Source organism: Nonomuraea sp. NPDC050404 (assembly GCF_040655495.1).
In the GTDB taxonomy this organism is placed as follows: Bacteria; Actinomycetota; Actinomycetes; order Streptosporangiales; family Streptosporangiaceae; genus Nonomuraea.
Map to the genome: position 1 here is coordinate 1 of NZ_JBFAKB010000055.1, position 44,206 is coordinate 44,206.

General features: G+C 67.9%; 35 protein-coding genes and 3 pseudogenes. 18 read left to right on the forward strand and 20 right to left on the reverse strand.

Annotated features, from left to right (window positions below; translation table 11 throughout):
• Positions 1 to 271: 271 nt before the first annotated feature.
• Positions 272 to 1,564, reverse strand: coding sequence for a group II intron reverse transcriptase/maturase (gene ltrA / locus AB0I81_RS62015; RefSeq protein WP_360679785.1), 1,293 nt, complete (start codon positions 1,562 to 1,564; stop codon positions 272 to 274).
• A 1,106-nt stretch (positions 1,565 to 2,670) separates the two neighbouring features.
• Between ltrA and AB0I81_RS62020 the strand changes: the two genes are divergently transcribed.
• Positions 2,671 to 3,258 (forward strand): SMI1/KNR4 family protein, encoded by a 588-nt coding sequence (locus tag AB0I81_RS62020; protein WP_360679695.1) that lies wholly within the window; start codon positions 2,671 to 2,673, stop codon positions 3,256 to 3,258.
• Between the two features lie 207 nt (positions 3,259 to 3,465).
• On the opposite strand, the gene AB0I81_RS62025 is transcribed toward AB0I81_RS62020, so the two are convergent.
• Positions 3,466 to 10,269, reverse strand: coding sequence for a DNRLRE domain-containing protein (locus AB0I81_RS62025; protein ID WP_360679698.1), 6,804 nt, complete (start codon positions 10,267 to 10,269; stop codon positions 3,466 to 3,468).
• 526 nt (positions 10,270 to 10,795) lie between these two features.
• Here AB0I81_RS62025 and AB0I81_RS62030 point away from each other — a divergent pair.
• The 3 genes and pseudogenes from AB0I81_RS62030 to AB0I81_RS62040 form a co-directional block, all read left to right on the forward strand.
• A pseudogene (locus AB0I81_RS62030) lies at positions 10,796 to 11,020 on the forward strand (transposase); the annotation flags it as partial.
• A 133-nt stretch (positions 11,021 to 11,153) separates the two neighbouring features.
• Positions 11,154 to 12,386: a transposase gene (locus tag AB0I81_RS62035; RefSeq protein WP_360679700.1), complete on the forward strand. Its 1,233-nt coding sequence runs from the start codon at positions 11,154 to 11,156 to the stop codon at positions 12,384 to 12,386.
• A complete protein-coding gene (locus AB0I81_RS62040) occupies positions 12,334 to 14,010 on the forward strand; it encodes a hypothetical protein (RefSeq protein ID WP_360679703.1) in 1,677 nt (558 codons plus the stop codon). The genes AB0I81_RS62035 and AB0I81_RS62040 overlap by 53 nt, the downstream gene beginning before the upstream one ends.
• A gap of 109 nt (positions 14,011 to 14,119) precedes the next feature.
• Here the strand turns inward: AB0I81_RS62040 and AB0I81_RS62045 are convergent.
• From AB0I81_RS62045 to AB0I81_RS62060, 4 genes and pseudogenes are all read right to left on the reverse strand, one after another.
• A pseudogene (locus AB0I81_RS62045) lies at positions 14,120 to 14,272 on the reverse strand (transposase); the annotation flags it as partial.
• Complete coding sequence (locus AB0I81_RS62050; protein ID WP_360679706.1) at positions 14,272 to 14,694, reverse strand: hypothetical protein; 423 nt, start codon at positions 14,692 to 14,694, stop codon at positions 14,272 to 14,274. The gene AB0I81_RS62050 and the pseudogene AB0I81_RS62045, both read right to left, overlap by 1 nt.
• 3 nt (positions 14,695 to 14,697) lie before the next feature.
• Positions 14,698 to 15,003, reverse strand: a complete 306-nt coding sequence (locus AB0I81_RS62055) for a DUF6192 family protein (protein ID WP_360679708.1) — start codon at positions 15,001 to 15,003, stop codon at positions 14,698 to 14,700.
• 38 nt (positions 15,004 to 15,041) lie between these two features.
• Positions 15,042 to 15,377: a hypothetical protein gene (locus tag AB0I81_RS62060; RefSeq protein WP_360679711.1), complete on the reverse strand. Its 336-nt coding sequence runs from the start codon at positions 15,375 to 15,377 to the stop codon at positions 15,042 to 15,044.
• 337 nt (positions 15,378 to 15,714) lie between these two features.
• On the opposite strand from AB0I81_RS62060, the gene AB0I81_RS62065 reads away from it, so the two are divergent.
• Positions 15,715 to 15,936, forward strand: coding sequence for a hypothetical protein (locus tag AB0I81_RS62065; protein WP_360679791.1), 222 nt, complete (start codon positions 15,715 to 15,717; stop codon positions 15,934 to 15,936).
• A 104-nt stretch (positions 15,937 to 16,040) separates the two neighbouring features.
• Here AB0I81_RS62065 and AB0I81_RS62070 read toward each other — a convergent pair whose 3' ends face one another.
• Positions 16,041 to 17,225 carry a cytochrome P450 gene (locus AB0I81_RS62070; protein ID WP_360679714.1) on the reverse strand — a complete coding sequence of 395 codons (1,185 nt, stop codon included), beginning with the start codon at positions 17,223 to 17,225 and terminating at the stop codon, positions 16,041 to 16,043.
• 339 nt (positions 17,226 to 17,564) lie between these two features.
• On the opposite strand from AB0I81_RS62070, the gene AB0I81_RS62075 reads away from it, so the two are divergent.
• The 5 genes from AB0I81_RS62075 to AB0I81_RS62095 all read left to right on the forward strand — a co-directional run bounded on the left by AB0I81_RS62075 (position 17,565) and on the right by AB0I81_RS62095 (position 22,994).
• Positions 17,565 to 18,584 (forward strand): methyltransferase, encoded by a 1,020-nt coding sequence (locus AB0I81_RS62075; RefSeq protein ID WP_360679717.1) that lies wholly within the window; start codon positions 17,565 to 17,567, stop codon positions 18,582 to 18,584.
• Between the two features lie 35 nt (positions 18,585 to 18,619).
• Positions 18,620 to 21,736, forward strand: a complete 3,117-nt coding sequence (locus AB0I81_RS62080) for an amino acid adenylation domain-containing protein (RefSeq protein ID WP_360679720.1) — start codon at positions 18,620 to 18,622, stop codon at positions 21,734 to 21,736.
• On the forward strand, positions 21,726 to 22,091 hold the full coding sequence (locus tag AB0I81_RS62085) for an MbtH family NRPS accessory protein (RefSeq protein ID WP_360679723.1): 366 nt from the start codon (positions 21,726 to 21,728) through the stop codon (positions 22,089 to 22,091). The genes AB0I81_RS62080 and AB0I81_RS62085 overlap by 11 nt, the downstream gene beginning before the upstream one ends.
• A 134-nt stretch (positions 22,092 to 22,225) precedes the next feature.
• Positions 22,226 to 22,516, forward strand: coding sequence for a hypothetical protein (locus tag AB0I81_RS62090; protein WP_360679726.1), 291 nt, complete (start codon positions 22,226 to 22,228; stop codon positions 22,514 to 22,516).
• A 157-nt stretch (positions 22,517 to 22,673) separates the two neighbouring features.
• Positions 22,674 to 22,994 carry a hypothetical protein gene (locus tag AB0I81_RS62095; protein WP_360679729.1) on the forward strand — a complete coding sequence of 107 codons (321 nt, stop codon included), beginning with the start codon at positions 22,674 to 22,676 and terminating at the stop codon, positions 22,992 to 22,994.
• Between the two features lie 83 nt (positions 22,995 to 23,077).
• On the opposite strand, the gene AB0I81_RS62100 is transcribed toward AB0I81_RS62095, so the two are convergent.
• Positions 23,078 to 23,332: a hypothetical protein gene (locus tag AB0I81_RS62100; RefSeq protein ID WP_360679732.1), complete on the reverse strand. Its 255-nt coding sequence runs from the start codon at positions 23,330 to 23,332 to the stop codon at positions 23,078 to 23,080.
• A 153-nt stretch (positions 23,333 to 23,485) separates the two neighbouring features.
• Here AB0I81_RS62100 and AB0I81_RS62105 point away from each other — a divergent pair, with 153 nt between their 5' ends.
• Positions 23,486 to 24,421 carry a S8 family peptidase gene (locus AB0I81_RS62105; RefSeq protein WP_360679734.1) on the forward strand — a complete coding sequence of 312 codons (936 nt, stop codon included), beginning with the start codon at positions 23,486 to 23,488 and terminating at the stop codon, positions 24,419 to 24,421.
• Positions 24,422 to 24,656: 235 nt separating this feature from the next.
• Here AB0I81_RS62105 and AB0I81_RS62110 read toward each other — a convergent pair whose 3' ends face one another.
• Complete coding sequence (locus AB0I81_RS62110; protein ID WP_360679737.1) at positions 24,657 to 25,451, reverse strand: IS256 family transposase; 795 nt, start codon at positions 25,449 to 25,451, stop codon at positions 24,657 to 24,659.
• A gap of 113 nt (positions 25,452 to 25,564) precedes the next feature.
• Between AB0I81_RS62110 and AB0I81_RS62115 the strand changes: the two genes are divergently transcribed.
• On the forward strand, positions 25,565 to 26,068 hold the full coding sequence (locus AB0I81_RS62115; protein WP_360679740.1) for a helix-turn-helix domain-containing protein: 504 nt from the start codon (positions 25,565 to 25,567) through the stop codon (positions 26,066 to 26,068).
• A 31-nt stretch (positions 26,069 to 26,099) separates the two neighbouring features.
• On the opposite strand, the gene AB0I81_RS62120 is transcribed toward AB0I81_RS62115, so the two are convergent.
• The 8 genes from AB0I81_RS62120 to AB0I81_RS62155 form a co-directional block, all read right to left on the reverse strand.
• Entirely contained in the window at positions 26,100 to 26,975 is an 876-nt protein-coding gene (locus AB0I81_RS62120; protein WP_360679743.1) for a polysaccharide deacetylase, read from the reverse strand.
• Positions 26,972 to 27,817: a polysaccharide deacetylase gene (locus AB0I81_RS62125; protein WP_360679746.1), complete on the reverse strand. Its 846-nt coding sequence runs from the start codon at positions 27,815 to 27,817 to the stop codon at positions 26,972 to 26,974. The genes AB0I81_RS62120 and AB0I81_RS62125 overlap by 4 nt, the downstream gene beginning before the upstream one ends.
• Position 27,818: 1 nt before the next feature.
• A complete protein-coding gene (locus AB0I81_RS62130) occupies positions 27,819 to 28,919 on the reverse strand; it encodes a C45 family peptidase (RefSeq protein WP_360679749.1) in 1,101 nt (366 codons plus the stop codon).
• A complete protein-coding gene (locus AB0I81_RS62135; protein ID WP_360679788.1) occupies positions 28,916 to 29,947 on the reverse strand; it encodes an oligopeptide/dipeptide ABC transporter ATP-binding protein in 1,032 nt (343 codons plus the stop codon). Before AB0I81_RS62135 ends, AB0I81_RS62130 begins: the two co-directional genes overlap by 4 nt.
• 89 nt (positions 29,948 to 30,036) lie before the next feature.
• The gene (locus AB0I81_RS62140) at positions 30,037 to 31,029 is read right to left on the reverse strand and encodes an ABC transporter ATP-binding protein (RefSeq protein ID WP_360679751.1); all 993 of its coding nucleotides are present in this window, start codon (positions 31,027 to 31,029) and stop codon (positions 30,037 to 30,039) included.
• A gap of 6 nt (positions 31,030 to 31,035) precedes the next feature.
• Positions 31,036 to 31,926: an ABC transporter permease gene (locus AB0I81_RS62145; RefSeq protein ID WP_360679753.1), complete on the reverse strand. Its 891-nt coding sequence runs from the start codon at positions 31,924 to 31,926 to the stop codon at positions 31,036 to 31,038.
• Complete coding sequence (locus AB0I81_RS62150) at positions 31,923 to 32,930, reverse strand: ABC transporter permease (protein ID WP_360679756.1); 1,008 nt, start codon at positions 32,928 to 32,930, stop codon at positions 31,923 to 31,925. Before AB0I81_RS62150 ends, AB0I81_RS62145 begins: the two co-directional genes overlap by 4 nt.
• Positions 32,930 to 34,579 carry an ABC transporter substrate-binding protein gene (locus tag AB0I81_RS62155; RefSeq protein WP_360679758.1) on the reverse strand — a complete coding sequence of 550 codons (1,650 nt, stop codon included), beginning with the start codon at positions 34,577 to 34,579 and terminating at the stop codon, positions 32,930 to 32,932. Before AB0I81_RS62155 ends, AB0I81_RS62150 begins: the two co-directional genes overlap by 1 nt.
• Before the next feature lie 116 nt (positions 34,580 to 34,695).
• On the opposite strand from AB0I81_RS62155, the gene AB0I81_RS62160 reads away from it, so the two are divergent.
• The 3 genes from AB0I81_RS62160 (at position 34,696) to AB0I81_RS62170 (ending at position 37,745) form a co-directional block, all read left to right on the forward strand.
• On the forward strand, positions 34,696 to 35,577 hold the full coding sequence (locus tag AB0I81_RS62160) for a MurR/RpiR family transcriptional regulator (RefSeq protein ID WP_360679761.1): 882 nt from the start codon (positions 34,696 to 34,698) through the stop codon (positions 35,575 to 35,577).
• A gap of 437 nt (positions 35,578 to 36,014) precedes the next feature.
• Complete coding sequence (locus tag AB0I81_RS62165; RefSeq protein ID WP_360679764.1) at positions 36,015 to 36,671, forward strand: integrase core domain-containing protein; 657 nt, start codon at positions 36,015 to 36,017, stop codon at positions 36,669 to 36,671.
• A 165-nt stretch (positions 36,672 to 36,836) separates the two neighbouring features.
• Complete coding sequence (locus tag AB0I81_RS62170) at positions 36,837 to 37,745, forward strand: hypothetical protein (protein WP_360679767.1); 909 nt, start codon at positions 36,837 to 36,839, stop codon at positions 37,743 to 37,745.
• Between the two features lie 337 nt (positions 37,746 to 38,082).
• On the opposite strand, the gene AB0I81_RS62175 is transcribed toward AB0I81_RS62170, so the two are convergent.
• Positions 38,083 to 38,325: a hypothetical protein gene (locus AB0I81_RS62175; protein WP_360679770.1), complete on the reverse strand. Its 243-nt coding sequence runs from the start codon at positions 38,323 to 38,325 to the stop codon at positions 38,083 to 38,085.
• 70 nt (positions 38,326 to 38,395) lie between these two features.
• Here AB0I81_RS62175 and AB0I81_RS62180 point away from each other — a divergent pair, with 70 nt between their 5' ends.
• A complete protein-coding gene (locus AB0I81_RS62180) occupies positions 38,396 to 38,785 on the forward strand; it encodes a hypothetical protein (RefSeq protein WP_360679773.1) in 390 nt (129 codons plus the stop codon).
• Positions 38,786 to 38,904: 119 nt separating this feature from the next.
• Here AB0I81_RS62180 and AB0I81_RS62185 read toward each other — a convergent pair whose 3' ends face one another.
• Complete coding sequence (locus AB0I81_RS62185; protein ID WP_360679776.1) at positions 38,905 to 41,727, reverse strand: BTAD domain-containing putative transcriptional regulator; 2,823 nt, start codon at positions 41,725 to 41,727, stop codon at positions 38,905 to 38,907.
• A gap of 201 nt (positions 41,728 to 41,928) precedes the next feature.
• Here AB0I81_RS62185 and AB0I81_RS62190 point away from each other — a divergent pair, with 201 nt between their 5' ends.
• Positions 41,929 to 42,066: a hypothetical protein gene (locus AB0I81_RS62190; protein ID WP_360679779.1), complete on the forward strand. Its 138-nt coding sequence runs from the start codon at positions 41,929 to 41,931 to the stop codon at positions 42,064 to 42,066.
• A 142-nt stretch (positions 42,067 to 42,208) separates the two neighbouring features.
• Positions 42,209 to 43,465: pseudogene (locus AB0I81_RS62195) on the forward strand (NF041680 family putative transposase); the annotation flags it as partial.
• Here the strand turns inward: AB0I81_RS62195 and AB0I81_RS62200 are convergent.
• Complete coding sequence (locus AB0I81_RS62200; RefSeq protein WP_360679782.1) at positions 43,416 to 43,763, reverse strand: hypothetical protein; 348 nt, start codon at positions 43,761 to 43,763, stop codon at positions 43,416 to 43,418. The pseudogene AB0I81_RS62195 and the gene AB0I81_RS62200 sit on opposite strands and share 50 nt — an antisense overlap.
• Positions 43,764 to 44,206 lie beyond the last annotated feature (443 nt).

A 44,206-nucleotide genomic window follows, 5' to 3' on the forward strand; every position in this document is an offset into this window, starting at 1 on the left:
CCGGCGTCTCCGCAGCGTCATGCGATGGCCCGCCCCAACCGTACCGGGGACAATACGGGCGAACCGCGGAGCTGCTCACACAATCCAGCCCACTGTAGGGTCGGGAGCTGGCGCGGTGGCGGCGTGTGGCGGTAGGGCTCGGGGCCTTTGTTCCGCCGGTTTCCCGGTCGGCTGTGCTTTCCCCGATGACCGTGGCCAGGCTGCTCCGTTTCCAGCTCCCGCCCGTCGAACCGTGCATGCCGTTCTCCGGCACACGGCTCACCGACGTCGTTCACCGCCTGGCATTCGGCATCCCCCGCCAGTCCCGGAAGGGCCTGGGTGCGACGACGATTCCCGACAACGTGACCAGGCCAAGTTGATCCGGAGACTGGAAGGCCACAACCGACCAGCCGAATCCGCGTGAACGGCGATGACGCTTGTGAAGCACCAACGCCATCCGCATCCGCGCATAGCTCCTGATCTTGTTGAAGTGCCGGGAGGAGTTACCGAACCGGAAATAGGCGGCCCAGCCGCGCAGGAACCGGTTGATATCCTCCACGATCACTTCCGGGCGCAGCAGCAGCCGGGACCGGAGCGTCAACTGCCGGATCCGATCACGGGCGTGCTGCATGGCCCGGTCAGCGGGCCAGCGGGCGAGGAAGGTGACAGGCCGTTTGCCGTCCAGGCCCGGGCTGCGCACCAGCCGATGGTGAAAGCCGAGAAAGTCCAGCCCCTCTCCACCGACTTCCAGATGGACAATCCGGGTCTTGGCTGCCTTCGGCTCCAGGCCGAGATCGGCCAGCAGTTCGGTCAACCGCGCGAGCGCGCGTTCGGCCTGGCTGCGCGACCAGCACATCACCGTCACATCGTCGGCATAGCGCACCAGAACGCCATCGCCGTCATCCCACGCCCGATCAAATCGGTGCAGGTAGACGTTGCATAAGACGGGTGAAATCACGCCGCCTTGCGGGGTTCCGGTGACCGGCCGACGGACCTGCCCCTCCTCCATCACCCCGGCACGTAAGATCACGCGCAGGAGCTTGAGGACGGACTGGTCACAGACGCGTTCCTCAACCGCTCGTATCAACTTCTCATGCGGAATCGCCGAAAAGCAGTTGGCGATATCCGTCTCCACCACCCACCGGCGCCCGCGATGACACTCATCGATGAGCACCTGCAAGGCATCGTGCGCCGAGCGTCTCGGACGGAATCCGAACGAGCAGCCCAGCATGTCCGCCTCGAAGACCGGTTCGAACACGACCTTCAGCGCAGCCTGCACAACCCGGTCACGAACGGCAGGAATCGACAACGGCCGCTGCTCGACCGTGCCCGGCTTGGGGATCATGACCCGCCGCGCCGGAAGCGGCCGATAGCGCCCCTCCCGCAGTTCACCGGCCAATTCGTCGAGCAGCCGGGCAACCCCGTACTCCTCGACCTGGGCCAGGGTGGTCTTGTCGATACCGGGTGCGCCGTTGTTGGCGCGCACCGCAACCCACCCGCGCTGCAGCACCTCTCTGCGGCAGACCTTGTCATACAGCGCATGGAATCGACGCCCGGGATCGGCCTTGGCCGCCCGGTAGAGCACATGCTGCAAGGCACGGACCGGATCACGCGGAACCCGTGGTTCCCGCGATCCCGAAGCGGCGGGACTAGCCTGACCGGCACTCACCGGGCCCCTCCTCAACAGTCGCTGCGCATCGACGAAGCAGCGGCCCTTCCCTCACCGCCGGTTATGTTGTCCGGTCGGCTCCAGCAGTACTATGGCCGCCTCCGACGCCCACCCGGCCGGCATTCCATTTCCCGGCGTTGACCGGTTATAGGACGCCACGCTCCGGCAACACCCATCTCCGCAGGTTGCCGGGCCGGGGAGGGCCTCCCCAGTTCCCGCCGCCACTATCGATACGTTCCGCGCCCCATACGCCGGGGAGTCCTTGACGGCTGCGTTTCCAGGCACTTCACCGCGTCCGTGGCCTTCGCCCTGGATTCGGGGGCTCGGCTCTCCCTGTCCCCGACCAATGGCCGGGACCTCTAACGACGCCGCAGGCTTCGCTTCATGCTACGGACCGCATCGTTGCTCCCCCATCAGGGCCTTTGACGCTGGGCTTCGACCCCGCCCGTTTCCAGACGAAGCCGCCAGCCTGCTACCGGGCCTCCTGGCAGCTACCCGGACCGGACTTCCACCGGCAAGCGACGACGAGCTTACAAACAGACGATCAGCCGCTACGTCACGGCTTCACCTCCGTCCTGCTGGGCGCACGAAGAATCGAGGCTAACTTCCGAAGAGATCGGGAGCGGCCTTTGTGATTGCTGGGTGACTAACGTCCTGAACACGGAGCTCCACGGATGACTTCCCTTGTGACATCATCCGGGCGTGTCCGATTTCTGGTCTACGCTGCTGGCGGCTCTTAGGAGCATTCGTGGGAGGTGCCTTCACAGCTTTTGGAGCGTGGTTCCAGACCAGAGGCCTTTACAAGGTCACCTCGCGACAGATCGACGAGGCCCTCCGGCAGGGACGAGAACTGACCCGGCGGCAGGTCAAGGTGGAGGCAGCCCTTGAGTTGCAGCATGCCCTTGGACCGATGTGGACGGCGGTCCATAGCATCGCGGAAGATCACAGAGGCCATGCACCCGGGTCCTGCGAGACTCCAGACCTTCGAGGCCTCTGTGTGCTGCAAGCGCAGAAAGCCACTCGTGACGGGTATCTTCTTCACCATGAGTGCCCAATACGCATGGTCTGAACGCTTTCCTGGAAGGCGTCCGGCGGCCGAAGGCCCTGATCGCCCAGCATCGAATACTGACAGCGATCTGCATCCCCCGGCTGCCGAGGCAGAGGTCCGCCGGCTCGAAGAGCGATTGGGCATGGAGCTGCCGGCGAGTTACCGGCAGTTTCTCCTGTTCGCCAACGGGTGGGGCAACGACGATGACTGCTGTCTGCTGCGTGTCGAGGAAATCGGCTGGCTTCGTGATGTCGACCCCTCGATCGCCGAGAGCTGGTCGGAACCCAAGCCCGAGAACTCATGGAGCGTGCCCGACGAGCTCTACTTCGTCTACGGACGCGAGCAGGTCTCCGGCGACATGAGAGGGGAGTATGTATCCGACACCCTTCTGGCCGGGTATTGGGACGATGGAGTCGTTCTCCTCAACCCCCACGTCAAAACTCCTGAAGGTGAGTGGGAAGCCTGGTATCTCGCGCCATGGCTGGCCGGCGCCAGGCGTTACACGTGTTTCTGGGACCTGATAGCGGAGCAGCTCAAAGTCGGCCCCGATGGGGTGCGCTAGATCGTGCCAAGTCGGGGCCGGGAGATGTAGTCGTCAGTGTGCTGGTCGATGGTGGGTCAGGGCATCACGTAGAGGGGATGGGCAGGGAGTCGATCGGCGGCCGTCGTGGGCCGTAGGAGCCTGGAGCGCAGCTTGCCGACTTTGGCCGCGCTTGAGTGCCGGGTCGAGACTGATCTCGGACTCGGCACCCAAGCGTCGCGCCGATAACTACTCGATCATCACCCAGAAAGAGTTCTCATTGCCGACTCGGAATTCGGCGTAGAATCTTTTCAGGGCATTGCCCTGATCTCGGTTTTGCTTTGCGTTGAGCGCCCGAATCGAGAAGTCCCACTCAGTGCTCGCGGCTCCCTCCAAGGTGGCCGCGAATGGATACTCGTCGCAGTTCAGATCCTTCCACCTGGCCCCGGGGGCAGTGTACTTCTCCTCCCATTGATAGTACTTGCAGTAGTTGCTGGACGGGTCGTCCGGCCATTGATAGTCCTTCTCGTTGCCGCGATCGGCAACGAATGCGCGTCTTGAGAAGACGAGCCGATTTTCTGCATTCTTTTCATCGCTGGTGGTCCTGTGCAGCGGTTCGCCCGCATCGCTCCCGACAGGAGCCGCCCAGTTCCCGGGGATGCGCTTGGGCTGCTCAGTGCCGAGGATGGCCTTCTTCGGCGGATTCGGGACCACGAACTCCCCTGGGCGTTTAGGCGGATAAGTACTCTTGTTCGTCGCGGGGTTGAGAGCATCCTTGATGTGCAGGGCCACCTCTGGAAACTCCGTGCCGCTCTTCGTGGACATAACGAATACGCGTTTCGACCTGGTGTTGATACAGCCGCCGACGCGATCCTCGACCTGCGGGTCGCCCGCGCCGAACGCGAGGCTGTCGCAGCGGAAGTGGGGCATCCACCGCTTCCAGCCCGCGGGCACACCGTTACCCTCGCGTGCGACGCCGACCCACTCGCCCCTGACGTCAATGACCTTCTGGCTGAAGAGGGGCAGACGCAACCACTCGGACCCGGATTCGGTGTAGAACACGACCTCGGGATGGAACGCGCAGGTGACCACGCCCGGATCATCAATGTTCGTTCGAATGTTGAAGATATCGAACGGGCTGGATTGCCAGGTAGAGATGTCCTTCTTCTTCTCGCCGTCGCCGGTGGTGCAGCCCTCGTCTGTGAGAGGAGGATCCGGAATATATAGTCTCGTTGTGATGGGCAGGTCATTGAGCTGGTTTCCAGGTTTGATCACCTGCCCGTCTTCACCGATGAGCGCGAAATCATCGAGCTGGATGAACATCTTCATGTCCGTCGGCTTGATGCCGGTTCCGGCTCCGCTCACCACGCCGGTCCCGGTTGCGTTTCCGAGATAGCTGTGGATGACCACCGTGGCCCGGAAGCGGAGGGCGAGGTCTTCATCGAACGGCTCAGCCATCTGCTTGCAGGCCCAATTGAGGATCGGATTCTTCTTGAACGCGCTCTTACAGCCGGCTTTGATCAATCTGCCGCTCGACTCGTCCTCTATGTAGTCGTTCACTTGGAGGTAGGAGGACCAGCAGGAGTTGTACGGCAGCTCACGGATTCGGGCATCGTACTCGCCATGCCCGGTTTCGCTTCCGCTGACCTGGCATGTTTGCAGATTGATCCGCTCGTAATCAAAGCCGCCGGTCGCAGCCGTGGCCTGGGTAGCCGCGGTCCTCTGCAGGGCAGGCGCAACCACAGGCACCAATCCCGGTGCCATCACACTGGCGATCTCATCGGCGCTGAACGGGCGTTGGTAAATTTGGACCTCATCGAGGCTTCCTGCCATCGCCGCCCCGATCCATAGCGGCGCCTGAACGTTCCAGGAAGGGAAGGACAACTGCGCTGTTCCGGCCTGTACCCCGTTCAGGTACAAGGTGGCCGTCCGGGTGGCCGCGTCGTACACGCCGGCCAGGTGGAACCACGCGTCGACCGGCGGCTCGACTCCGGACAGGACACCCTCGACCGTCGCATTGGTGGCGTCGGCGCCGGTGAAGGCGAACACCAGACCATGCTCGGCGGTGTTGCCGAGCTTGAACGGCGCCTGGTGGGCGCCCTTCTGTTCGAGAACTGTGTAGTCACCGTCCTTGTCGCTCCAGCGCAGCCAGGCGGCGGCGGTGAAGCTCTGGTCGGTGCGGATCACCGGGCCGGCCGTTGCGGCCAGGGGCTCCTCGCCCGACTGGACGATGTCGACGGTGACCTGCTGCCAGTCCGACCAGGCCGAGGAGACGTCACCGGCGACCGCGCGCAGCCGCCAACGCACCTTCCATCCGTCGGCCAGCTTGCCGCCGGGGACGGCGACGGAAGCTTGGCTGCCGGAGGCGACATTGTCCACGGCGCCGGTCCAGATCTGGCCGCTGCCCTGGCCGGTGGCGGCCGGGTCGTGCTCGATCTCGGCCTCGGCGCGCAGCGCCTGGCCGGTTGGGTAGGTGAGGGTGGCCTGCAGCGCAGGGGTGAGCGTGTCTGTCACCGTCACGCCGTCCACCACCTTGGACGGGGTGATGGTCAGGCCGGTGGCGGTGGGCTTGGGCAGGCTGACAGTGAAGAACTGCCAGTCCGACCAGGCCGAGGTGGCGGTGGCCGAGACCGCGCGGCCCCGCCAGCGCAGCATCCATCTGTCCGTGAGCGTGTTCGCCGGGACGGCGAGGCTCGCCTGGGTGCCGGCCGGCACGTTGTCGGCGCTGCCGGTCCAGATCTGGCCACTGCCCTGCCCAGTGGGTGCGGCCGGGTCGTGTTCGATCTCGGCCTCGGCCCGGAGCGGTTTCCCGGCCGGGTCGATCACCTGGGCCAGCAGCGTCGGAGTGAGTGTGGGGGTGACGGTGGTGCCGTCCACCTGCTGTGACGGGGTGATCTGGAGTGCGCCGACGGCCGGTTCGGAGACCGGGTCCGGTACGTCGACGTTCAGGACCTGCCAGTCGGACCAGGGCGAGCCGACCGTGGTGGCCATGTTGATCGCCCGGACGCGCCAGCGTACCTTCCACCCGTCGCTCAGTTTCCCGTCGGGGACGGTCGCCGAGGCTTGGGTGCCGGAGGTGACGTTGTCCACGACACCGGACCAAATCTGGCCGTTGCCCTGCCCGGTCGCGGTCGGGTCGTGCTCGAGTTCGAACTCGGCTCGCAGTGGGTGGGCGGCCGGGTCGGTGACATTGGCGCGCAGAGCCGGGGTCAGACTGGTAGCCACGATGCGCCCGTCCACCACCTGGGAGGGGGTGACTTGGAAGGCACCGACCGTGGGGTTGAGCACGTCCACGATTGCTGTCTGCCAGTCCGACCACGCCGAGGTAGAGGAGGTGGCGGTGTTGGCCGCGCGAGCCCGCCAGCGGATCTTCCAGCCGTCGACCAACTTGCCCGCGGGCACGCTGGCCATCGCCTGGCTTCCCGACGCGACGACGGATGAGGTGCCGGTCCAGATCTGGCCGCTGCCCTGCCCAGTGGCGGCCGGATCGTGCTCAACCTCGAATTGCCCGGTCAGGTTTCCGCCTGCGGTGTCGGCGACGGTGGCGGTCAGTTGCGGGGTGAGCGAGGTGGCGGTCACCGTCCCGCCCGTGCTGGTGGCCGGGCTGAGCTGCAGCCCGGCGACGGTGGGCGTGGAGCCGAGCGTGTAGGTGACATTCAGCGTGGGCTTGTTGGTGCCGTTGAAGGACTCGAAAGCCCGGTTGTACTGCGGCCGGCCGCCGTCGAAGGTTTCGTCCACGCCGCGCAGCATGATGCCGTGGTTGGCGGTGCCCGATGCCCACGCCTGGGTCATCGCGGCCAGGTTCCAGCTCATCGTGCCCGGCACGGCACAGCCGGGATGATCGGTGGCCACCGCTTCCCCGGCGGTGGTGGTGCCCGGCTTGGCGTCCCAGGTCAGTGCGGTGTCGGTCCAAGCGGCGGTGATCCGCTGGGCCTTGAGGCCGGACTGGGCGTCGCCACAGCCGTTGGCATCGGTGGTGCGCACGCTGAGCGTGGCCGCTGAGACATTCACGCTGTTCAGCGCGGCGGTGTCGAACTTCATGTAGGCGCGCTCCACCTGCGGCAGCGGCTCGCCTTCGTCGTAGGTGCCCACCCACAGTGTCCTGTTGCGGTAGGTGCTCGATCCCACGACGCCGTAGTCGGAGATCCACGCATCCGCCAGCGTTGGCAGGGTGACCACCGCTGCCACACTGACCGGGTAGGTGGTGCCGGTGTCGGCCAGGAACTTCTGATCCGGCTCGATCACCAGCTCCGTGCGGCCATCCTTGGTGACCACGTCGCCGCCGGCCGAGCCGCGCTTGGCCGGTCGGCCCTTGGCGCTGCCGTCCGACACGACCGGACGCGTGCCCGCTGCGACCAGCTTCTTGTCCTTGCCCTTCAGCAGCAGCCAGCCGCCCTTGCCCTCGGTCAGGGTCAGACCCTCGTCTTCGACGCCGATCCGCAGCTCCAGCGGCTTGGACGGCCGCTGGCGCAGCACCACCTCGTGCCGGAACCCGGTCGGCAACGCCGTCACCACCAGGTCCGCTCCGACCCCCGCGGCGTCGGTGTAGGTGGCCGCACTGCCCTTGACCGCTGGCTTGGGCAGCGGTGTCGGCCAGCGCAGCGCGTAGGACTTGCCGTCGGCGGACATCTTCACGAACGGATCCGTGCCGCCGGCGGAGATTTCCACGACCGCGCCTTCGGCGAGGGTCTTGGCCCGCAGCTTGCCGTCCTGCTGAGCCAGGGTGGTGTCGATCGGCGCCCAGCCGCCGCCCTGCCTGGCCCGTACCGGACCGGCCGTGACCTCGGTCTTGAACGTCTGGCCGTCCGGCTGCGCGTAGGTGATGCTGGTCGCGGTCGTCTCGTCCGTGACCTCGGCCGCTTCGCCCTGCTGGGCCGCCGCCCGGGAGGCGGCGACCCGCGCCTGCGACGGCACGTTGGAGATCGCGTTCCCGCTCTTGCCGACGGTCCACTCCGCCGTGTCGTTCAAGCTTGCATCGTGATGGTTGCCCGACGAGTCGGCAGCGGTACGGCCGTCCCCTTCATCAAACGCCCAACGCGCGGCTGCCTGATCGATGGTGCGGAAGGACCAGGTGTAGGGAGCCATCTCGTTCTCCCACACGTCGATCGCTCCTGAGACCTCAACCGTGTAGGTTGCGCCGGGGTGAAGCGGCTGCGCGGGAGTGAAAGTCGCGATCTTCTTGGTGTCGTCCAGCATGGTAGTGCCCTGGATCTGGGTACCCTGCGGGCTTCTCACCACGAACTCTGGGTCGAAGATCTCCTCAGAGAACGTCACCCGGACATGGGCGTCCAGGGATACGTCGGTGGCGCCGCTCGTCGGCTCTGTCGCCCGTACCCGCGGCGGTGTTGTGTCCTCACCGCCTGGATTGGTGGTGTTGTCGCTGTCGCCGGGATCCGGCAGCGCGGGGGAAAGCTTGTCGGTTCCGATCAAGGTGCCTGCACTGTCACGCTGATCTTCATTTGCAGCGATCAGCTCACCGCTCAGCTGCTCGATCGGCTCGTCGAGTTCCGGCGTGTAGACGGATTTGGTGAGGGCTTCCTCGTATTCAGGAATCGAGGTGAGCGGCTCACGTGAGGTGGTGACCACCGTTTCCTGGCGTGGCGGCACCGGAGGCTCGAAGTCCACGCTGAGCCTGGGGGCGTGTGCCGGGGAGGGGTAGGTGGACTCTCGGGTGCGGTAGCGCCGCCAGTTGGTGACATCGGACTCGCTACCGGCCGTGAGCTGGACGCCGTAGTTCGGCTCGCCGTTCGCCCAGGCCTGCACGATCCCGTTGACCGAATGGATGAGATCCCACTCGTAGTCGAACGACCCGCTGCAGTTGGTGCTGTTGTAGCCGCCGTACTCGGTGTTCGCGCCCGTGCTGGTGACCGACGGCTGGTTCGACCACGTCATCTCCAGCTCGTCCCAGTCGGAGGTGACGCGCCGGGCGGTGACGCCCGATCCGACGTAGAGCCCGCAGTCGCTGGACAAGTGGTTCCACAGCGTCAGGTCCGCGTTCTCGATCGTCGAGCCCCAGAACGGGTCGCTCTTCGCGGGCAGCGGGAACTGGATGTAGCTGCGCCAGCGCACCCCGCCGCTGTTGGACTTGCCGACCAGGATCCGGTCGAGGTTGAAGTTGGACCAGCTGTCGGGGTAGTCGGCGTCGTTGACGAAGGTGTCCATCGGCTCGCCGTCGTAAGGCGCGCTCACTCCGTCGGGGCAGTACGTGCTGGAGGGCCGGTCGAGGCCGCACTCATACCAGTCGTCATCGACGGCGGCCATGGTCACCGGGTACGCCGTCGCCGGGTCGGCGAGGAACGCCTGGTCCGGGGTGTAGACCAGGTCTGAGCCGTCCAGGGTGACGGCCGCCCGGCCGACTTTGGCGGCGTCCAGGTCGCCGCTGGGGTCCGCGGCGATCGCGTCCAGCAGCGGCGCCGGCCGGATGTCGAGGAACGTCTTGCCGTCCTCGCTCTTCAGCGTCGGCCGGCCCCTGTCGTCCTCGTCGAAGGAGAGGCCCTTGGGTAGGTCCACGGGAATGCGGAAGGTGACTGGCTGGGCCGGGCGTTCCTTGATGACGATCTGTTGCCGGAACCCGGTCGGAGTGGCGGTGACCATCAGGTCGATGCCCTTGCCGTACGCCGATGCGTACGTGGCGGTGTTGCCCTTGAGGGTCGGCTTGGGCAGCTTGCCGACGGCGTCGACGCGGACGATGGCCTTGGCGCTCTTGCTCTTGATCGCTGTGGTGTCGCCGCCGGCCGACAGCGTCAGGTCGCCCTTGACCGCCTTAGGTCTGATGACGCCGCCGGTTTCGACGAGGGTGGTATCGATCGGGGTGAAGCCATCGCCGTTCTTGACCCGGACCGGCTCCAGGTTCAGCTCCATGCGGAGCGTCTTGCCATCGGGGTTGGCGTAATAGGTGGTGGTTTCCGAGCGCAGCGACTCGATCTCGACGCGCCGGTTGTCCTTCTTGGCCTGTGCCAGCGCCTTGCCGGCGGGCGTGGCGGGGGCGCTCGGCGGTGGCGTGTTCGTGGTGGGGGGTGGTGTGGGGCCCTGGGCGACCGCGGGTGCGCTCATGAGGGAGAGCGGCATGGTCAGGGCCGCGATCAGGGCAGCGCGGCGGCGCGTCCGGCTGGATAAGCCGGACGCTGTTCGTGATGGGTTCATTCGCGCCTTTCGAACTGATGTGCCGAAACGGGGTGATCATCACATAAGTTGCGATCTTATGTAAAGATCCTTTTCAGTGACGGAAAGGCGGGTTCCGTCAGCATCGGAATCATGCAGCCGGCGGGGTGCGCGATGTGGTCACTGATCTGGGGTTGGTGTATCTCCAGAAGCGCTGTCGACGTGCAGCGCTGCACATCGACTACGGCGCGGGCTCCTTGGCCGGTGAACAGCTGATTCGCTGGGCGGGCCCAATGGGCGACTCTGTCGGGAATCTTGAAATGGTCACGGGCAAGATGCGGTCCTGCGATGATCTCCGGGGCTGATCTTCGCTGACCTTTCGGAGTGCTACGTGTCGGTTCGTCCCCGCGCCACCATGGAGATCCCCGAGTTGACGGCTCAGATAGCCCGTGCCAGCAACCCGAGCGGCACCACGGCGATGTGGGTGCGCGACCATCTCGATGGCCTCTGGCACGATGATGACTTCGCCTCCTGGTACCCACGAGACGGTCGTCCAGGACTGTCACCTGCGCACTTAGCGCTGATCAGCGTCCTGCAGTTCCTGCTCAACCTGTCCGACCGGCAGATGGCCGAAGCAGTGCGATGCCGGATCGACATCAAGTACGCGCTGGCACTGGAACTCGATGACCCGGGCTTTCACCACAGCGTGCTGACCGACTTTCGTGACCGGATCCTTGTCGGAGACCGCGCCGATCAACTCCTGGACCTGGCCCTGGACCGGATGAAGGCGCTCGGTCTGGTGACCGAGCGCGGCAGACAACGCACCGACTCCAGCTATGTACGGGGCCGCCGTACGCGATCTGTCCCGCCTGGAACTGGTCACCGAGGCGGTCCGCGCCGTATTGGAGTGGATGGCGCGCGAGGCCAAGCACCTGCTGGACGGCCTCATCGACGAGGACTGGGCGCTGCGCTATGGCCGCCCGGTCCAACTCGGCAGCCAACCCACCCGGCCCCAAACCCGGTTCAAGCAGGCCGGAGCCGACGCCTATCTGCTCCTGCAGCGCCTTGCTGATCATGGCGGGCCGCCCGTGGAGGCGCTGCGACAGATCTTCCTGCAGAACTTCCTCCTGGACGGCTCCGGCCGTCCCCGGCCGCGCACCGACACCGACGGGCTCCCGCCCGGGCTGCTGCGCATCATCTCCCCCTACGACCTGCAGGCCCGCTTCGCCATCCGGGGCGATACCCGCTGGAGCGGATACCTGCTCCACATCACCGAGACCTGCCAGGAGGAAGACACATCCGTGAACCTCATCACCGATGTGGCCACCGACCTGCCCACCAGCGACAAACCCGCCGTGCCCGGCATCTACCAGCGGCTCCAGCGCAGGGCGCTGCTGCCCGAGCAGCACATGGTCGACGGCGGGTACGTCTCGGCCGCGCTGTTGGATCAGGCGGCCACCAGCTACCAGGTGACGATGGTAGGCCCGGTGAAGAAGAACACCTCCTGGCAGCATCGCGCCGGCACCGGGTTCTCCATCGACAACTTCGTCATCGACTTCGACCGTCGTCAGGCCATCTGCCCCAACGGCAAGGCGAGCAGCAACTGGCTGGAGCCACCCGCTCAAGCCCCCTACCAGGTGGTGAAGTTCAGCCGAGCCTACTGCGGACCCTGTCTGGACCGGGATCGATGTACCCGGTCCCAGGAGCCTCGCACCGGTCGTACCCTCACCTTCCTGCCGCAACACCTGTTCGAGCGGCAGGTGGCCAACAGAGACCAGCAGCAGCAAGAGCGATGGCAACGCACCTACGCCTCGCGCGCCGGTGTCGAAGGAACGATCAACGAGGCGGTCAACGCCCACCAGGCCCGGCAGTGCCGCTACCGAGGCCTGGCCAAGACGCATCTCCAGCACGTGCTCACTGCCATCGCGATCAACATCGAAAGGTTGGCAGCTCGGGAACCTCCTGGCGAGCACCACCCCCGGCCGCCGACGGCATTCCAGCGCTACCTCGAAGCGCATGCCCTTCCACGCCCACGCTGGTGGCGCCAAGGACAGAAGGGCACCGGATGATCCAAGATTCCCGACAGAGTCGCTCAATGCCCATCCTCGACTGCAGGACTGGCTGGCCGCCCACCTTGAACAGGACTATCCGGCGCTCAAAGCCGTCCAGTTCGGCACCGGCGTTGCCACCGCGCTGGTTGACCGCCGACACATTCTGCCTGTCCTGGATGGCTTGGATGAAGTTAGCCGCGACTTGCGCGTTCGAATTCTCACCGCCCTCAACAAGTCTCTGGGCGAGCGGGACCAACTTATCCTCACAAGTCGGCGTCACGAGTTCGAAGCCGCTGTCGCCCAGGTTGGGCAGCCGCTGATCCGCGCTGCGGTCATCGTCCCGGCCGCTCTCACCCCATCACAGGCAGCCGAATATTTGCGCGCTTGCCTGTCCGACCCTCCGCCCCCGAACTGGGCCAATGTTCTAGATATCCTGGCCAACGGCACGGCCCCAGCCTTGGCCGCTTTCGTGGGCACGCCCCTGGGACTATGGCTTATCCGCACTGTCTATCTGGCTCCCTGCGCCGACCCAAGCCCGCTGGCCGGTTTCCTGGGCAAGGACGCCACTACGTTGCGCACTCACCTGCTGGAACGGGTCATCCCCGCCGTTGTCGCCGCCCGCCCGCCGAGCAGCGATCCTGCCGACCACTTTCGTCCGCGCCGTCATTGGGACCCTGAAGTCGTTCGTCGCTACCTCGTGCTCCTTGCTCGTCTCTTCCCACCCACAACGACCCGAGACATCACCTGGTGGCACATCGCATGTGTCACTCCTCGCGTTCGCCTCTTGGCTGGGCTCGCTGCCGGCCTTGCCGTCGGGCTTGCACTATGGCTACCGGACGGCCGTGTAATAGCCGGGCTGAACCTCCTTCCCCACGCTGGGGTTGCGCTTATGGGAGGGATAGGGGCCGGAATCGCGGCTGGACTATTCTGGGCTGGCCAGGAACCAGGCTATGCCAACCTCCGTATGCGAGGACGACTCGCCCTCTTGTTCCGCTCTCTAGGACGCCGATTCGTTGTTATCCCGCTACCTTGCATCATCGTGCTGGGGAGCATGTCCTGGTCTATGGATAGACCAGGACTTGTGTTGCTGGGGTTCACGATTGCGGCACCGGCGACCGTTGCGCTGGGCTTGATCGCATGGGCAGAAAAACCTCTGCCCACATCGAGCAGTACTCCTCGTTCCACCTTGCGAGCCGACAGAACTCTAGCCCTCCTGAGGGCGATCGCGAGTGGGATTGTGGGATGGCTGGCCACTGGAATCGCATACGTAGGAGCCGACGGGATCTTGTCCGTGATTCTTTTTGGGCACGAGCTTAGTGGTGCGTTCGAGCTGGGGTTCGCACTTGAACCCCAACTCGCCATTCTCGGGCTGGGGCTCGGACTCACGTTGGGTGTCATGGCCGGCAAGCATCATGCGTGGTGGGCCTACACAATCGCGGTCGCCAAGCTCGTCCTGGCCCGCCAACTGCCCTGGCGGCTTATGGATTTCCTTGATGACGTTCACCGACTGGGTCTTCTACGCGCTGTTGGACCTGTCTATCAGTTCCGCCATGCACTTCTACACGATCACCTCGCCGCATGCGAGAGGGCTGCAGCCTGCATCGAACCAGGCATGGAGCGTTCCCAGAACACGGAGGCATGAAGAGGGGAACTGCCGCAGCAACCACGAGCGTCACGCACATGCACGCCACGTGAACCCCCAGGTCGGCGCCATGACGTGACGCTCACCGTTCGGAAAAGGCTGCGTTGTCCGTGACGTATCTGATCGCATCGAACACGTCGCGACGGTGATGCTTCTCCGGCCGCCCGCCCTTGGGCGTTTGGCATGCGGGAACCGGCAACAGGGGCTCGATCAAGGCCCACTCCGCGTCGGAGGTATCGGAAGGATAGAGGCGCGGGCGCATCAGCTTCCCGCAGTCCCCGCCTTGTTGAGCAGGCTCAGCGCCGACTGGACAACGTTGAGCTGGCCCAGCACCAGATTGACCCACTCCTCCTCGGGCCGCGCGGCCGCGTGCGGCGCCACCGTCGCCGACAGCAGGCGGCTGATCCGAGTCAATTCGGTGCGCATCCGCGAGCGCTCATAGGCGATCCCATCGTCGGGCTGGGAGGAGAAACGGTAGCCGTCGTCCGGCGTCCAGATCAGCGGGGTCAAGTGGGCCATCGCCGAGACCTCCCGGATGTAGAGGATGCCCTTGCGAACCTGGTAGAGGCTCATTTTGGTAGCGCCGACCAGTTGCCGGGCGGTGAGTCCGGCCGGCCGGGCCTCCAGCAGCGCGAGACGAACCTGGTCGCCGCAGACGTTGGCGGCCAGGCCCCTGGAGGGCATGGGTTACTCGCCGCGCAGCAGCCGGGCCAGGCCCTCGTCCAGGCTCACGTCGCCGGACTCGACGGCGGTTTCCAGCCAGTCGGCGGTCGCGCGCACCCGGGCGAGATTGCGTGCCACGGCGGCTTTCTCTTCGGCGGTGAAGGCGTGGCCGCGCAGCGTCGGCATCACCCGGCCCATCGCGGCCACGAACACCGAGCACGCGCCGACCAGATCAATGAAATCGCGGCTGCGTTCGATCCGAGGCAACGCCGGGGTGCGCTCCCGAGCCGCCTCGCCGGCCTGCCGGGCTTGGTCCAGGGGTTCTGTCATATCCGGCCGGAAATTCCCGCTAAGCACTGAGGTGCTGGTCAGCGGGGCTCGTCCCTGGTAGTCCAGCCGTGTTTGGCGATGAGCTTGGACAGTGCATTGCGGAGTTGGTTGACGCGTTCTTGGGCGTCAGGGCCCTGGATGCCGATGGTCAGGGCTGAGTTGGTGGCGTAGTAGGTGGTGTGGCACCCTTCGGCGGCGACCCGAGCTGCGGCGTGGATTCGGCCCCGAAGCCGGATGAGCTTGCGCTGGTCGGTGATGCGGTCCAGGCCGTCGATGGTGAGGTAGCACAGGAAGGGGCCGGGAACGGTGAGTGGTCCGTCGGGTAGCCCGGTCTCGAGCGCTTCACGGATTCGCGCTCGGTCGGTGCTGCGCATCGGGCGGCGGCCGAGCCAGTTGGGCCAGCCGTCCTGGCGTTGAGGAACGGTGTAGTCAGGCGCGGCCTCCTCGGCCCCGGCTGGGGGGAGGTGGCGGACTGGTGGTCTGCGTTGTCCATGGCGTGGCGTTGTCAGATGTCGTGTTCGATGACCGCGCGCGGTGGCGGGATGCGTTCGGCGGCGAAGCTTTTCCGGTCGATTTGGTGTGGGGACACGACCGCCCATGCGCGGTGAACGCCGCTCCCGTCTCGGCGCTCATGATCGGGAAGAACTGCTTGGCTTCCGGGGACTGTCCTGAGGTGACCCAGGCGTACGCGGGGCCGTCGCGCAGGGCGCGGTGGATCAGGCGGCGGCCGAGCCCTTGACGTTGCCATTCCTGGTCGATGGAGATCTTGTTGATGCTGCCGCAGCGGCAGGCGTCGCAGACCTGCCAGACGAGGCGGGCGATGTCGTAGTCGCCGACGAGTACGCGCGCAACCGGGCGACCGGGGCGTTCATCCTCATCGACGAGGCCGACCACGCGACGGTGGGCGCGGGGATGATCACCGGCCTCCCTTGACCAGCCCTCTTGACCAGGCCCCTTGACCAGGCCCTTCCCTGGTCGCGGATCCGCTCCGGCATGGCATGCGCTCCGAGGCCATGCCCAACGATCGGGCTGTGGGTTCATCGGGTGACCCACAGCTCGGCGGGCCGTGCGAACAGAATGGAGTTGTCCCACGGGATGTCCTGCCAGTCCACCGCCGGCGACAGCCGCGGGAACCGGGTGAACAGCGATCTGAGCAGGATCGTGAGGTAGCGGCGAGCCAGCCACGCCCCCAGGCAGTGGTGCGGCCCATCGCCGAACGACAGGTCGGCGAAGTGCTTGTCGCCCTCGTCCCGGTGGAAGTCGAACCGCTCTGGATCGGGGTAGCGGCGCGGGTCCCACATCCCCGCCAGCATCGAGGTGATGACGCCCTCGCCGCGCCGGATGGTCACGCCATGTATTTCGACGTCCTCCAGCGCGACCCGGGGGAAGGAGACCTGGGCGTCATGGTGGAACCTCAGCACTTCCTCCACCGCCCGGGGCCACAGTGCCGGCTCTCGCAGCACTTCGGCGAGTTGGCCGGGGTGCCGGAGCAGCGACAGCGCGCCCATCGTGACCGTCCCGACCGTCGGGTCGAGCGAGGCGACGAACAGGTGGACGATCGTGCCCACCAGTTCGTCGTGGGAGATCCGGCCCTCGGCGTGGGCCGCCGTCAATGCCGCGATCGGACCGTCAGGAGCGACGTCCCCAGAGGCTGCCAACGACCGCGAGACCTCGATGACCCGGTCGGTGGCGTCCTGGGCGGAGGTGTGGTCGCGCCGAAGCTCCACCCCGGTCTGGAACGCCGTGCCGATGGCCTGGCGCCACTCGTGCCTGATCCCCATGACGTCGCAGAACACCTCCAGCGACAGCGGTGCCGCGTAGGCGGTGTGCAGGTCGAACGTGGGCGGCCCGGTCTCGATCCGGTCGAGCTGGCGGTTGACGTGACCCTGGATCATCGGCACGAGCCGATCAACGCCGCCCGGGGTGAAGAACGGCGCGATGACCTTCCGTACCCGGGTGTGGTCGGGCGGATCGAGATTGAAGATCCCTCCCTCCACCGTCTCCACGCCGTTGCCGACGAGGCTGGGTGAGCCCGGCGCGGTGAGCTTCCTTGAGAACCGGCGATCCCGCAGCACGGCCTGGATGTCGTCGTGCCGCGTCAGCATGTAGAACTCGCAGCCTGACGGCACCCGGACCGGGCACACAGGTGCCGTCTCACGGATCTCCTCAAGCTGTTCGTTCGGACCACCCACCGGACTGACCGGAAGCGGCATCTTCAACATGACTCAAAACCTCACTTCGATGGGTCACCGGGCAGCAGCAAAGGGACGTGTTCGTACGCGCGCCCCATATGCGGTGACGCTAGGCCGCTGGGCCGGCCTCGGCCCAGCTCTGTTCCGCACAACGGAACAGCTTGTCGCCTTGGCGACGCGGTGTGCGCACTCTGGACTCCAGAGGTTCGCCAGGCTCCTCCTCGCGACGCACCGGACAACGCCGGCGCGGAATTCCTCAGGTATCACGCCGATGCCGGCCGGGGCCAGGTGAGCGCGAGCGCCGTGAGCCCGAGCGATCACCCCGCCTGGCTTCGCGGGGTCCACGAACTCCTTCGAAGGGACTTCCCCATGAACGACAGCAGTCAGGGCCTGTCCAGGTTGATGGACGTCATCGTCGGCTCATCCGCGGGCGCGGTCCTGGTGGCCGCCCTCGACCTCGGTGTGATCCCGCTGCTGTCCGGACACCCCCAGGGGTTGACCGCCACCGAGGTCGGCAAGCATCTCGGCCTGGATCAGCGGTCGAGCACGCAACTCCTGACCGCCATGGCGTGCATGGGCCTCGTGGTCCCCGTTGATGGCCGCTACCGTGCCAGCGAGTTGTCAGCGAGGCATCTCCTTCCAGGAGCCCTCGACTACATCGGCGGCTTGGCCGAGTTCATCCACACCAGATCCTGGGATCAGCTGGGCCGTCTGTCGGATCACCTGCGGGGCAGTGCCGGGCGGGCCGAGGATCAGGAGACCTTGTACGATCCCGGCGATGAGGCGCTGCGCCGCTTCTGGTCGGGTGTGCACCCGTTGAGCCGGGCGGCCGGCCATGCCCTGCCACGACTGCTCGGTCTATCGGGCGGGCGCCGATTGCTCGACGTCGGCGGCGGCACCGGTGGCTTCGCGAGCGGCTTCTGCCAGAGCCTGAACGACTCGAGGGCGACCGTGTTCGAGTTGCCCTTCGTCGCCGAGATCGCCCGCTCCTCCATCGATCGCGAGCACATGGGACACGCGGTGGACGTCGTGGCCGGGGACTTCTTCGTCCAGGACCTGCCCTCCGGCCACGACACCGTCGCCCTGGTCAACGTCCTGCACAACTGGGGGCCCGAGCAGGTCGCGGAATTGCTCACCAAGTGTCACAAGGCGCTCGACCCCGGCGGCACGATCGCCATAGTGGAGCACCTCGTCCCCGCAGCTGAGCCGGAATCGGTCACCAGCGCCCTGGTCGGGCTGCTCATGGTGATCCAGACCGAGGAAGGGCGCACCTACACCGCCGAGGAACACCTCTCCACCCTTTCTGCGGCCGGGTTCACCGACGCCAGGGCCGAACCGTTCCCAGGGCAGGCCATCGCCAGCCATGTCGTGATCGCCAACCGTAACTGAGCTGGAGCAGTGCTCCACCTTCCATGGAGATGATCGTGGACGACATCCGAAACAGTTCGGCGGCCCTCCATCACGTCCGGGACCTGGTCCTGCCGTCGCTGTTCGAAGCACAGGTCGAACGGGATCCGCTCGCGATCGCGGTCAGCGGGTCGCAGGGGGAGGTGTCCTATGGGGAGTTGAACGCACGGGCCAACCGGCTGGCACGACATCTGGTGGAAGGAGGTGCGGGGCCGGAGACCGTCGTCGCGATCGCTCTGCCACGCTCCCTCGATCTGGTGCTCACCGTACTCGCCGTGACGAAGGCAGGCGCGGCCTACCTTCCTCTCGACCCGGCGCATCCCACCGCACGCCTCACCTTCATGCTCCAGGACACCGGCGCCACCTTGATCGTCACCTCGTGTGCCATGCGGCAAGACTTCGCCGGCGCGCCCGGGGCCCGGCTCGTGGTACTGGATGACGTTCACGTCTCTCAGGCGACGGACGGCATCGCGGACACAGATCTCACCGACGACGACCGGCGGGCTCCCCTGTCCCCGGACCACCTCGCCTACGTGATCTACACCTCCGGATCCACCGGACGGCCCAAAGGTGTCGCCGTCACCCATCGGGGCATCGCCAACCTCGCGCTGTGCTCTCGGGAGCGGCTCGCGCTGCATGCCTCCAGCCGTGTCCTGCAGTTCGCCTCGATCAGTGCCGACGCGGCGTTCTGGGACCTGTGCATGGCACTGCTGTCCGGAGCGGCACTTGTCGTGGCGCCTGCGGAACGCTTGCTCCCTGGGCCTCCGCTGGCGAGACTGATCACCGACGAGCGTGTGACCCACGTGCTGCTCGCGCCTTCCGTACTGGCAGCGCTACCGGCCGGAACCCTGCCCGATGGGGTCACCCTCATCGCCGGGGGCGAAGCGTGCACCGAAGATCTCGCCGCCCGCTGGGCACCGCACCACACCATGGTCAATGCCTATGGGCCCACCGAAACCACAGTGTGCGCGACGATCAGCCATCCCCTGAGCGGATCCGGGACGCCGCCGATCGGCCCGCCGGTCCATGGCACACGCTGCTACGTCCTGGACAGTGAACTACGGCCCGCGGCCACCGGGACGACGGGAGAACTGTATGTCTCCGGTCCATCACTGGCCCGCGGATACCTGAACCACGCCGCTCTGACCGCCGGCCGGTTCGTGGCCTGCCCCTTCGACGGACCAGGACAGCGCATGTACCGCACCGGCGACCTGGTACGCCGCAACGCGCGAGGAGAGCTGGAATTCATGGGTCGAGCCGACGGGCAACTCGAGGTCCGCGGCCACCGCATCGAACCGGGCGAAGTGGAAACGGTTCTCGCCGGCCACGATGACGTCGCGCACGCTGTCGTGGTCGCGCACGGGCAAAGGGCAGACGTCAGAAGGCTGGTGGGTTACCTCCTGCCCCACGATGGCACAGCTCTCGACACGGCCTCTGTCCGCAGGCACGCCAGCTCCCTGCTGCCCCCGCTGATGGTGCCGGACGTCCTGGTCGGCCTCGACTCGCTGCCTCTGACCCCGAACGGCAAGGCCGACCGCGAGGCCCTGGCCGCCCGGCCGCTGCATCGGCAGACCGACGCCTCCTTCACCACACCCAAGGACACCTTGGAACGGCGGATCGCCGATGTGTGGTGCCAGACCCTGGACGTGGACCGGGCCGGCGTCCACGACAACTTCTTCGACTCGGGCGGCACCTCACTGCTCATCACCCAGTTCATCGCCCGTCTCCTGCGTGAACTCCACGTTCCCTCCCGCCACAGCGCACAGTTGCTCCGCACGTTCATGGCGGCGCCGACCATCACCACCCTGGCGAACCAGCTCAAAATGATCACCGCTGATCCTGCGGCCGCGTCGCGGCCGCAGGACGAACGCCAGCGGGTCGTCCCCCATTTCGAGGCGGAGGCACGGCTGGACGACGACCTCATCTTCCCCGGCCGTATCTTCCCCGGCCGCACGGGCGGCGGGTACGGCGCTCCGCGCGGCGTGTTCCTCACCGGCGCCACCGGTTTCCTGGGGGCCCACCTTCTCCAGGAACTGCTCACCCAGACCGATGTCCCCATTTACTGCCTGGTGCGGGCGGCCGACGACTCCCGCGCGCACGAGCGCCTGCACGAGGCGATCGCCAAGTACGACATACCCGTCACGCCAGCCGAGACGGCACGTTTCATCGCAGTCGCAGGCGATCTCAAGGCACCTCGCTTCGGGCTCTCCCCGGCCCGCTACGACCAGGTGGCCGATGCCGTGGACGTCATCCACCACAGTGGGGCCCAGATCAACTTCCTCTACCCCTACGCCGCTCTCAAGCCTGTCAACGTCGACGGGACCCGCGAGATCATCCGCCTTGCCGCTCGGGCACACGCCCAGGGCGTGCACTATGTGTCGACCCAAGCGGTCTTCTCCTCCGAGGGCCTCTTCGGGTGCCGCCGGGTTGACGAGACTTCCCTGCCGGGCCACCCCGAGCACCTGTTCATGGGCTACCCCGAGACCAAATGGGTCGCGGAGAGCCTTCTGCGCGAAGCCGCGCAGCGCGGCATGCCACTGAGCATCTACCGGCCCCACGATGTGACGGGGCACTCACGCACCGGTGCCTGGAACACTGACGGATTCCTCTGCTCACTGATCAAGACCATCGTCGAACTCGGCCACGCACCCGACTGCCGCCTGCCTCTCGACCTCACTCCGGTCGACCTCGTCGCCCGGTCAATCGTCGCTCTCTCACTACGCCGACCGGCCGAAGGCCGGGCCTTCCACCTCAACAACCCCCGCTATGAACTGCTCGGGAAACTCGTCCAGCAGGTCAACGCGGCCGGCTTTCCCGTGGAGACGCTGCCGCTGGCCGACTGGATCGAGCTGCTCGAGGAGCACGCACTGCGTCATCCTGAGGCACCGATCGCCCCCTTCGTCCCCCTGTTCACCGAACGCTGGACGGACAGAGACGCCAGCGTCCTGGAGCTCTACCTGGAAGACGTCATGCCCACGCTCGAGTGCACGACCTCCTGGCGTCAGATCCGGATGTCGGGGGGACCGAGTTGCCCGCCCGTGGCCGACCTTCTGCCCGGATACGTTCGGCAGCTCGCTGACTCCGGTTTCCTCTCACCCCTACGCGAAAAGAGGTTCCAGGACAATGACCACTAACCCCTTCGACAACCCCGACGCAGCCTTTTGCGTCCTGGTGAACGACGAGGAACAGCACTCGATCTGGCCGGCCTGGATTCCCGCGCCGGACGGCTGGTCCGTCGGGTTCAGCGAGAACACCCGGGCAGCCTGTGTCAACTACATCACCGCCCACTGGACCGACCTGCGTCCACGCTCACTTCGCGAGTTCAGCGTACCCGGCGTCACGAACAACCGTCGGCGGGCCGAGGCCTTGCCACCTGCCGACGCGGCACCGCGAGCTGATGACGCAAGCGCAGCATCTCCGCCTCCTTCGACCGCTGCGAGCGCGGCCAACAGCGCCAGCCAGCCCGCGAGCCGAACGAAGATCAGATAAAGCAACCGCAGCGTCATGAACAGCGATCACGCCCGCCACTGTTCGGCCTTGTGAGCGTTGCCCGGACCGCGACGCGAAAAATGCGAAAGACCCGGCGTGAGGCGACCCCGGCTGCGCACCGACAGTGAGGCCGAGTGGGCGCTTTGACGCAGGACATGAACACGATCAGCCGTTCCGTCCTCATCGCCCTGGCCGCCGCCGGCATCGCGCTCGCCGCCGCCGGCACCGCCAGCGCCGACACCAACAAGAGCGAGCAGACCTCCAACATCAGCGGCCCCACCGCCGCCGTCCTGTCCCCCGGCTCCGGCCCGGGTGACAACCGGCAGATCAACGACCAGGACATGATCAAGCGCAACACCAGCAACTGGTCGGTCATCGACTACATCCAGGCCCCCAGCCTGCCCAGCATCGCCGCCGGCCTCTAACCAACCGCCCACCGGGCCGGGCCCGCACACCGGCCGATCACCACACCACCGATGACCACCCCCGGGCACGGCAGAAGACCCGCCCGGGGCGGTCATCGCCTTCCACAGCCACGACCACGGCCCGGCCCCAACACCCTCACCTGGAGCAGCCCACACTATGTTCACCCGGACGATCACCACGACCCTGGCCGCCGCCGGGCTCGCCCTCGCCGCCCTTACCACGGCGGCTGGCACGGCCGCAGCGGACACCAACCGCAGCGACCAGACCTCGAACGTCTCCGGCCCGACCGCGAGTCTGCTCTCACCCGGCGGCCACCGGCCCGGCAACGGGCAGGCCAACCGGCAGAGGACCGATAAGGCCCACACCAGCAACTGGTCGATCATCGACTACTTCGGCGGCTGCGCAGACGCCCCATTCAGTCTCGGCATCGGAGACGGGGAAGAGCCCCGACTGGGGATGTGCGGAGCACCGATCTGATCGCTTGACCAAGGCCGTTCCTCGCCAACGCTCGGGGAGCGGCCTTCGCACGTCAGATCGAGCCCAGGCCCTGAATCGCAAGATCAAACTCTTAGTTCAGAGAACGGGCAGGCGAGTTCTTCGTAGCCATCGTCGGGCAGCCACACCAGGGCCTCGTACAGGTGCTCAGCATCGCAGGGACTGCCGCTGTCGTCGTCCAGTTCGTGGATGCGGATGAGTTCGCACGCCACGCCGTAGGCGGTGGCGCGGTCGACGGCGGCGCGCGCCTGGGCCAGCGCAATGGCGGCCGTGCCGAGATGGCCACGGGCGATCGGGTGGAACTGGTTGAACGGGGCCACCTCGCCCTCGTAGCCGGGATCGGTCCGGCGGCGGCGGGCGATCGACTCAACTCGCGCATGGTTGCAATTAGCTATATATTCGCTACAGAAAGTGATTGCCTTCCGGTCGATCCCCCACTCGGAGGTATGCCCGTGTCCAAGATCCGCTCTCTGTTGCGCAGCGCAGCTGTGCTCGTCCTGCTGACCACCAGCCTGGTCGTACCCGCGGCCGTTCAGGCCGGTGCCGCCGCCCCGCCGAACGACTGGGGATGGAACCTGCCCCGGATCTCCCAGCGCGACTTCGACCCGTCCCAGCCCTACGTCTACGAGGCCACCGGGTACGGCGTCGACGTGTACGTGCTGAGCACCGGCATCCGCACCACACACAACGAATTCAGGGGCCGGGCCAAGTGGGGTGCGACCTTCGGGCCGTATCAGAGTAAGGACGGCAACGGTGCGGGCACCCTCGCCGCGGCCGTGGTCGGCGGCACCACATACGGCGTGGCCAAGCAAGTGAGCTTGATCGCGGTCAAGGTCATGAGCGGTCCGGGCAATGCCCGGACCGCCGATGTACTCGACGGCATCGACTTCGTGGTACGAAAGGCCGCGATCACCCGTCGGCCGTCGGCCATGCTCCTAGACGTCTCCATGCGGAAGAATGCAGAAATCGACCAGGCCATCTACAGTGCCTTCGCGAACTACGATATCCACGTGATTGTCCCGGCCGGGAACGACGGTGGCAACGCCTGCATCCGCACCCCCTCCGGCGTGTCCGGCGCCATCACCGTCGCCGGCCTCGCCAGGGGCCCCGCCGGGGCGGAGAAGCCCGCCTCCGGCAGCAATACCGGACCCTGCATCGATTTCCTCGCCCCCGGCGAAGCCATCATGAGCGCCTCTAGCACGAACGACACCAGCACAAAGATCGGTTCCGGCACCAGCCTCGCCGCCGCACACGCCGCCGGCGCCGTCGCCCTGCGCATCTCCGCCAAGGGCAACCTCAAGCCCCGGGCGATGGCGGACGCGCTCAAGGACGCCTCCACCAAGAACCGCATGGCCACCACGGGCCTGCCCGGCACTCCCAACTCCATCCTCTACACGCTCTCCCACTGACCCGCCGCGCACTGTCAATAGCGCAGCCGCCCCCGGCGCGGCCCTAGCCGTTTCGCTGACCTGCGACGGAGCTTTACACCCTGGCGGCCCGTGGAGGCCTCGCCGGCAACGAACTCGGCGCCGAGCCATACCGTTGAACTGCGGTATCGCTTATTGACACGGCACCGGCCCCCGAAAAGCGGAGGTTGTCACTTCAGGTGTGTAAAGATCGTTTCTGAGTGGTTGTGAGCGGTCTTTACCTGATGCGGCCTGGATAGGCGATATCGAGCTCGATGAGCGCCTCGCGCCAGCCGATGGTGCGCTGTCCCTCGATCAGGCGGGCGGTGCTGGGCGAGTTCTTGATCTTGCCGGTTTTCTCCTTGGTCACGGCGCGTTCGCGGGCGCGCTTGTCCTCGATGTTGATGATGGCCAGCCATAGCAGTTTGACCACGGCGTCGTCGCCGGGGAAGTGCCCGCGGGCCTTGGTGACCTTGCGCAGCTGGTAGTTCAGCGACTCGATGCTGTTGGTGGTGTAGAGCAGCCTGCGGACCGCCGGGGAGAAGGCGAAGAACGGGGTGAAGCGGTCCCAGGCCGCCTCGAACACGCGGGCCGCCTGCGGATAGCGCTGGCCCCAGGTGGAGGCGGTGAAGTCGGCCAGGGCGTCGAAGGCCGCATCCGCGGTGGGCGCGGTATAGATCTTCTTCAGCTCGGCGGCCAGCGCGGCGCGGTCGCGGCGGGCGACCGGCCGCAGCGCGTTGCGGATCAGGTGAACGACGCAGGCCTGCACGGTGGTGTGCGGGAACGCCGCATGGATGGCGTCTTCGAAGCCGTTCAGGCCGTCGGTGCAGGCGATGAGGATGTCGCGCACGCCCCGGTTTTTCAGGTCGTTCATCACCGCGTTCCAGAAGCGGGCCGACTCGCCGGCGGTGGCGGCATCGAGCGGGGTCTTGGCCAGCCAGATGCCCAGCACGTGTTTTTCGCCGTCGGCGTCGATGCCGACCGCGAGGTAGGCGGGCTTGGCCTGGACGCTGTGAGCGGCGAATAGGCACAAGCCACGATCTTTCCTGCGGGTACGAATCTCGTCAAACCACAGGTCAGAGCCGTCAAGTTGCGTTTTGACGCGGTACAGGTGAGTTCAATAAAGCAACCCTCAAGACTGGGACCATGCAACGGACCAGCTTCGCCGAGATGCACTGCTCGATCGGTCAGTCCCTGGAGCGCGTCGGTGAGTGGTGGACGCCCCTGATCGTGCGGGACATCCACCTTGGCCTGCACCGGTTCGACGACATCGCGGAGAACCTCGGCATCTCCCGCAACCTGCTCACTCGCCGCCTCGGGGCGCTGGTCACCGACGGCATCGTCGAGCGCAGGGCGTATCAGGAGAGGCCGCCGCGCCACGAGTACCACCTCAGCGAGTCCGGCCGCGAACTCGTGCCGGTGCTGATGGCGCTGATGGCCTGGGGCGACAAATGGGCGACCCTTGAGGGCGGCCCGCCGGTGCGCCTGGTGCACCAGACCTGCGGTACGGAATTCACCCCGCGGGTCTGCTGCTCGGCGTGCGGAGAGCCGGTGACCAGCGCCGATGTGACGGCACTGCCCGGTCCGGGCGCTGCCTCCGGGCCGGGGACCAGGGTGCTGGCCCGGCGCAGCGCGATCGGAGATCATTAGGTGGCGCGGAGCCTCCCATGCCCGTTCGTGATCACAGGCGCAGGCGGGAGGTCTCCGGATCGCCCGGGTCGTTGGCAGCGGCCCGGCTCCGCCACCAGGCGGCGACCTCGGCGCCGGTGGCGAACCACACGTCGCCGGGCTCGCGCATGTGCGCCAGCAGTTCCTCCAGCAGCCCGATCCGGCCGGGCTTGCCGATGGAGGAAGGGTCGACGGTGAGCACGGCGCACAGGCCGTAGTGGTGGTAGGCGTCGAACTCCAGCCGCCAGTCCTCCAGCACCTGCGCGTAGCCGGCGATCCGGCTGTTGGCCTTGGGGAATGGCGGGCCGTAGTTGAACATGAACCTGCTGAAATCGTCCAGCTCCCACGACGCGGGGATCTCGACGACGTCCGTCCGCCGGGCCGGCGTGTGCAGGTAGTAGGGCCGGTCGTCGCCGCGCGCCATCGAGGTCCAGGTGTAGCCGAGCTCGTCGAGTACGCCGGCCGTGTCGTTGGTGACCTCACGCGACAGCGGCCGGAACCCGGTGGGCCGCCGCCCGATCACCTTCTCGATCTCGTCGCCCGCCCGGGTCAGGAGCTCCCGCTGGCCGTCGGCGTCGTGAGTGGTGAGGTCCTCCGCGCCGTACCCGCGGCAGCCGATGTCGTGGCCCCGCCGCGCGATCTCCGCCAGCACGCCGGGATAGCGCCGGGCGACCGCCCCGAGGGTCAGCCAGCTCGCGGTGACCCCGGCCTCGTCCAGGGCGTCGAGCACGCGTGGCACGCCGCGGCGCGGGCCGTACTCGCCCATCGAGAGCGTCTTGGGACGCTCGCGGCAGGACTCGTCGAGCTGCAGCCAGAAGTGCTCGGCGTCCAGGTTGACGGTGACCACCACCGCGCACCGCGCCCCGCCCGGCCATTCCAGTCGGGTCATCCGTTGGACCTCCACCACTGCGCGATCTCGGCGCCGGTGGCGAACCACACGTCGCCCTGGCCCTTGATGTGCTCGATGAGCCGCTCCAGCAGCCGGACCCGGCTGGGCCGGCCCATCACCTGCGGATGCGCCATGAGGACGTAACACAGCCCGTAACGGTGGTATCCGTCGAACTCGCGGCGCCAGTTGTCGAACGTCGCCTCCGTCCCGGCGAGGCGGTCCTGGCCGCTCGGGACGGGCGGGGCGTCGTTGTAGGAGAACTGCGGATAGTCGTCGAGCTCCCAGTGCGCCGGGATCTCGATCAGGTCGGTCGTCTCCCCGTCGATGACCCAGCGGTAGGGCCGGTCGTCGCCGCGCATCGAGGAGGAGTAGGCGAAGCCCAGCTCTCTCAGCAGCCGCGGGCTGTCGGCCCGGAAGTCGCCGGACGGCGTGCGGAACCCGGTCGCGGTCCGCCCGGCCACCTTGTCGAAGGCGTCCTGGCTGCGCAGGATGAGCTCGCGCTGCTCCGCCACCGACTTCGAGTAGTACAGCTCGTGCATGTACCCGTGGTGGCCCAGCTCGTGGCCGCGCTCGGCGATCTCGCGGACGGTGCCGGGCCACCACTCGGCGACCCAGCCGGGCACGAAGAACGTGGCCGGGACGCGCTGCTCGTCCAGCAGGTCGAGGATGCGGCGGGTGCCGCGCGCCGGGCCGTAGGAGCCGATCGCGAACCGTTTGGGCGCATCGTACAGATTGTGGGGATCGTCGGCCCAGAGCGTGGGGCCGTCGACGTCGAAGCTCAGCATGACGGCGCAGCGGGCGCCGCCGGGCCAGGCCGGGACGGTGTGCCAGTCGTCGATCACGTCAGTACAGCTCCCAGGGCAGCGTCTCGTACGTGGTCGCGCACGGGTTGCCGGCCGCCACCCGGTATTCGCCCGTGGTGAGGTCGACGATGCTGGAGGTGAGGGTCTGCCAGCGCAGCACGGAGGTCATGCGCTCGTCGGGGTGCGCGCAGACGCCGTGCGGGTGGCCGAAGTGGTCGGTCAGCGCACCGGCGATGATCTTGCGCGTCTCGTCGGAGCCCGATGCCGTGCGGCAGCCCCGCAGCGCCTGCTCGATGCGCGGCACTCGGTAGAGCGAGTCGACCGCCAGCGGCCGGTAGCCCTCCTTCACCTGCTCAGGGAGGAACGCCTGGTAGTGGTTGCCGTGGACGAGCACGCCGTCGGTGGGGTACATCCAGCCGTGCCGTCCGGGGGTGGCCTCGACATCGATGGCGAAACCGTCGCGGTGCACGAACATGAAGTTGTTGGCGATCTGGGGGCGTACGGAGAAGAGCGCGTTGAGCGCGGTGTACATGTCGGGCGACTCCAGCACGCGCCGCCTGATGAACGGCTGCGGCACCCCGACCTGGTTGCCGAAGCGCCCGCCGAGCCCGTTGGCCTGCAGCGCCAGCCCCGCCGAGTTGGCGCCGTGCCGGCCGACCTGGCCCGCCTCGATCTGCATGATGATCGTCGGCTTGTCCGGGGCGGAGATCCGCAGCATGATGACCGACGCGCCGGCGCGTTCGCGCCAGTCCCAGTTCTGGCCGGCGTAGACGTGGCCGTCGCCGCTGGCCTCGGGCAGGAGGGCGAACGACGAGCACCCGTCGGGTTCCTCGCGCAGATCCGCGAAGGTCGAGTCGTAGACGATCTCCCCTCTGGCGTTCAGGGCCAGGATCTCCAGGAACTCCCGCCCGGCGCCCTCGGCGATGCCCTCGACCTCCTCCAGCAGGTCCGGCGCGAAATCGGTGACCACGGGCAGCCACATGCGGGCGCGCTCGCACACCTCCGGCCACGTCAGGCCGCAGGAGGCGGGGAACGCGTCCTGGTAGTAGGCGATCGAGGCCGCGATCTGGGCGCGGGCCTGCTCGCCGTACTGCCGGCCCCGTTCTCGCGGAGCGCCGGAGATGTCGACCAGGGTGATCATTTTGTGCTTTCTCCCCCGTTGATGGTTTCGGTGAAATGGCAGGCGACGGTACGGCCCGGCGTGACCTCGCGCAGGACCGGCCGCTCGGTGGCGCAGACGTCGGGACGGGCGAACGGGCAGCGCGTGTGGAACCGGCAGCCCGCCGGCGGATCGGCCGGCGAGGGCAGGTCGCCGCGCAGGATGATGCGCTCGCGGACCGTCTCCACGTCGGGGTCGGCCACGGGCACGGCCGACAGCAGGGCTTTGGTGTACGGATGGAGCGGCTCGCGGCAGATCTCCTCCGAGGGTCCCTGCTCGACGACGCCGCCCAGGTACATCACGGCGACGCGGTCGCTCATGTGCCGGACGACGGCCAGGTCGTGGGCGATGACGACATAGGTCAGGCCGAGCTCGCGCTGGAGGTCGACGAGCAGGTTGACGACCTGGGCCTGCACCGAGACATCCAGCGCGGACACCGGCTCGTCGGCGATCACCAGGTCCGGCGAGAGCGCCAGGGCCCTGGCGATGCCGACCCGCTGGCGCTGCCCGCCGGAGAACTCGTGCGGGAACCGCCCCGCCGCCGAGGCCGGCAGGCCCACGGCGTCGAGCAGCTCACGCACCCGCCGCTCACGCCCGGCGCGGCCCTCGGCCAGGCCGTGGGCCCGGATCGGCTCTGCCAGCGCCGCCCCGACGCTCTGCCGGGGGTCGAGGCTGGCCATCGGGTCCTGGAAGATCATCTGCATGCGCGGGCGCAACCTTCGCAGTCCGCTCCGGTCGAGCGCGGTCACGTCGGTGCCGTCGAACTCGACGCGTCCCGCCGTGGGTTCGACCAGCCTCAGCAGGGCGCGGCCGAGCGTGCTCTTGCCGCAGCCCGACTCGCCGACCACGCCGAGCGTCTCACCCTGCCGGACCTCGAGGTCCACGCCGTCAACGGCCTTGACGTGCCCGACCGTGCGGTCGATGAGCACTCCCCGTTTGATCGGGAAATGCACCTGAACCCCGGTGGCGCTCAGGAGCGGGAGGTCGTTCGCGGGAGCGGCGCCGCTCATGGGCTCAGCGTCGTCGTTCATGGAGGTGGCATCATCCATGGGCTCGGTGTCGTTCGTAGTGGCGGTGTCGTTCGTGGGCGCGGGGTCGTTCATGGGCGACCTCCCGAGGACACCGGGTTCACGCAGCGGAACAGGTGGTCGTCGGTGGTGGGTTCGGCGGGCGGGGGGCCGGACAGGCAGGTGTCCACCTTGTGCGTGCAGCGCGGGGCGAAGGCGCAGCCGGTGTCCCAGGGCAGGAGGTTGGCCGCCGTGCCGGGAATGGGCCGCAGGGGCTGGGAGCGGTCGGAGTCGAGCCGGGGGATCGAGGCGAGCAGTCCCGCGGTGTAGTGGTGGCGGGGATCGTGGAAGACCGCGCGGCAGGGGCCCGACTCCACGATGCGGCCGGCGTACATGACGTGGACGGCGTCGCAGAGCCCGGCGACGACGCCGAGGTCGTGGCTGATCATCACCAGCGCCGTGCCGCTGTCGCGCACGCGCTCTCTCAGCAGCTCCAGGATCTGCGCCTGAACGGTGACGTCCAGCGCCGTGGTCGGCTCGTCGGCGATGAGCAGCCGGGGGCGGCAGGCCAGGGCGATCGCGATCAGCACCCGCTGCCGCATGCCGCCGGAGAGCTGGTGCGGGTAGGCCTTGGCGCGGCGGGCCGCGTCGGGGATGCCGACCTCGGTGAGCAGTCCGGCGGCCTCGACCCTGGCGGCCCGCGCGCGCAGGCCGCGGTGCCGCTCCAGCACCTCGGCGATCTGCACCCCGACGGGGACCAGGGGGTTGAGCGCCGTCATCGGATCCTGGAAGACCATGGCGAGCTGGTTGCCGCGGACGGAGCGCCGCTCCGACTCCGGCATGCGCAGCAGGTCGCGGCCCTCGAAGAGCACGCGCCCCTCGGCGCGGGCGCCGCGCGGCGGCAGGAGGCCCATGACGGCCAGCGACGTCACCGACTTGCCGCAGCCGGACTCGCCGACCAGCGCCACCGACTCACCCGCGCCGACCGTGAACGACACTCCGTCCACGGCGACAGCGTCCGGCCGTCCCTTGCCGGAGAACGTCACCCGCAGGTCCTCGACGCTCAGCAACATCTCAGCGGTCATGGCCGCTCACCTCCGGCCTTTCGGGTCGAGTGCCTCGCGCAGCGACTCGCCGAGCAGCGTGAACCCGAGCGCGACCAAGATGATCGCCACGCACGGCAGGAACGCCAGCCGCGGCGCGACCGTCAGCGTGTCCTGGGCGTCGGCGAGCATGCGGCCCCATTCCGGCGTGCTCGGGTCGTCGCCGCCGAGACCGAGGAAGGCGAGCGCGGCCGCGTCGATGATGGCCGTGGCCAGGGTCAGCGTCGCCTGCACGAGGACGGGCGACAACGAGTTGGGCAGGACATGGCGCAGGATCACGGCCGAGCGGCGCAGGCCGAGCGAGGTGGCGGCCAGGACGTAGTCGCGCTCGCGTTCGGCGAGCATCGCCCCGCGCAGCAGCCGGGTGAAGGCGGGCACCGTGACGACCGCGATGGCGATCATGATGGAGAACGTCGTCTTGCCGAGCACCGCCGCGATCCCGATCGCGAACAGCAGGCCGGGCAGCGCGAGCATGATGTCGACGAACCGCGTCACGGCCGCGTCCACCCATCCGCCGAACGCGCCCGCGAGCCCGCCGAGCACGATCCCGATCAGGGCGCCCACCAGCGTGGAGACCAGGCCGATGAGCAACGAGGACCGGGCGCCGTAGATGAGCCGGGACAGCTCGTCCCTGCCGTTCTGGTCGAGCCCGAGCAGGTGCTCGGCGCTGAAGCCCGGAATGTGGTCGGGCCTGATCTGCGACAAATCCGGCGAGGCGACCGGGCTGTAGGGAGCCAGCAGCGGCGCCGCGAGGGCGACGGCCACGAACAGCACGACGATCACCAGGCCGGCCATCGCGCCGGGACTGTGCCGCAGGCGCCGCCACACGCCCGCGCGCGGCGGGGCGGGGGCGGCCTGCGGGACGAGCGTGGTCGTCATGACACCCTCACTCTCGGGTCGATGACGCCGTACGAGATGTCCACGGCCGCGTTGATCACCGTGTAGACCACGGCCGTGAGCAAGGTGAAGCCCTGGATGACGGCGTAGTCGCGATTGTTGATCGCGTCATAGAGGAACCGGCCGATGCCCGGGTAGGCGAAGACCGTCTCGGTGAGCACCGCGCCCGACAGCAGCAGGCCGGCCATGAGGCCGATCGACGTCGTCACGGGCAGCAGCGCGTTCCTGAGCACGTGGCGCAGCCGGAGCGTGCGCGGCGCCAGCCCCTTGGCGACGGCCGTCCGGACGAAGTCCTCGCCGAGCACTTCGGCCACCGACGCGCGGGTGATCCGAGTGATCACCGCCAGCGGGATGGAGCCCAGCGCGATGCCGGGCAGCACGAGGTGCTGTACGACGTCCCAGGTGACCAGCGGATCGCCGCTGAGCAGGCCGTCGAGCAGGTAGAAGCCGGTGGGATGCGCCGTGTCGTCGAACCAGGGGCTCAGCCGGCCGCTCGGCGGGAACAGCGGCACCGCCACCGCGAAGACGTACTTCAGCAGGAAGGCCAGGAAGAACACGGGGACGGTGATGCCGGCCAGGGAGGAGACCGTCGCCAGGGTGTCGAGCCGGCCGCCCGCGCGGGTGGCGGCGAAATAGCCGAGCGGCACGCCCACGGCGATCGCGAACACCAGCGCCGCGCCGGCCAGTTCGACCGTGGCGGGAAAGCGGGCCAGGAACTCCGTCAGCACGCTCCTGTGGGTCTCCAGCGAGTTGCCGAAGTCCAGCCGCACCGCCCTGGCCAGCCAGGACAGGTACTGCACGGGCAGGGGCCGGTCGAGCCCGTAGATCCGGTCGAACTCGGCGCGGGACTCCGGGGTGGCGCGGTCGCCGAGCAGCGCGTCCGCGGGGGAGCCGGGCAGCGCTCGCACCCACGCGAACAGCAGCACCGACAGCCCCAGCAGGACGGGGACGAGCAGGAGGACCCTGCGGACGATGAGGCGCGCCATCAGCCCGCGAGCTCCACCGCGGAGAAGTCGTAGTGGTCGAGCGGGCTCGGCGTGAAGCCGCGCACGCGGGTGGAGAAGACCGCGTAGGACGGCACGTTGCCATAGGGCACGCCCGGGACGAACTCCATCATCTTGCGGTTGATGTCCTCATAGAGGGCCGCCCGGGCGGCCGGGTCGACGGTCTCGTCGGCCTTGGCCAGGAGCTTCTTCAGCTCGCCCTTGAAGTCGCCCATCGTGATCTGTTGCGCGTAAAGGTTCAGGAAGTACGACGCGTCCGGATAAGTCCCGATGAGGCCGAACATGAACATCGGGGCCTTGCCGGCCAGCAGGCCACTGACGTACTCGCTCCACTGCTTGGCCTTGGGCCGCACCGTGAATCCGGCGGCCTGCAGGTCGGCCTGGATGGACTGGAACATGTCCTGCGGATTGGGCATATAGGGGCGGCTGATGCCGGTCGGGTACCAGAACTCGATCTCCGGGGCCGCCGCCCCCGACTCCTTGATCAGCGCCTTGGCCTTGGCCGGGTCGTAGGCGTAGGAGGCCGTGTCGCCGGCGTGGCCGTCGAGGCCGGCCGGGATGAACTGGGTCGCGTCCTCCGTGCCCGGGGGCAGCTTGGCCTGGCGCAGCGCGGGCCGGTTGATCGCGTGGGCGACCGCCTGGCGGATCTTGGGATCGTCGAATGGCTTGACGCTTGAGTTGAAGCTCACGTGCCCGATGTCGAACGGCTTGCCTTCGTACAGCTTGACCTTGGAGTCACCGCGGAGCTGCCCGAGCATCGAGGCCGGCACCGAGGAGAAGCCGTCGATGCCGCCCGCCTGCAACTCCTGCAGCTTGGCGGTGGGGTCCTTGAGCACCCGCAGCACGAGCTTGTCGACCTTGGGTTTCCCGCCCCAGAAGGACGGGTTGGCCTTGAGCGTGATGCGGTCGCCGTGTTCCCAGGAGACGAAGGTGTAGGGGCCGGTGCCGACCGGGTACCGGGTGCCGAACGGGCTGTTGAAGTCGGGCTGCTCGGCGCTGCCGCCGATGGCGTCGGCGTCGTATTTCTCCAGCGCAGCCGGGCTGGCGATGGCGAACGGCGTCATCGACAGCGCCGAGACGAACGACGCCGACGGCCGGGTCAGCTCGATGACGGCCGTGTGGTCGTCGGGGGCCGAGCACGACTTGTAGAGGCTGGCGGACAACTTGTCGCTCTCGTTGTTCTTGAAGCCGCCGAAGACGTTCTGCCACCACGTCGAGACCGACGGGCTCTGCTGCAGGCCCGAGAAGGTGTGCCACCGGTCGAAGTTGGCGCACACGGCCTTGCCGTCGAAGGGCGTGCCGTCCTGGAACTTCACCTCGCGCCGCAGGTCGAAGGTCCAGCTCCGCCCGCCGTCCGACGGTTTCCAGCTCAGCGCCAGCCGGGGGCCGATCTCGGTACTGCCCGGTTTGGGCGAGACCAGCGTGTCGTACATCTGCTCAAGAGTGATCCACGACAGACCGTCCGCCGCGTAGGCCGGGTCGAGCGAGCCGGGGTCGCCGTTGACGGCGAACGTCAGGGAGGCGCCGGCCTGGCGCCCGGCCGGCGGCCCGCTGGTGGCCGTGCAGGCGGTGACCGCGACCAGCCCCGTCAGCGCGGCACCGGCGGCCACGAAACCGCGGAGAAGTTCCATCGTGCATTCCTCTCGGGGGGAGGGTCGTGCTGTAATGAGCACTACCGAGTTCGTCGTCGCAACGACTACGGGCACTGTAGGAACTGCTACCGACAAGAGTCAAGGGGTTTCCGTACGTGAACGAATCTCGCCTTGAGCTCACCCTTCAGCACCGCGTGAAGGAGGCATGGGCGAAGCTCGCGCCCGCCGAGCGGAAGGTCGCCGCCTATCTTCGCGACCATCTCCAGGACGTGCCGTTCGCCTCGGCCAGCGATCTGGGCGAGGCCACCTGCACGAGCGACGCCACCGTCGTACGTACCGCCAAGGCCCTGGGCTACAGCGGCCTGGCCGAGCTCAAACACGAGGCCGGGCGGCGGGTCGCGGCCATGGTCCGGCCGTCCGACCGGCTCCGCGCCCGCATCCAGCGCCTCACCGGCGACCCCGACGCGCTGCTCGACCGGGTCTTCGAGGACGCCGTCGAGGTGCTCCGCGAGACTCGCGCCGCGCTGCACGGCGACGGTCTCGACCTGGCCGTCGAGACCCTGACCACGGCCGGCGAGGTCGTCGCCTACGGCGTGGGCCCCTCGGGGATCGCCGCCGACTACCTGGCGCTACGGCTCAACCGGCTGGGGCTCAAGGCGCGATCGAGCAGCGACACCGGGTTCCGGTTCGCCGACCTGGTGGTCTCGCTACGGACCGGCGACGCGATCGTGCTCTTCGCGCCCGCCCGGCTCTTCTCCGAACTGGAGGTGCTGCTCGACCGGGCGGAGGCGGTCGGGGCCAAGGTGGTGCTCATCACCGACTCGCTCGGCCCGGTGCTCGGGGCGCGCGCGGTGGCGACACTGCTGGCCACGCTCTCGGCCACGGGGGCGACGCGGGAGATGCTGGCCTCGATCGCGATCATCGACGCCCTTGCCCTGGCCGTGGCCTCCCGTCTGGGCGATCGGGCCGTCGCGGCCTCCGCCCTGCTCGACGAGGTACGCACGACCTTCATCGAGGGCGGCCCCGCGAAGCCCTAGCCGGCTGATGTGCCTTCTTCCGGGCTGTGCGCTGAACAGCGAAGAGTGCCCAGGATCGGTGGGGTAGAAGCGCATCTGACCCGCAGGGGGGTCGTCGTGGACACCGACCTGGACGCTCTCCTCGTCGCACGGTACGCCGCGCTGACTGATCGAAACAGATTAGGAGGGGGAGGCTTCGCGGCCACGTCGCCACCGACCGTAATGAAACTCCCCAGAAGCGCGGCGGCCGACGTAAGCAATGCTACGAGTGCCGAAAATCCTGTCCGACGGTCCCACCTGCAAGTCTTTGATGATCGAAGATCATCTCTTAAGCGGGCGCTCAAGCGATGTTGTGCAGTCGCTCAATCGAGTTGAGCGACTGCACAAGTCGTTTTGAGCGATCGCTTAGACGATGTCGCTAAAGATCAGTCCGCTCGCCAAAAGCTGCAGGTCACCACGTGAGTCGAGTATTCGAGCCCCACACCATCTTGAAGAGGGCCGGCGTCGATCCAGCGCCCCGGCGCAGCGGTCCGACCTGGGTGCAGTTCCTCAAGGCTCAGGCGTCCGGCATTCTTGCCTGCGACTTCTTCAGCGTGGAGACGGTGATGCTTGCGCGGTTGTACTGCTTCGCCGTGGTCGAGCACGTCACCCGGCGTGTGCACGTGCTGGGGGTCACGGCGAACCCCACCGCCGGCTGGGTCGCTCAGCAAGCCCGCAACCTGGTGCTCGACCTGGGCGATCGGATCGGTGACTTCCGGTTCCTGATCAGAGACCGGGACACCAAGTTCACCAGGTTGTTCGATGAGGTGTTCACCACCGAGGGCATCCGCGTGGTGCTCATCGCACCGCAGGCTCCGCGGATGAACGCGGTCATGGAGCGGTGGGTCGGCAGCGTACGGCGCGAGCTGCTCGACCGGATCCTCATCCTGAACGAACGCCACCTGCGCAAGGTTCTTGCCGAGTACGGGACCCACTTCAATGGACATCGTCCGCACCGGGCCCTGCAGCAGGCCAGCCCGCTACGTGCGCTACCCGATCCAGTCGACGCCGACATCAAGGTCACCCGACAAGACCGGCTCGGTGGCCTCCTCCACGAGTACGCGCAGGTCGCGTGAGGAGACCCAATATTCGGCACCCACAGGATCGCCGAAGGCGGACCGGCAGGGTCACGCAGGTCAAGCGCGCGCTGACAAGGGCGCGGCGACCGGCCCAGCCGGTGACGGACGGCGTATAGATTCCGTCAACGATCTGTATACGCGCACGCCCTACCTTCATGCGCCATGTCCACCAGTCACCAGGTTGCGGCAGATCGCACCGATATACCCCCTCTTTCCGAGAACCACACCTCCCCTGAGGAGGACGACGGCGGCGGTGTCCTCGGCGTCCTGGAACGTCTCGGCTCCGTCATCGTCCCCGTGGGCGTGACCCTCTACGCGGTGCTCTTCCTGGGCGTCGAGGCGATGTACAACGTCTTCAGCATCACGCCGCAGCAGGCGGGCATCGACCAGTCCACGCTCCTGGGCCGCCTCATGGGCACCCTGGTCCTGATGCTGCTGATCGTCATCCCCACGCTCGGCTTCGTCGTCGGGTTCTGCTGGCTGGCCGACAAGCTGACCCGCGGCGCGCTCAGCAGGCTGGTCGAGGCCATCCGCAATCGCCCGTGGATCGCCGCCCTGATCGCCGCGCTGTGGTGCGGCTCGACCTACTGGGGCCTGTTCCAGATCTTCGGCGACCTCAACCTCGCCGTCATGGTGATCATCGCCGTCGGGCTCGGCGTGCTGACGTTCCTGGTGCCGTTCCGGCTGCTGCGTCACAAACCCGTCGGCCGCGCCGCGGCAAAGGTGCTCCTGGGCGCCCTGACCGGGGTCGGCGTGGGCTTCCTGCTGATCCTGGCGATGGTCAAGGGCGCGTACGAGGTGCAGGAGACCGGCAAGGCCAACGAACTGCTCACCTACGTCGGCTTCCAGGACCAGTGGACAATAATCAACAACGCCGAGGACGACAAGCCGCTCTACGACGGCCGCTGGATGATGTTGCTCGGCGAGAGCGACGGCACCTACATCTTCTACGACTGCGACAAGTACGAGACCTTCCGCCGGCCCATGGAGACCACGAACCTGTCCACCATCCAGCTCGACCCGGAACGCGAGAAGGGCTACACCTGCGGCAGCCTGGCCGAGAAGAACTAGCTAGATGATCTATTCCAAGGGCTCAGTGATCGTAGGCGATCAGTGAGCGCAGGACGGTTTGTCCGGTGGCGTCATTGTGCCAGAGCGCGGCGGTCAGCGCGAGGATGCGTTGCATGACGCGGGCTATGACACCTCCGGGTGTGCGCCCTCGGTGCCGTTCGAGATCAAGCTGTCCCTTGAAGGTCTCGTTGATCGATTCGATGACCTGTCGCAGCGGCTTGAACCGGGCTGCGGCAGGCCGTTCCCGTTCACCTTACGGGCAGCCCGCAGCAACTGAATTCGCATTCGGCTGCCAGGAGGGCAAGGAGGGTCTCGCGTTCCTCGGCCTTGGCCCCGGTCAGGGCGAAGACGATGGGCAGGCTGCCCTGAAGGGTGCAGACCAGGTGCAGGCGCAGGCCCCAGAAGAAGCGGCTGTGGCTGGCATGGCCTGCATCGTGGCGAGGGTGACCAGTTCGGCATCGCTCAGGCGGGGCGTAATGCCGACCGGCGGGCGCCACCGCGCCAGGTCGGGATACTCCTTCAGCATGTCGTCGGTCGTCGCATAGAGTGCTGGCGCGAGGGTGTCCACGTCGTACGTCACCAAACGATCTTGGACATCCTCGTTCTCGTCTCCGCAGGCGCCCCTTGGACCACACCACCAGGAGGAACCGGTGTCATACCCGCAGCTGCTCACCCCCGAGGAGAAGCTCGCCAACGCGAAGGAGCTGTTGAGCCTCCCGCGTATCGTCGTGATCTGCGGCTCCACCCGCTTCATGACCGAGATGAACGAGGCCGATCTGCGGGAGACCAAAGCCGGAAAGATTGTCGTCAAACCGGGCTGTGACATGAAGTCGCCGCACGAACTTTGGTCCGATCCTGTCGAGGCCAAGGCGCTGAAGGTTCGACTCGACGATCTGCACCGGGCGAAGATCCGGCTCGCTGATGAGGTGCTCGTAGTCGGCGACTACATCGGAGACAGCACCCGAGCCGAAATCGCCTACGCCCGGTCGCTGGGCAAGCCCGTGCGGTTCACGCACCCCGAAGTCGACCCTGCAGCCTGACCGCCCGCTGCCACCTCGACGACCAGGGCCGGCAGCCCGCCGCCTGACCGTCTCGCGGTGGCTTCGGCCGCCGCCCACCCCGCACCCTCCGCAGGCATCCCTTGGAATTGATCATCTAGCTAGCCGAGCAGGGCGCGCACGTCGTCCGTGTCAGGCAGATCCGGCCGGCCCAGCATCGCGACCGCCTCGGCCAGGCAGGCCCGGGCGCGGTCGCGCCGGCCGAGTTGCCCCAGCGCCCGGCCGAGCACCGTCAGGACCTTGCCGCGCGCCCACGCCTGGTCCACCTCCGCCAGGATGGCCAGAGCCTCCTCGGCATGGTCGACGGCGCGCTCGGGCCGGCCGATGGCGAAACAGGTCTCGGCCATCCGGCGCAGCGTCATGCCCTCCCAGGTGAACTGTTTGATTCGCCGGAACTCCGCGCGTCCCTCCTCGAAGCGGGAGAGCGCCTCCTCATGGCGGCCGGCCGCGCTCAGCGCGACCGCCAGCTGATAGACGACCTGCGGGTTCGGACGGCCACCCCTCAGCTCGGTCGTGAGGCCGAGAGCCAGCTCGGCGACCGGCACGGCCGCCTCACCCCGGCCCGCCTCGCCGAGCACGAGCGCCAGGTTGCCCAGCACGACGGCCTCGTACGCGGGGTGGCCGTGGGCGCGCCAGATCCGGATGACCTCGTTGTAGCGCGTGATCGCCTCGTCCCACGACCGCTCGTCGTGAGCGACCATGGCGGACACGTTGACCGCGTAGGCCTGATTCGCCTGGAACACGCCGACTGGATCGAGCTCCCGGACGGCCCTGACCTCGTCGAGCGCTGCCCGGCTCGCCTTGCGCCCGTAGAGGATCTCGGCGTGCTTGCGCCGGGCGTACACCTCGGCCGCCAGGTCTCCGCGCTCGGCCGCCGCCGCGATGAGGCTCTGGGCCGCCCGTTCGTAGCCGGTCGTGTCCGATTCGAAGTCGAACACCTGGCTCATCATGTCGAGCAGCCACACCGCGTCGTACAGCCGCCCGCCCGGTGTCTCGGCGACCTGCTGCAGGCAGCTGAGCGCGCCCTGCTCCTCGGCCTCCCCCCACTCCAGAGCCGCGTCGAGCTCCAGGAACGACGGCCAGGAACCGCTCGACACCGAGTCGGCCAGCGGGTCGCCCGGGTACAACATTCGGAAGATCGCCCCGATGCCTGTCAGGTGACAGCCGAGCAGCCGGTCGAGGACCGCCCGCCGGGCCTGCTCGCCGTCCTCCTCGACCAGCCGGGACCAGGCGAAGATCTTGAGCAGGTCGTGGTGCCGGTAGCGGCCAGGCGCGGGCGAGTCCATCATGCTGACGTTCACAAGGGCCTCGCAGAGCGCCTCGGCGTCCGCCTCGTCCATGTTCAGCACGGCCGCCGCCACGGACGACGACAGGTCGGGCGCGTTCGGCACCGCCAGCAGCCGGAACGCGGACGCGTGCGCCTCGTCGAGCTGGTCGTAGCCGAGGGTGAACGTCGCCTCGACGGCCAGATCGTCCACGCGCAGCTCGGCCAGGCGGCGGCGCTCGTCGGCCACCCGGTCGCGCATCCTGGCCAGGCTCCAACCGGGGCGCGCCGCGAGCCGCGAGGCCACGATTCTGATCGCCAAAGGCAGGTAGCCGCAGTCCCGCATCAGGTCGCGGGCCGCCTCCCGCTCGGCGGCCACACGTGCCTCGCCCACCACCTTGACCAGCAGCGCCGTCGCCTCGTCCGGACGCATCGCCTGCAGGTCGAGGTGACGCGCACCCGACAGCCCGGTCAGCCGTGCCCGGCTGGTCACCAGCACCGCGCAGCCGGCGGCACCGGGCAGCAGGGGCCGCACCTGCGCGACGCTGGCCGCGTTGTCGAGCAGCACGAGCACCCGCCGGTCCGCCAGCGCCGAGCGGTACAGGGCGGCTCGCTCGCTCAGGCTCTCGGAGATCACGTCCACGCCGAGGGCACGCAGGAAGGCGCCCAGCACCGCCTCCGGCGGCAGCGGGCGCGGACCCGCCCCCTGCAGGTCCACAAAGAGCTGGCCGTCGGGGTAGCCGGCGGCGATCCGGTGCGCGACGCGCACGGCCAGGGTGGTCTTGCCCATGCCGCCCGCTCCCGCCACGGCGGCGATGACCAGCGCCGAACTGCCGGCCGCGCGCAGCGCCCGTGTCACCTGCTCGATGTCCGGCTCCCTGCCGGCGAAGTCGGTCATGTCGGCGGGCAGCTGGCGCGGCACGGGCGTCGCGGCCGACTGCTCCTCCGTCTTCGACCCGAGACCCGGGTCGGCCTTGATGATCCGCTGGTAGAGTTCGGCCAGATCCGGTGACGGGTCGATGCCCAGTTCCTCGGCCAGCAGCTCGCGGGTGTCGGTGAACACGCCGAGCGCCTCCGCCTGCCTGCCCGACCGGTACAACGCCCGCATCAGCAGCCCGGCCAAGCGTTCCCTGGTGGGGTGCGCCGCGCAGAGCAGGGTGAGTTCGGCGACGACCTCGGCGTGCCGGCCGTCCTCGACGTCCTCTTCGATGCGGCGCTCGAGCAGGACGAGCCGCCGTTCCGCGAGATGCGCCCGCTGGGCCTGCGCGTAGGCGCCGTCCAGCCCGGCGAGGGGCTCCCCCTGGCACAGCGCCAGCGCCTCGCCGTACCTGCCCGCGCGGGCCAGCTCTTCCAGCAGGGCGGCGTCGCACGTCCCTGCGGGCAGCGCGTACCCGTTGCCGACGGAGACGATCACGTCAGCGCCGAGCGCGGCGCGCAGGCGGGAGACGTAGGTGCGCAGGATGCTGATGGCGGTGCGGGGCGGGTCGGCGCCCCAGACGGCGTCGAGCAGTTGTTCGTGGCCGACCACCCGGCCGCCGGCCAGCAGCAGGGCCGCCAGGACCAGCCGCTGCTGCGGGGAGCCGATGTCCACTTCGACGCCGTCGCGGTGGGCGCGTACGGGGCCCAGCACGGAGAAGCGCAGGTCGAGATTGCGTAACACGGCGGTGTGTTCGTCCCCTCCGGCGGTCTGCTGAGGACAGAAATCATAGGGGATCTCAACGACCGCGCCGCCTTCCGACAGATCGGAGGAACCGCGCTGCGCTGGAAGATGGGCACCGACGACATCACCAAGACCGCAACCGGGGCTCCGGGAGCTGTTGTCTCAGCCCACTCACGCTCATGACGCTTGATCTTCGGTTGGGTGCTGCCGACTTCCGATGACGCGACGGCGGTGACAGTGGCCGGCAGCGACCCGGGAGCGGACACCGACGGGTATGAGGACATCGTGGAGATCCACTTCCGATCCGAGATCGGACGCCTCTACCGCTCCTTCATCTGATCGGCGCCTGCGACTATCGCGAAAGGCCGGTAATTGCGGCTCTGGTGACAAGCTCTCTACTTGTTCTTAAACCAAAATCTTGGGCGTATGCCGTGGTCAGCGCCAATGGTGATGTATCCGCGCATAGCGGCGCGGGCACGGCGCCCTGTACGACGGGCTCAACCACGGCCGGATCCAGATCGGGCGATTCCGGCGTGCGCTGGCGGGCCTGCCGCTGCCCAGGACCACAGGCGAGCGCTTGGTCCTGGCGGTGGACGTATCCCCGTGGCTGCGGCCGGACGCGGCCACCAGCCCGGGCCGTTCGTTCTGCCATACCTACGGCCGCAGTAAGGATCAGCATCCGATGATCCCGGGCTGGCCGTACTCGATCATCGCCGCGCTGGAGACGGGACGCACCTCCTGGACCGCGGTGCTGGACGCCGTCCGGCTGGAGGCCGAGGCCGATGTGGCGGCCGTGACCGCCGCTCAGGTCCGGGACTTGGTCGTCCGGCTGATCGAGGCCCGCCAGTGGTGGCCGGGCGAGGCGGACATCCTGCTGGTGTTCGACGCCGGCTACGACCTGCCCCGCCTGGCTTTCCTGCTGGCCGATCTGCCGGTGGAGGTGCTCGGCCGGCTCCGTTCCGATCGGGTGCTGCGCCGTCCAGCGCCGTCGCGCCGTGAGCATTGCCTGGCCAACCCCGCCGGCGGCCGCCCGCCCAAGCACGGCGGCGAGTTCCGCTTCGCCGACCCGGCAACCTGGCACACCCCTGACCAGGCCACCTCCACCCAGACGACGCGGTACGGCACAGCGATCGCGACCGCGTGGGATCGGCTGCATCACCGGCTCACCCGTCGCGCCGCCTGGATCGACCACGACGGCGAGCTACCGATCATCGAGGGCACGCTCATCCGGCTGACCGTGCAACGGCTACCCAACGACGCCCATCCTCAGCCGGTGTGGCTGTGGTCCTCGGCCACCGGGCTGACCGCCACCCAGATCGACCGGCTGTGGCAGGCGTTCCTCCGCAGGTTCGATCTTGAGCATACGTTCCGGCTCCTCAAGCAGACGCTCGGCTGGACCACGCCGAAGATCCGCAACCCGCAGACCGCCGACGTGTGGACCTGGCTGGTCATCGCCGCCTACACCCAGCTACGGCTGGCCCGCCACCTGGTGGAAGACCTGCGCCGCCCGTGGGAGAAGCCCGCCCCGCCCGGCCGACTTACCCCCGCCCGAGTACGGCGAGGGTTCCGGAACATCCGCCCGGCAACGCCATGCCCGGCCCGTGCGCCCAAACCCGGCAAGCCCGGCCCCGGACGGCCGCCCGGTTCCCGCAACCGAAGCCGCGCTCCCCGCTATGACCTGGGGAAAGTCAACAAGCGACCGAAGTCTCTGACCGCCAAACGCAATCTCGAACCTTAAAGAACAAGCTCAGAAAGCGCGCCCGGCAGTCCGCATCGTGCAGATCCATCACGAGATTCCTGATCGCCTGGGTGACCCAGCTCGCGCTCGGGTGCGCGGTGGTGCCGAGCACCCGGATGCGCCTGGTGGTGTGCTCGATGACGGCCAGGATGTACTGGCGCTGTCCGTTCAGGGTGATGGTCTCGATGAAATCGGCGGCCAGCAGGGCGTCGGCTTGCGAGCGCAGGAAGTCGGCCCATGTGGTGGAGACCCGCTCGGGCGCCGGATCGAGACCTTCCTGCTTGAGGATCTCCCACACCGTGGACGGCGCGACCTTGATGCCAAGCGTGGTGAGTTCACCATGTACCCGCCGATAGCCCCAGCCGGGGTTCTCCCGAACCAGACGCAGGATAAGAGCGCGGATGGAGCGGACCGTGGGCGCCTGGGCCGCTTTGGCCGGCAGGTACGGGCATGACGCCGTCTCATCAGATCGCGATGCCAGCGCAGCACGGTATCCGGTTGGATGAGCAGCCGCAGCCGGCGCAGGACCTCCCGGGGTAGCGAGGTCAGGAGAGCGGCCAGGAAGGCTCGGTCCTCGGGTGCGAATCTCACTCGGGTGTCGGCGCTGAGTTGGCGTTCAAGGACGGTGATCTGGTGACGCAGGGCGAGGTGAGTAGCCGGGGGGAGTTTCACCCCCCGGCTCTCGCAGAACCGGACGTGAACCTCGCAGCTCATCCGGCTCCCATTGCCCAGCCATCAGGA

Bases quoted from the DNA above. Each gene is read 5' to 3' on its own strand.
- AB0I81_RS62025 (WP_360679698.1), bottom strand. From the start codon at position 10,269: ATGAGCGCACCCGCGGTCGCCCAGGGCCCCACACCACCCCCCACCACG.
- AB0I81_RS62035 (WP_360679700.1), top strand. From the start codon at position 11,154: ATGTACGGGGCCGCCGTACGCGATCTGTCCCGCCTGGAACTGGTCACC.
- AB0I81_RS62040 (WP_360679703.1), top strand. From the start codon at position 12,334: ATGCCCTTCCACGCCCACGCTGGTGGCGCCAAGGACAGAAGGGCACCG.
- AB0I81_RS62050 (WP_360679706.1), bottom strand. From the start codon at position 14,694: ATGCCCTCCAGGGGCCTGGCCGCCAACGTCTGCGGCGACCAGGTTCGT.
- AB0I81_RS62055 (WP_360679708.1), bottom strand. From the start codon at position 15,003: ATGACAGAACCCCTGGACCAAGCCCGGCAGGCCGGCGAGGCGGCTCGG.
- AB0I81_RS62060 (WP_360679711.1), bottom strand. From the start codon at position 15,377: ATGCGCAGCACCGACCGAGCGCGAATCCGTGAAGCGCTCGAGACCGGG.
- AB0I81_RS62070 (WP_360679714.1), bottom strand. From the start codon at position 17,225: ATGTTGAAGATGCCGCTTCCGGTCAGTCCGGTGGGTGGTCCGAACGAA.
- AB0I81_RS62075 (WP_360679717.1), top strand. From the start codon at position 17,565: ATGAACGACAGCAGTCAGGGCCTGTCCAGGTTGATGGACGTCATCGTC.
- AB0I81_RS62085 (WP_360679723.1), top strand. From the start codon at position 21,726: ATGACCACTAACCCCTTCGACAACCCCGACGCAGCCTTTTGCGTCCTG.
- AB0I81_RS62095 (WP_360679729.1), top strand. From the start codon at position 22,674: ATGTTCACCCGGACGATCACCACGACCCTGGCCGCCGCCGGGCTCGCC.
- AB0I81_RS62115 (WP_360679740.1), top strand. From the start codon at position 25,565: ATGCAACGGACCAGCTTCGCCGAGATGCACTGCTCGATCGGTCAGTCC.
- AB0I81_RS62120 (WP_360679743.1), bottom strand. From the start codon at position 26,975: ATGACCCGACTGGAATGGCCGGGCGGGGCGCGGTGCGCGGTGGTGGTC.
- AB0I81_RS62130 (WP_360679749.1), bottom strand. From the start codon at position 28,919: ATGATCACCCTGGTCGACATCTCCGGCGCTCCGCGAGAACGGGGCCGG.
- AB0I81_RS62135 (WP_360679788.1), bottom strand. From the start codon at position 29,947: ATGAGCGGCGCCGCTCCCGCGAACGACCTCCCGCTCCTGAGCGCCACC.
- AB0I81_RS62140 (WP_360679751.1), bottom strand. From the start codon at position 31,029: ATGACCGCTGAGATGTTGCTGAGCGTCGAGGACCTGCGGGTGACGTTC.
- AB0I81_RS62145 (WP_360679753.1), bottom strand. From the start codon at position 31,926: ATGACGACCACGCTCGTCCCGCAGGCCGCCCCCGCCCCGCCGCGCGCG.
- AB0I81_RS62150 (WP_360679756.1), bottom strand. From the start codon at position 32,930: ATGGCGCGCCTCATCGTCCGCAGGGTCCTCCTGCTCGTCCCCGTCCTG.
- AB0I81_RS62155 (WP_360679758.1), bottom strand. From the start codon at position 34,579: ATGGAACTTCTCCGCGGTTTCGTGGCCGCCGGTGCCGCGCTGACGGGG.
- AB0I81_RS62170 (WP_360679767.1), top strand. From the start codon at position 36,837: ATGTCCACCAGTCACCAGGTTGCGGCAGATCGCACCGATATACCCCCT.